The sequence below is a fragment of the Winogradskyella sp. HaHa_3_26 genome (assembly GCF_019278425.1).
GTDB classification, from domain to species: domain Bacteria; phylum Bacteroidota; class Bacteroidia; order Flavobacteriales; family Flavobacteriaceae; genus Winogradskyella; species Winogradskyella undariae.
In genome coordinates this window covers 3,843,599-3,901,269 of record NZ_CP058981.1, presented here as the reverse complement: position 1 = coordinate 3,901,269, position 57,671 = coordinate 3,843,599, and the positions used below count along the sequence as shown (strand labels likewise).

At 30.5% G+C, this 57,671-nt stretch carries 45 protein-coding genes (1 of these 45 cut by a window edge); 39 read left to right on the top strand and 6 right to left on the bottom strand.

The window, feature by feature from the left end:
• Window positions 1-1,281, bottom strand: partial view of a dicarboxylate/amino acid:cation symporter gene (locus H0I32_RS16990; protein ID WP_179313280.1) — the 5' portion only. It extends 165 nt beyond the left edge of the window; 1,281 of the gene's 1,446 nt are visible here — the first part of the coding sequence; the start codon lies at window positions 1,279-1,281; the stop codon falls past the left edge of the window.
• A 101-nt stretch (window positions 1,282-1,382) separates the two neighbouring features.
• Window positions 1,383-2,453, bottom strand: a complete 1,071-nt coding sequence (gene aroC, locus H0I32_RS16985) for a chorismate synthase (RefSeq protein ID WP_179313281.1) — start codon at window positions 2,451-2,453, stop codon at window positions 1,383-1,385.
• A gap of 212 nt (window positions 2,454-2,665) precedes the next feature.
• Here aroC and H0I32_RS16980 point away from each other — a divergent pair, with 212 nt between their 5' ends.
• Complete coding sequence (locus H0I32_RS16980) at window positions 2,666-3,520, top strand: UDP-2,3-diacylglucosamine diphosphatase (protein ID WP_179313282.1); 855 nt, start codon at window positions 2,666-2,668, stop codon at window positions 3,518-3,520.
• Here the strand turns inward: H0I32_RS16980 and H0I32_RS16975 are convergent.
• Complete coding sequence (locus H0I32_RS16975) at window positions 3,512-6,439, bottom strand: FAD-binding and (Fe-S)-binding domain-containing protein (protein ID WP_179313283.1); 2,928 nt, start codon at window positions 6,437-6,439, stop codon at window positions 3,512-3,514. The two genes, H0I32_RS16980 and H0I32_RS16975, sit on opposite strands and share 9 nt — an antisense overlap.
• Window positions 6,440-6,580: 141 nt before the next feature.
• Here H0I32_RS16975 and H0I32_RS16970 point away from each other — a divergent pair, with 141 nt between their 5' ends.
• Entirely contained in the window at window positions 6,581-7,069 is a 489-nt protein-coding gene (locus H0I32_RS16970; RefSeq protein ID WP_179313284.1) for a hypothetical protein, read from the top strand.
• Between the two features lie 71 nt (window positions 7,070-7,140).
• Here H0I32_RS16970 and H0I32_RS16965 read toward each other — a convergent pair whose 3' ends face one another.
• Together H0I32_RS16965 and H0I32_RS16960 are read right to left on the bottom strand one after the other, a co-directional pair.
• Window positions 7,141-7,911 carry a TIGR03915 family putative DNA repair protein gene (locus tag H0I32_RS16965; RefSeq protein WP_317618112.1) on the bottom strand — a complete coding sequence of 257 codons (771 nt, stop codon included), beginning with the start codon at window positions 7,909-7,911 and terminating at the stop codon, window positions 7,141-7,143.
• A 3-nt stretch (window positions 7,912-7,914) separates the two neighbouring features.
• Entirely contained in the window at window positions 7,915-9,177 is a 1,263-nt protein-coding gene (locus H0I32_RS16960; protein ID WP_179313286.1) for a putative DNA modification/repair radical SAM protein, read from the bottom strand.
• A 178-nt stretch (window positions 9,178-9,355) separates the two neighbouring features.
• On the opposite strand from H0I32_RS16960, the gene H0I32_RS16955 reads away from it, so the two are divergent.
• Window positions 9,356-9,970, top strand: a complete 615-nt coding sequence (locus H0I32_RS16955; protein WP_246293588.1) for a hypothetical protein — start codon at window positions 9,356-9,358, stop codon at window positions 9,968-9,970.
• 95 nt (window positions 9,971-10,065) lie between these two features.
• Here the strand turns inward: H0I32_RS16955 and H0I32_RS16950 are convergent, their stop codons facing one another.
• Window positions 10,066-11,586, bottom strand: coding sequence for a GH3 auxin-responsive promoter family protein (locus tag H0I32_RS16950; RefSeq protein WP_179313287.1), 1,521 nt, complete (start codon window positions 11,584-11,586; stop codon window positions 10,066-10,068).
• 281 nt (window positions 11,587-11,867) lie between these two features.
• On the opposite strand from H0I32_RS16950, the gene H0I32_RS16945 reads away from it, so the two are divergent.
• The 36 genes from H0I32_RS16945 to H0I32_RS16770 all read left to right on the top strand — a co-directional run bounded on the left by H0I32_RS16945 (window position 11,868) and on the right by H0I32_RS16770 (window position 56,571).
• Window positions 11,868-12,377, top strand: coding sequence for a DUF421 domain-containing protein (locus H0I32_RS16945; RefSeq protein ID WP_179313288.1), 510 nt, complete (start codon window positions 11,868-11,870; stop codon window positions 12,375-12,377).
• A gap of 126 nt (window positions 12,378-12,503) precedes the next feature.
• A complete protein-coding gene (gene gcvT, locus H0I32_RS16940; protein ID WP_173588889.1) occupies window positions 12,504-13,586 on the top strand; it encodes a glycine cleavage system aminomethyltransferase GcvT in 1,083 nt (360 codons plus the stop codon).
• Between the two features lie 23 nt (window positions 13,587-13,609).
• Window positions 13,610-14,449 carry a sugar nucleotide-binding protein gene (locus H0I32_RS16935; RefSeq protein ID WP_179313289.1) on the top strand — a complete coding sequence of 280 codons (840 nt, stop codon included), beginning with the start codon at window positions 13,610-13,612 and terminating at the stop codon, window positions 14,447-14,449.
• A gap of 323 nt (window positions 14,450-14,772) precedes the next feature.
• A complete protein-coding gene (locus tag H0I32_RS16930; protein ID WP_173588891.1) occupies window positions 14,773-15,519 on the top strand; it encodes a YebC/PmpR family DNA-binding transcriptional regulator in 747 nt (248 codons plus the stop codon).
• A gap of 169 nt (window positions 15,520-15,688) precedes the next feature.
• Complete coding sequence (xerA, locus tag H0I32_RS16925) at window positions 15,689-16,888, top strand: site-specific tyrosine recombinase/integron integrase (protein ID WP_179313290.1); 1,200 nt, start codon at window positions 15,689-15,691, stop codon at window positions 16,886-16,888.
• A 1,208-nt stretch (window positions 16,889-18,096) separates the two neighbouring features.
• Window positions 18,097-18,891 carry a cation transporter gene (locus tag H0I32_RS16920; RefSeq protein ID WP_162838496.1) on the top strand — a complete coding sequence of 265 codons (795 nt, stop codon included), beginning with the start codon at window positions 18,097-18,099 and terminating at the stop codon, window positions 18,889-18,891.
• Between the two features lie 2,013 nt (window positions 18,892-20,904).
• Window positions 20,905-21,291, top strand: a complete 387-nt coding sequence (locus tag H0I32_RS16915; protein ID WP_179314780.1) for a hypothetical protein — start codon at window positions 20,905-20,907, stop codon at window positions 21,289-21,291.
• Window positions 21,292-21,689: 398 nt separating this feature from the next.
• Window positions 21,690-22,103 carry a hypothetical protein gene (locus tag H0I32_RS16910; RefSeq protein WP_179314779.1) on the top strand — a complete coding sequence of 138 codons (414 nt, stop codon included), beginning with the start codon at window positions 21,690-21,692 and terminating at the stop codon, window positions 22,101-22,103.
• A 153-nt stretch (window positions 22,104-22,256) separates the two neighbouring features.
• The gene (locus H0I32_RS16905; protein WP_179314778.1) at window positions 22,257-23,054 is read left to right on the top strand and encodes an SH3 domain-containing protein; all 798 of its coding nucleotides are present in this window, start codon (window positions 22,257-22,259) and stop codon (window positions 23,052-23,054) included.
• A gap of 795 nt (window positions 23,055-23,849) precedes the next feature.
• Complete coding sequence (locus H0I32_RS16900) at window positions 23,850-24,743, top strand: carboxypeptidase-like regulatory domain-containing protein (protein WP_179314777.1); 894 nt, start codon at window positions 23,850-23,852, stop codon at window positions 24,741-24,743.
• 156 nt (window positions 24,744-24,899) lie between these two features.
• Window positions 24,900-26,777, top strand: coding sequence for a hypothetical protein (locus H0I32_RS16895; RefSeq protein ID WP_179314776.1), 1,878 nt, complete (start codon window positions 24,900-24,902; stop codon window positions 26,775-26,777).
• Between the two features lie 160 nt (window positions 26,778-26,937).
• The gene (locus tag H0I32_RS16890; protein WP_179314775.1) at window positions 26,938-28,218 is read left to right on the top strand and encodes a pentapeptide repeat-containing protein; all 1,281 of its coding nucleotides are present in this window, start codon (window positions 26,938-26,940) and stop codon (window positions 28,216-28,218) included.
• Between the two features lie 709 nt (window positions 28,219-28,927).
• Window positions 28,928-29,545 carry a hypothetical protein gene (locus H0I32_RS16885; RefSeq protein ID WP_179314928.1) on the top strand — a complete coding sequence of 206 codons (618 nt, stop codon included), beginning with the start codon at window positions 28,928-28,930 and terminating at the stop codon, window positions 29,543-29,545.
• 738 nt (window positions 29,546-30,283) lie between these two features.
• Window positions 30,284-31,450, top strand: coding sequence for a TlpA family protein disulfide reductase (locus tag H0I32_RS16880; protein WP_179314899.1), 1,167 nt, complete (start codon window positions 30,284-30,286; stop codon window positions 31,448-31,450).
• 154 nt (window positions 31,451-31,604) lie between these two features.
• Window positions 31,605-32,312, top strand: coding sequence for a hypothetical protein (locus tag H0I32_RS16875; protein ID WP_179314898.1), 708 nt, complete (start codon window positions 31,605-31,607; stop codon window positions 32,310-32,312).
• A 760-nt stretch (window positions 32,313-33,072) separates the two neighbouring features.
• On the top strand, window positions 33,073-33,975 hold the full coding sequence (locus H0I32_RS16870; RefSeq protein ID WP_179314917.1) for a hypothetical protein: 903 nt from the start codon (window positions 33,073-33,075) through the stop codon (window positions 33,973-33,975).
• Window positions 33,976-36,802: 2,827 nt separating this feature from the next.
• Window positions 36,803-37,267 (top strand): hypothetical protein, encoded by a 465-nt coding sequence (locus H0I32_RS16865; RefSeq protein WP_179314927.1) that lies wholly within the window; start codon window positions 36,803-36,805, stop codon window positions 37,265-37,267.
• Between the two features lie 161 nt (window positions 37,268-37,428).
• On the top strand, window positions 37,429-38,055 hold the full coding sequence (locus tag H0I32_RS16860; RefSeq protein ID WP_179377352.1) for a hypothetical protein: 627 nt from the start codon (window positions 37,429-37,431) through the stop codon (window positions 38,053-38,055).
• 136 nt (window positions 38,056-38,191) lie between these two features.
• On the top strand, window positions 38,192-39,049 hold the full coding sequence (locus H0I32_RS16855) for a hypothetical protein (RefSeq protein WP_246293655.1): 858 nt from the start codon (window positions 38,192-38,194) through the stop codon (window positions 39,047-39,049).
• Between the two features lie 1,280 nt (window positions 39,050-40,329).
• Entirely contained in the window at window positions 40,330-40,926 is a 597-nt protein-coding gene (locus H0I32_RS16850) for a hypothetical protein (protein ID WP_179314914.1), read from the top strand.
• A gap of 1,445 nt (window positions 40,927-42,371) precedes the next feature.
• On the top strand, window positions 42,372-42,851 hold the full coding sequence (locus H0I32_RS16845; RefSeq protein ID WP_179314872.1) for a hypothetical protein: 480 nt from the start codon (window positions 42,372-42,374) through the stop codon (window positions 42,849-42,851).
• Between the two features lie 158 nt (window positions 42,852-43,009).
• Complete coding sequence (locus H0I32_RS16840; protein WP_179314873.1) at window positions 43,010-44,137, top strand: hypothetical protein; 1,128 nt, start codon at window positions 43,010-43,012, stop codon at window positions 44,135-44,137.
• A 130-nt stretch (window positions 44,138-44,267) separates the two neighbouring features.
• Window positions 44,268-44,735, top strand: a complete 468-nt coding sequence (locus H0I32_RS16835; protein WP_179314874.1) for an RDD family protein — start codon at window positions 44,268-44,270, stop codon at window positions 44,733-44,735.
• 180 nt (window positions 44,736-44,915) lie between these two features.
• Window positions 44,916-45,569, top strand: a complete 654-nt coding sequence (locus H0I32_RS16830) for a DUF4919 domain-containing protein (RefSeq protein ID WP_179314875.1) — start codon at window positions 44,916-44,918, stop codon at window positions 45,567-45,569.
• Between the two features lie 223 nt (window positions 45,570-45,792).
• Window positions 45,793-46,701, top strand: coding sequence for an alpha/beta hydrolase (locus tag H0I32_RS16825; RefSeq protein WP_179314921.1), 909 nt, complete (start codon window positions 45,793-45,795; stop codon window positions 46,699-46,701).
• Window positions 46,702-46,871: 170 nt separating this feature from the next.
• Window positions 46,872-47,723: a hypothetical protein gene (locus tag H0I32_RS16820; RefSeq protein ID WP_179314836.1), complete on the top strand. Its 852-nt coding sequence runs from the start codon at window positions 46,872-46,874 to the stop codon at window positions 47,721-47,723.
• A 146-nt stretch (window positions 47,724-47,869) separates the two neighbouring features.
• Entirely contained in the window at window positions 47,870-48,646 is a 777-nt protein-coding gene (locus tag H0I32_RS16815) for a hypothetical protein (protein ID WP_179314835.1), read from the top strand.
• Between the two features lie 151 nt (window positions 48,647-48,797).
• Window positions 48,798-49,418 carry a hypothetical protein gene (locus H0I32_RS16810; protein WP_179314834.1) on the top strand — a complete coding sequence of 207 codons (621 nt, stop codon included), beginning with the start codon at window positions 48,798-48,800 and terminating at the stop codon, window positions 49,416-49,418.
• Window positions 49,419-49,615: 197 nt separating this feature from the next.
• A complete protein-coding gene (locus H0I32_RS16805) occupies window positions 49,616-50,122 on the top strand; it encodes a hypothetical protein (protein ID WP_179314833.1) in 507 nt (168 codons plus the stop codon).
• 323 nt (window positions 50,123-50,445) lie between these two features.
• On the top strand, window positions 50,446-50,877 hold the full coding sequence (locus H0I32_RS16800; protein WP_179314832.1) for a hypothetical protein: 432 nt from the start codon (window positions 50,446-50,448) through the stop codon (window positions 50,875-50,877).
• A 154-nt stretch (window positions 50,878-51,031) separates the two neighbouring features.
• Window positions 51,032-52,558 (top strand): ATP-binding protein, encoded by a 1,527-nt coding sequence (locus H0I32_RS16795; protein ID WP_179314831.1) that lies wholly within the window; start codon window positions 51,032-51,034, stop codon window positions 52,556-52,558.
• A 160-nt stretch (window positions 52,559-52,718) separates the two neighbouring features.
• Window positions 52,719-53,075 (top strand): hypothetical protein, encoded by a 357-nt coding sequence (locus H0I32_RS16790; RefSeq protein WP_013621294.1) that lies wholly within the window; start codon window positions 52,719-52,721, stop codon window positions 53,073-53,075.
• A 247-nt stretch (window positions 53,076-53,322) separates the two neighbouring features.
• Complete coding sequence (locus H0I32_RS16785; protein WP_179314928.1) at window positions 53,323-53,940, top strand: hypothetical protein; 618 nt, start codon at window positions 53,323-53,325, stop codon at window positions 53,938-53,940.
• Between the two features lie 166 nt (window positions 53,941-54,106).
• Window positions 54,107-55,285 (top strand): metallophosphoesterase, encoded by a 1,179-nt coding sequence (locus H0I32_RS16780; RefSeq protein WP_179314897.1) that lies wholly within the window; start codon window positions 54,107-54,109, stop codon window positions 55,283-55,285.
• Window positions 55,286-55,534: 249 nt separating this feature from the next.
• Complete coding sequence (locus tag H0I32_RS16775) at window positions 55,535-55,894, top strand: hypothetical protein (protein ID WP_218747101.1); 360 nt, start codon at window positions 55,535-55,537, stop codon at window positions 55,892-55,894.
• 155 nt (window positions 55,895-56,049) lie between these two features.
• On the top strand, window positions 56,050-56,571 hold the full coding sequence (locus H0I32_RS16770) for a hypothetical protein (RefSeq protein ID WP_179314895.1): 522 nt from the start codon (window positions 56,050-56,052) through the stop codon (window positions 56,569-56,571).
• Window positions 56,572-57,671 lie beyond the last annotated feature (1,100 nt).

Sequence of the window (57,671 nt, the reverse complement as noted above, 5' to 3'; positions counted from 1 at the left end):
AGCCGGATTTAATCCTACAGAACTCAATACAATAATCAACATCACTAAACCTGCACTTGGTACAGCTGCAGATCCAACAGAAGCTAAAGTTGCTGTTAAAACAACCGTAATTTGCTGTGCTATTGTTAAATCTATCATGTGCATTTGTGCTAAAAAGATAACAGCAACGGCTTGATAAAGACTTGTACCATCCATATTTACAGTTGCTCCAATTGGCAATACAAAACTGCTTATTTTTTTATCGACTCCTAAATTTTCTTCTACACATTCCATAGTAACAGGAAGTGTAGCTGCACTACTTGATGTAGAAAAAGCTAAGGTTTGTGCAGGACTCATCGCTTTAAAAAAGCCTTTATAAGGAATTTTCTTCACGAAGATCTTTAAAATCGTTGGATAAATTACAAATATCATTAAAAGTAATCCGACTAAAACCGTTAAAGAATACCAACTTAATCCTTTAAAAATCTCTACAACTTTACCAATATCATCTCCAGCCATTTTACTAACCACACCTGCTAATAAAGCAAACACAAAAAATGGTGCACCTTGCATAACAATATCCACCATTTTAAGAAAAACTTCATTAACACCATTTACAAAATTTAGTACAGGTGATGCCTTTTCTGAAGGCACAAATAATAAACAGACCCCAAAGAAAATGGCAAAAAATATAATTTGAAGCATTCTACCGTTATTAGATAACGATTGAAAAAAGTTACTAGGAACAATATCTACTAAAGCTTGTAATGGAGTAGCATCTTTACGCGTTTTAACTGTTTTCATTTTATCTGAGACAGCCGCATCTTTTAATTGACTTTTTGATAATTCTGAAATTTCTTGGGCACGTTCAAAAAATTCTGGTTTTTGAAGATAGTTAATCCCATCTTTAATTACATGTCCTTCATTAGAAGCCCAAATTTCGTAACTGATACGATTGTCTATTCGGCTTTGTTCATCTATAAGTTCTCCTGGTTTAACTAAGTTTACGAGTACTAGTCCTAATGAAATAGCCATAATTGTGGTTACTAGATATATCCCTAAAGTTTTTCCTCCCATGCGGCCTAAACTTTTAGGATCACCAATATTAGCAACACCTCCTATTATAGAAAATAAAACTAGCGGAACAGCAATCAACTTTAATAAATTAATAAAAATAGTTCCGAATGGATCGATCCAATTAATAGTAAATTGGCTCCATCCCATTGTGCTTGAAATTAAAGCCCAAATGATTCCTAAAACCATTCCTATTATAATCTTCCAGTGTAATGCTAGTTTTTTCATAAGCTATATTCCTCTTAAAATAGGAATTTCTTCAATATTTATTAGGGTTTAATGTGATATCTATTCAACTTGATAAAAAGTAACACACTTTAATTTTTAATTTACCAATCTCTAGACTCTTGTCTACGTAAAAGTATATTGTCTGCAATAACCAAAGCAGCCATAGCCTCTACAATTGGTACCGCTCTTGGCACAACACAAGGATCGTGTCTGCCTTTTCCTTGCATTTCTACAATTTCTCCGGCACTATTTAATGCATCTTGTTTCTGAATTACGGTAGCAACAGGTTTAAAAGCGACTCTAAAGTAAATATCCATACCATTACTAATACCTCCTTGTATACCTCCAGATAAATTAGTTATTGTACTTCCGTCTTTATTAAATAAATCGTTATGCTCACTTCCTGTCATTTTTGCACCACAGAAACCACTACCATATTCAAAACCTTTAACGGCATTGATGGACAACATGGCTTTTCCTAATTCGGCATGCAATTTATCAAAAACAGGTTCACCTAATCCAACAGGGACGTTTTGTATAACACAAGTAATTGTCCCTCCTATGGTGTCTCCTAATTTTTTAATTTCTTCTACTTTAGTAATCATTTTCTCTGCAGTAGCTTCATCTGGACAACGAATAGCGTTAGATTCTGTTTTACTAAAATCTAGAGCCTGATAAGGTTTATCTATAAAAATTTCTCCTACAGAAGACGTAAATGCGTTTATTTTAATTGATGCTATAAATTGTTTTGCAATAGCACCGGCAACAACTCTAGAAGCTGTTTCTCGAGCAGAACTACGTCCTCCTCCTCTATAATCTCTTACTCCATACTTTTTTTCGTAAGTATAATCTGCATGACTAGGACGATATACATCTTTAATATGCGAGTAATCTTTAGATTTTTGATTGGTATTATGAATTACAAAACCTATAGGCGTTCCGGTAGTAACACCCTCAAAAACACCTGAATAAAACTCTACAGTATCGGGTTCTTTTCGTTGTGTAACTATTTTAGACTGACCAGGCTTACGACGATTTAACTCATTCTGAATTGCTTCAAAATCTAGTTCAATTCCAGATGGACAACCGTCTATAACACCACCTATTGCTACGCCGTGAGACTCGCCAAATGTGGTGAGTTTGAATAACTTTCCGAATGAATTTCCTGCCATTACAATATAATTTTACGCTAATGTAAATGTTCTAAGACAGAAACAAAAATTGAAAAGTGCTTTTTACTGTGTTATTTCAATGTTAACATGGTTTTTAACTTACTTATTTTTCATAACAAAATAGTAACAATTTGCTTATAGTAAATTAATCATTGGTTTACAGTCAATTAACTAAAAACCTTGTTCTTTGTAATATATTCAAAAAACACATTGTGAATTTAAAACGAAAAGTTGAAATAGCCGTTATCTCTGATGTACACTTGGGTACCTTTGGGTGCCAAGCAAAACAACTTTTAACTTACCTGAATAGTATTGAACCTAAAAAACTAATTTTAAATGGGGATATTATTGATATCTGGCAATTTAAAAAACGTTACTTCCCAAAATCACATTTAAGTGTCATAAAAAAAATCATGGATTTTGCTGCAAATGGTGTTGAAGTCGTTTATATCACAGGGAATCATGATGAAATGCTTCGAAAATTCACTGATACCGAAATCGGAAACATATCTATCGTTAATAAGTTAGTCTTAGACTTAGATGGTAAAAAAGCATGGTTTTTTCATGGTGACGTGTTTGATATCTCTATTCAGAATGCAAAATGGTTAGCAAAACTTGGTGGTTGGGGTTACGATTTTTTAATCTTAATTAATGGCTGTGTTAATTGGTGTTTGCTAAAAATGGGTAGAGAACGTTATTCTTTATCTAAAAAAATAAAAAACAGTGTTAAAGGTGCTATCAAATATATTAACGATTTTGAAGAAGTTGCCACCGATTTAGCTATTAAAAATGGTTATGATTATGTGATTTGCGGACACATACATCAACCTAAAATGATTAGAAAAGAGAATAAATTAGGAAAAACAACTTACTTAAACTCTGGTGATTGGGTTGAAAATTTTACAGCGCTAGAATACCAATTCAAACGCTGGAAAATTTACAACTATAATAATGATAAATTAAGTCCTTTTTTTGCCGATGAAGACATTAAAGAGATGAACACACAAGATCTCATTGCGGCTATTACCATTGTTGAGCAACCTAAAAGAAAGAAAAAATTAAAGTAATGCTTCCTTTAATATTGTAATTGGATGTTTTGCTTTTCTACCTGTTCCATCTTTAATTTGATGTCTACAACTTGTTCCATTTGCTGAAATCATAGTATCTTCTGAAGCTTTTCTAATCGCAGGAAATAACGTTTGCTCACCTATTTGCATACTCACATCGTAGTGCTCTTTTTCGTACCCAAAACTTCCTGCCATACCACAACAACCACTAGGTATAACTGTGACTTTATAATTTGTAGGAAGGTTTAAAACATCAAAACTAGATTTCTGATTGGCTAATGCTTTTTGATGGCAATGACCATGAAATTTAATAGTCTTGGCTTCTTTAGTAAATTGATCTGAAGTAATATGTCCTAACGTAATTTCTTGCTGAATAAATTCTTCTATAATAAACGTATGCTTTGCGATAGATTTTGCTGCTTCTTTATCATCCGCTAACTTAAGATACTCATCTTTAAACGTTAATATAGCTGAAGGTTCTATTCCTATTAAAGGGGTGTTTTCTGATATTAAATCTTTAAAATGCGAAATATTTTTATTAGCCATTTTCTTGGCATCTTTCACTAAACCTTTAGATAACATAGCACGACCAGATTCTGAATGAGAAATAAGGTTTACTTTATAATTTAAGGTTGTTAAAAGTGAAATGGCATCTACTCCTATTTCAGTATCTAGATGATTAGTAAACTCATCATTAAACACATATATTTCTTTGATATATCTGCTTTCAAATTTCGGACTACAAAAGCTTTTAAACTCTTTTTCTAAACTCTTATATGATATTAAAGGTAAGCTTCGTTCTTTAGCAATTCCGCCTACAGATTTAATTATAGAACTTGTAAAACTATTAGTAAACATAAAATTGGTGATACCAGGAACAATACTTGCAAAACCATTAATTTTATTATTAAAGGCAAATAGTTTTGTACGCATTGGTACGCCATTTACTTTCTGATATTGGTATTGAAACTCTGCTTTTAAACTAGCAATATCTACACTACTTGGACATTCACTTTTACAGGCTTTACAACTTAAGCATAAATCGAAAACTTCTTTTAACTCTTTATGATCAAAGCGATTGGCTTTTTCGGAATTGGTTAAGAATTCTCTCAATGTATTAGCACGACCTCTAGTAGTATCCTTTTCGTTTCTTGTGGCTCTATAACTCGGACACATAACACCTCCAAACTCAGGTAATTTTCTACAATCACCAGATCCATTACATTTTTCTGCTGCACGTAAAATTCCTTGAGATTCCGAAAAGTCGAGTAAAGTTTCAATTTCAGGTTCTTTTCTCCCTACTTCATAACGTAAATTTTTATCCATAGGATAAGCATCTACAATTTTACCAGGATTAAAAATATTATTAGCATCAAAAGCTAATTTAATTCGTTTTACAATGGCATAATTTGCATCCCCAATCATAATTGGTATAAACTCTGCTCTCACTATACCATCACCATGCTCACCAGACATTGATCCTTTATATTTCTTTACTAATTGAGCAACATCAGTTGTTATTTTTCGAAATAAAACAACATCCTCTTTCTGTTTTAAATCTAGTATTGGTCTTAAATGCAACTCCCCTGCTCCTGCATGAGCATAATACACCGCGTTTTGGTGATAAGACTTCATTAATGCTGTAAACTCAGAAATATAAGCATCTAAATCTTCAACAGCCACGGCCGTATCCTCAATACAAGCTACCGCTTTTTTATCGCCTATAATATTTCCTAACAATCCTAAACCAGCTTTTCGTAATTCTACAGCTTTATCAATATCTTCCCCTTTTAAAATTGGCGCCGCATAAGATAATTGAAGTGTGTTTACTGCAATTAAAAATTGTTCAATATCCTTATGTAATTGCGCTTCTGTATCTGCTTTTAATTCACACATTAAAATAGCAGCAGGTTCACCTTCTACAAATTTTCGGTTTTCTTGCTGTGTTTTATTGTGTTTTGTAAGATTTAAAATGGTATGATCCATCATCTCACACGTATGCAAATTATATTGCATTACAGTTGCTACAGACTTTAAACAGTTAGCTATACTTTCAAAATGTAAAGCTATTATAGCACTTTCTGTTGGTGGCAACACATCTAATTGTAATGTGATTTCTGTTGTAAAAGCTAATGTTCCTTCACTACCAGACAATAATTGACACATATTAAAATCTACGTCTGAATTGGATAAAGCTGACGATTTTATCAATTCATCAATAGCATAACCTGTATTTCTTCGGTGTATTTCTGGCTTAGGGAAATTATCTTGAATTTGCTTCTGAACAATTTCTGATTTTAACTCGTTATAGATCTTGTTATAAATAGCGCCTTCAAGATTATCTAATTTTAATTTCTCTTGAAACGCTTCCTTAGATAAATTTGAAAATTCAGCATCACTTCCATCACTTAAAATAGTTTTTAGATTGATAACTTTTTCACGAGTTACTCCATATTGAATAGAGGTCGTTCCAGAAGAGTTGTTACCAACCATTCCACCAATCATACAACGATTAGAAGTGGATGTATTTGGCCCAAAAAATAAGCCAAAGGGTTTTAAATAATTATTAAGTTCGTCTCTAACGACACCTGGTTGTACGGTTACTGTCCGTGCTTTTTCATTAATATCTAAAATTCTGGTAAAATGTTTAGAAACATCTACTACAATCCCCTCACCAACACACTGACCCGCTAAAGATGTACCTGCTGTTCTAGGAATTAAAGATGTTTTATTGTCATTTGCAAAAGCAATCAATAATTTAATATCATTATTGTCTTTTGGTAAAGCTACTGCCAAAGGAAGTTTTCTATATACCGAAGCGTCCGTTGCATATAACTTTTGCATTAAATCATCAGTATGTAATTCTCCTTTTAATTTTGATTTTAAAGTTTGAAACTCTAAGCGCATTTCATTTTTCATAAGGGTTAATAATCGATCGAAACGAGTTATAAATTTGTCTTAAAAAAATGGTCAATCAGTCAATTTAGATTTAATTTTGACGTTATGAAGATTAGTATTAAACAAGATGCTAAAATTATGAATTTAAACTGTAAAATTATTATGAAGAAATTATTTTTATTAGGATTATTTACCATTGGATTTATAGGATTATCAAGTGCTCAAGAAATTGCTGACAATGCAATTGGACTTCGTTTAGGAGATAGTGATGGATTTGGTACTGAAATCTCTTACCAACGTGCATTAGGAGGTAATAATAGATTAGAAGCTGATTTGGGTTGGAGAAGTGGTAATGAGTATGATGGATTTAAATTAGCTGGTTTATACCAATGGATATGGAATATAGAAGGTGGATTTAACTGGTACGCAGGTGCTGGTGGAGGACTAGGGTCTTATAGTTATGATAATTATTATAATGATAATAGCGACTATGACGAAACTTTTGTTTTTGTTGCGGGTGACGTAGGATTAGAATACAGTTTTGACTTTCCTTTATTACTATCTCTAGATTTTAGACCTGAATTAGGTTTTGGAGATAATAATGATGATTTAGATTTTGATATTGCCTTAGGTGTGAGATACCAATTCTAAAAAAACAATAGCACATAATTTATTAAACCACCTTTACCAAGGTGGTTTTTTTATAGGGTAAAATATCTGATTTAATTAGGTTGTTTTTCACTTAAGTATTTCCAATAGCGTTTGGGAATATGTCTAATATGAAGTTTCATATTTTTGCGTGACTCAATATTGGTGGCTTTAAAATAATCTTGCCATAGTTTTTGAAACTCGAACTCTTGTGTGGCAAAAAAAGCATCATTTGTTTTGGTAAAATCAAAATTCTCAGGAAAATCCATTTGCATTACTTCTACATTTTGCAAATCATAAAACATTCCATAATTCCGTTTAATATCATAGATCACCCATTTTTGATCTGCATAACGTCTTTTAAAATGCTTTTCAATTAAAGGCAGCACGTTAAAATCGGGTTCTATATTGGAGAAATAAATAGCATCTTTTGTAAGTCTGAATCGCACAAAAGCTTCCATTCTATGTTTTTCTCTCCCAACGGATTTTGCTATTTGTGCTATTTTTAAAATGGAAAGGTGTGAATAATCTTTATCAACTTTTTTATGCTGCGAAAATGCATATTGTATATAATCTAAAAGCAAGTCTTCTACTCCACTCTGTTCACTTAAAAACGCATAATATAATTGGTAACTTCCTTGTGAGGATAATTTAGATTTTATGCCTTTCCATACCCGATTGGCTTTAGCTTCATTTGTATGAATGGTTTCATTTTCTGAAAACAAACCTTGTTGTACAGTAAATTCATTTTGAATTGTTACCGTTTTCAGCTTCTGTTCAAACACATAAAAAACTGCAGACAGAAATCCATCAAATGTACCATCATATATTAAGTTTTTAGCCATCATTTAACCGAATAAATTCAATTGATTACTTAGTGTTTTTTGATATTTACTAGTGGAATTCTGAAGTATGAATCCTTTAATTTTTTCGGGTGTTAAATCTCGTTTTTCAAACTGATTACTTTCACACACCATAAAATACTGTGCTCTATTTAAAGCAACTCCTATTTTTTTAAGGTGTTCCCAATTTAGTTTTCTAAAACGCCTAGCGTTAATAATTTTAAATACTGATTTCATACCCAAACCTGGTATTCTGGCTAACATGCGTTGATCTGCTGTATTTACATCTACAGGAAATTCATGTAAATTTCGCAAAGCCCAACTTAATTTTGGGTCTACATCTAAATCTAAATTCTGATGTTGTTCGTTTAAAATTTCGCTGACATCAAAACCATAAAAACGCATGAGCCAATCGGTTTGGTACAATCTATTTTCGCGAAGCATTGGCACCTCGCTTCCTATTTTCGGCAATCGACTATCATAACTTATAGGCACGTAACCCGAATAATAAACGCGTTTTAAATTGTAATTTTTATAAAAATGATTAGACGTTTGCATGATCTGAAAATCATTCTCACCACTCGCGCCTATAATCATTTGTGTGCTCTGACCTGCAGGAGCAAATTTGGGTGTACTTTTTATAATTTTCTTTTCAGCATTGTATTGAATAATTTCATTTTTCACCTTTACCATTGGCTTAATAAAATCTTCTCGTTTTTTATCTGGTGCTAATTTTTTTAGTCCTGCTTCTGTCGGTATTTCAATATTAACGCTTAATCGGTCTGCATAGAGTCCGGCTTCACGCATCAATTCATCTGAAGCTCCAGGAATAGATTTTAAATGAATATAGCCATTGAAGTTCTCTTCTTGTCGTAATTTTTTAGCCACAGCTACCAAACGTTCCATGGTATAATCTGCACTTTTAAAGATACCTGAACTTAGAAAAAGCCCTTCAATATAATTCCTTCTATAAAAATTAATCGTTAAATCTACCACTTCTTGAACCTTGAAAGCCGCACGTTTTACATCGTTACTTTTTCGGGTAACGCAATACGCACAATCAAAAATACAATGGTTGGTAAGTAAAATTTTGAGTAATGACACACAGCGACCATCTTCGGTATAGGAATGGCAAATCCCCATGCCTGTGGCATCTCCTAATCCTTTGTTAGTGTTAGCGCGCTTGCTTCCACTAGACGAACATGACACATCATACTTTGCAGCATCTGCAAGTATTTTTAATTTTTCTTGGGTACGTTGAAATGACAAATGTTTTCCTCTTTAAATTTTAATTCATTTTGTAAAACACAAAACTACTACATATAGCAGCTTTAAGTTGCCGCTAATTGTAGCAAGTAGTAGTTATAATTCTTAAACGTGTGAATGGGTTAAGATTTTTAGGAAATCCTTTAAATGCTTTTAGTAGTAAAACGTAAATTTAATTATTATGAAAAAATTCATAGTCTTAATCGCAATAATCCTGAATCAACATATGAGTGCACAGCACATTATACCTGAAGATATAAAAGACAACGTAGAAACTGCCTTGCAATATTATCCGCAACTAGAGCATACTAAAATTGAATTTCGGTTTAAGAAAAATATAAAAAAATCGACCATGCAAGCGCAACCTGTTCTTAGTAGTTTTTTTAAGAGCAGAAAAAACAGAAGCTATGTGATATTGATAAGTGAAAAATTTCAGATTGCAGATAAGGAATTTTCAACACGTCATATTCCAGATGCTATATTTATTGGTTGGATTGGTCATGAATTAGGTCACGTGATGGATTACCAAAACCGAAGTAAACTAAATTTGGTTTGGTTTGGCTTAAAGTATCTTTTATCTCAAAATCATATCATAGAAGCGGAGCGTGCTGCCGATAGTTTTGCTGTGGCTCATGGCATGGAAGGTTATATTTTAAAAACTAAAGACTTCATTTTAAACCATGCAGATATTACACAATCTTATAAAGATCGTATTATAAAATATTATCTGTCTCCAGAAGAAATTATGGAATTGGTAGAACACCGAGATGCAGAAAAATCTCTTGCTAGAGATTAATGAATGTTTATTTTTATAAAAAATATGTTAAAGGCAAAAAGCTATTATTTAAATAATAGCTTTTTTTATACTTAAATCGTTCGACTTAATTATTGTTAATTAATGAAGGCTTCCCAATCTGCAAATTTTTCTTCTCCCATTACACGCTCCATTTTTACTTGCCCTCCTTTTTTCTTATTTCTTTCGTTCCAATCGTGAAAACGACTTGGTGAAATTACTTTGACCTTTACACCTTTTAAAGCTTTGCTTCTTGCTACTTTATAATTTTTATTGGCTGTTTTTAACTCATCATCTAAAGCATTTGCCATTTGTTTTTCATCTGCACCTTTAAGGTCAGATCCTAAATACCAATAATGATAAAATTCATCATCATCTCCACGTTTGGCGCAAATGGTATATTCAGGAATTGTAGTATTAAATTGTTCTTCTAATTCTCGCATGGCAGTATCCATTTTATTTACTGACAATTGAGAACCCACGGTGTTTAAAAAGAATTTTGTTCGACCTGTAATTTTAATTTCTGCACGTTCAATATTTGTAAATTCAATAGTATCACCTATTAAATAACGCCAAGCACCACTAACGGTACTAATTATTAAAACGTAATCTTGATCTAATTCAACTTCGTTTAAAGTTAAAGCTGGTGCTTCATTTTTAAGAGAACCGTCTTCATTTATGTATTCAGGTTTAAAGGGCACAAATTCAAAATAAATACCATTATCGGTATTTAATTGCATGGCATCAGTTTCTGGTCGTACTTGCGTTGCAACATAACCTTCAGAAGCTAAATAGGTATCAATTACTGTGACAGGTTTACCTAGTAAAGCCTTAAAACTTTTTTCATAAGGAGCGAAAGCGACACCTCCTGAAGTATACACTTGTAAGTTTGGCCAAATCTCATGAATATTATTTAGATTATGATAGTCTATTACTTTTTGAAGCATCAATTCTATCCAAGATGGAATTCCGCTTAAAGCTCCAATATCCCAATCTTCAGCGCGTTCTGCTATTTTTTGCACACGCTCGTCCCAATCTTCAATTTGCGAAATCTCTTCGCCTGGTTTATAATAGCCTTTAAACCACGATGGAATATTACTAGCACTTATACCACTAATTTCACCCTCTAAATGATTATTGCTTTCTTCTAGGTCCGTTGAGCTACCAAGCATCATAATTTCTTTTTCGAAAAAATCGGCAGGAAGATCAAAATTCTTTAGAGCAAACACCTGTTTGATTCCTGCATTTCTTATGGCTTCAATCATGGCATCTGTTACCGGAATTCTTTTACTCGTTTTTCCTGTAGTACCAGAGCTTAAAGCAAAATATGATGGTTTTCCTGGCCAAGTAACATCGCTTTCGCCTTCATGATATTTATGCCACCACTTATTATTAATTTGATTATAATCGAAATAAGGTACAGACTTAGCAAAACTTTTTTGCGGATTAGAAGTTTCTAATATATGTTCAAAATCATAAAATTTACCGAACTGCGTATTCTTAGCGGTTTCTAGTAATTCTTTTAAGACTTTTTCTTGTGCTTCTTCATGAATTATTTCAGACGAAAATGTGTCTTTCAATTCAATTACTCCTTTTATTATGTTTCCTAAGATGGCCATTTTTTCGATTCTAGTGGTTAAATTTTATGTTGCCACTAAGGTCTTTAAAATGGTAAAAAGAACGTATTCCGTTTGCTAAAAGAATTAACCCATTTAAAAAATTTTGATTAGAAGTCTATTTCTTTCAATATTAAAAAATAAAACTAGTGCATTTAGCGTTCTTATTTCAACCACAAATTATTTTAAACTCTGTAATTTAATCCGATTAATTAAAAAATTATATGAGTTAAAGTAATCTAGCCAACCATGACATATTTAGAGGAACAAAAAATAAAAAATATATGGATGATTGGTTTAAATTTTCAACAGATGGATTTCTATCTATTATACTAACTGCTATAGGTATTTATATCGCTTTAATAATTTTAACACGGATAAGCGGTAAGCGTAGTTTTTCTAAAATGTCTAGCTTCGATTTTGCGATGACGGTTTCTATAGGTTCCATTTTAGCTACTGTTATTGTATCTAAATCGGTATCGCTTCAATATGGAATTCTTGGTTTAGTCATTATATATAGTCTACAAATGTTGGTTGCAACATTTAGGCAATGGCAACCTATTCAAGATTTAGTAGACAATAAACCTACTTTCTTAATGAAGAATGGTCAACTTTTAAAAGATAATCTTAAAAAATGTAAAGTGACCGAATCTGACGTAAAAGCCAAATTACGAGAAGCTAATGTTATTCAACTTTCTGAAGTAAAAGCGGTAGTTTTTGAATCTACAGGAGATATTTCTGTTTTACATGGTTCTGATGATAAAGTGGTTGATGCTTGGATTATTGATTTTTAAAACCAATTAAGTTATAGATTTTTTTCTGATATGAATGTTGTAGTCTAATTTCATTAGAGTTTATTTATGATGAAAATCGTAAAAATTATGTAGTTTTGCACATCTAAAAATTAAAAATTTATCATAATGAAAGATACTGCTTTATCTACTACTCACGAAGCACTTGGTGCAAAAATGGTTCCTTTTGCTGGTTATAATATGCCTGTACAATACGAAGGTGTAAATGCCGAACATGAAACTGTAAGGAAAGCTGTTGGTGTTTTTGATGTATCTCATATGGGAGAGTTTTTAATTGAAGGACCAAATGCTTTAGCTTTAATACAAAAAGTATCGAGTAATGATGCTGCTAAACTAGACATTGGAAACGCACAATACAGCTGTTTACCTAATGATGATAACGGTGTTGTAGATGATTTAATTATCTATAAATTAAAAGAAGAAACCTATTTATTAGTCGTTAATGCTAGTAATATTGAAAAGGATTGGAACTGGATTGCTTCTAAAAATGATGTTGGTGCTGAAATGCGAAATTTAAGTGAAGATTATTCTTTGCTAGCCATACAAGGTCCTAAAGCTGTAGAAGCTATGCAATCTTTAACAAGTCATGATTTATCAGCTATTAAATTTTATAACTTTATTGTTGGTGATTTTGCAGGTATTGAAAACGTAATTATTTCAGCTACGGGTTATACAGGTAGTGGTGGATTTGAAATTTATTGTAAAAACACAGAAGTAAAACAAGTTTGGGATAAGGTTTTTGAAGCTGGTGCCGAATTTGGAATTAAGCCTATTGGTTTAGCCGCAAGAGACACTTTGCGTTTAGAAATGGGTTACTGTTTATATGGTAATGATATTGATGATACTACGTCTCCTATTGAAGCAGGTTTAAGTTGGGTTTGTAAATTCAACAAAGAATTTACAAATAGCGAAGCTTTAAAGGCTGAAAAAGAAAATAAACCAGAACGCAAATTAGTAGCTTTTAAACTTGACGAACGCGGAATTCCACGTCATGGTTATCCTATTGTAGATGCAGAAGGACAAACAATTGGTGAGGTAACATCAGGAACTATGAGTCCAAGCTTAAGTATTGGTATTGGCATGGGATATGTAACTAAAGCATATGCTGCTGTAGATAGTAAAATATTTATTCAGGTACGTAAAAAAGCGATTCCTGCAACGGTTGTAAAACCTCCTTTTTATAAAGGATAATAGATTTGAATGTAGCTTTATTAATGACAGAAAAGAAATTAGATTCACAAAAGCATCGTATACTTATACTTGGTGCAAGTGGCTACATCGGAAATGCTATTTATAAAGAGTTAAATCCTTATTTTAAAACTTTTGGGACTTACAGAACACCTTTAAAAGCCTTTGAAATTAATAAACAGTTCTTCAACTATAACCTAGAGGAAGATGATGTTTATAAAATTTTAGAGGCTTGTAAACCAACCATTATTATCTCTGCGCTTCGCGGAAATTTTAATGCACAGGTCATTGCGCATCAACACATTGCAGAATATGCTTTGACCTTTGGTTCTAAAATTATTTTTCTATCATCTGCCAATGTTTTTGATGCTTATAGTAAATATCCAAGTTACGAATTAGATAAAACATTAAGTCATAGTGTTTACGGTCATTTTAAAATAAAAATAGAGAATTTATTTTTACGTCTTCCAGAAGAACAAGTGGCTATTATTAGAATCCCTATGCTATTTGGTGCTGCTTCTCCTAGGATTGAAGAGCTAAAACTAGCCATTACAAAAAATGAAGCTGTTGAAATATTTCCTAATTTAATAATGAATGTGATGCTTGATAAAAAGCTAACACAACAAATTCATTATATTATTAACAGAGATGAGCATGGCGTTTTACATTTAGGAAGTACCGATTTGGTATATCATAATGAATTCATTGAAGAAATCATTGCTATTTTAACGGATAAAAAAGTAGTTTTAAAACAAGTTTACACCACTAATGAAGATCGATATTTAGCGGTTCTTCCAAAATTTAATAAGTTACCCAAACACCTTCAAATTACGAGTCAAGAAATCATTAAAGAACTCGCAAAATGAGTTTATTAAACTAGGATTATTTCAAATAAAACAATTCATATATAATTTAAATTCAATAAAAAGTATTTAAAATTAAAATATATAGTCGCTAATTCTTCTTCAAAAGACTTCAGATTACTTGTTTTTAGCCCTATTAGACTTCTATCCTATTATTTTTTGTATTTAAATCCATTCGAATTCAAACATTTTTCAATAATTTCTTAGATTTGCTATGGTTAAAAATTTCACCTAGTGAATTCTTTGTGTTATTTCAATTATACCGCAGTAAAATATAATATCTAACAAGATTCTTGTTGTAACAAGAACTTAAAATAAATTTTAAAATGGGAAGAGCTTTCGAATTTAGAAAAGCAAGGAAAATGAAACGTTGGTCAGCTATGAGCAAAGCCTTTACGCGTATTGGTAAAGATATTGTAATGGCGGTAAAAGATGGTGGTCCGGATCCTGATAGTAATTCGCGTTTAAGAGCTGTAATTCAGAATGCAAAGGCTGTAAATATGCCGAAGGTCAATGTAGAACGTGCTATTAAAAAAGCGAGTGAAAAAGGCCAAGGTGATTATAAGGAAGTCCTTTTTGAAGGTTATGCACAGCATGGTATTGCTGTATTAGTTGAAACAGCAACGGATAATAATACCCGTACGGTAGCTAATGTTCGTTCTTATTTTAACAAAACAGATGGTAGTTTAGGAACTTCTGGTTCGGTTGTTTTTATGTTTGATCATACTTGTAATTTTAAAATTAAAGGTGATGATTTAGATTTAGAAGAATTAGAATTAGAGCTTATAGATACTGGTGTGGATGAAATTTTTGAAGACACCGATGAAGATGAAGACGGAACGGAACATACAAGTGTATTGATTTATGCACCGTTTGAGAGTTTTGGAAGTATTCAGTCTTATTTAGAGGAAAATAATATTGAAATTATTTCTTCTGGATTTGAACGTATTCCACAAGTTACAAAACAAGTAACTCCAGAACAAGCTGAGGATGTTGAAAAACTTCTAGAAAAATTAGAAGAAGATGATGATGTACAGAATGTATATCATACCATGGAAGAAACAGCAGAATAGTTTCTTACCCTAATTATTATTGACATTTACATATAAAAATGTCATTTTTTTTTGAGTTATTCAAATATTTAGTTTAACTTAATTGTTTAATATTCAATACTAAACACACAAATTTGTTTGTTTTCGGATAGGTTTGTGTGTTTAAAAGTGATTTAATTATACGATTAACATGACTATAACACTTCTACCTTTAAAACATAATAACCTCGATATCATTGGGATTAAATTTGCTTTTAATTATGAATTAAAATCTCAATTAAAAACATACGAAGCTGTTAAATGGTCTAAGACTTTACGTGTTTTCTATGTTCCAGATAATGCAATTCACAGACGAGGAATATATAATTTTCTAAGAGAAAAAGGGCATTATATGGATTATGGAGCTTTAAAAAAGCCTGTAGCAAAAGCCAATACAAAATCAAAAAAAATACTTAAGAGTTCTCAAATAGAACTTTACAAAAATCTACCAAGAGAAAAACGAATACTTATTAAGGAATGTATTGGTTACTTAAAAGGTAAGCGTTTAAGTGAAAGTACAATATCTACCTATGGTCATTTTATACTTCGTTTTGTAGATTTTACCAAAGATATTCCTAAAACCGAATGGAATATAAGAACACTCGAGCTATTTTTAGAGAAAGTGATCGCTTACGAAAATTACAGCATTAGCAGTCATAGACAATGCATTAGTGCTTTAAAATATTTTACAGCTTTTTGTAATGTTCCTGATTTTGACTCTCAAAATATTGAACGCCCTAAAAAGAGCAGATACCTACCTGTTGTTTTATCTAAAGAAGAAGTTATTGATCTTTTACAGGTTACCAAAAATCTAAAACATCGTGCTATTATTGGACTAATTTATTCTAGTGGATTAAGAATAGGAGAATTATTGAATTTACAACTAAGAGATATAGACTTAGACAGAAATCAATTATACGTTAAACAAGGTAAAGGCAGAAAAGACAGAACGGTTGTTTTGAGTCAGGTTTTAAAACCTCTACTTAATAATTATATTAGTACATACCGGCCAAAAACTTATTTTGTAGAAGGGCAACAAGGCAATATTTATAGTGCAAGTTCTGTGCGTAGTTTTTTAAAGAAATCGTGTGAATTAGCGAATATTTCGAAAAGCGTAACACCACATACATTAAGGCATAGTTTTGCAACACATATGCTAGAGAACGGTGTAGACTTACGCTATATTCAAGTTCTTTTAGGGCACAGTAAACCAGAGACCACAATGATATATACTCATGTGGCTCAGCATAGCTTAATGGAAATAAAGAGTCCTTTAGACGTTACTGTTGGAAATTTAGTTAAAAAGGATAATAACAACGAAAAACTGCTGTTATCCCGAAAATTTCAATGATAATTCACTATTATTGTGATGATATAACCAGTTGCCTACAATGCTGGAGCAAGTTTGCGGATTAAAAAGGCTTGGTTTTATTTTCGATTTTTTTTTAGAATTTTAAGAAAGTAAAAACGAAAAAACTATGTTGCGGAATTCTGAAAATCACGCTGAATTCTCACTCAAATGAGGAATGAAAAGCAACGTCGGAATTGCTTACTCAAAATCTGACTGAATTGCTGTACGGAATTTGACAAAATTACGGAAAATTGGAAACGGAACTAAACCTAAAAATAACGTCGGACTTCCACTCTACCGAAAAAATAATAAATCGGAATTTGAGCAAGTTTGAGGAATTGAAAACGAAAGAACTTACTCAAACCCTGAAAAGAGAAACGTTAAATTACAGTAAGAAAAAAGCACTGTAGGCAACAACGTATATAAAAAATTGCTACTTTTAGCTAAATCAAAAGGTCGTTGCATGTTTGCTACGTCTGAATTTCCGCTGGAAATTCTTCGCATGCAAACCCGCAACTTTACATATACAAAACCGTTGTGATTAATATTGCCGACTTTCGGTCATCCACCAAACATTGTAGCTTTCTTCGAGGTCTTTTAAGTTTCTAAAAATGATGTGATTTGAAAATCGACGTAGGAAGATTTTTAAAGCGCCAAACTGTTCGATTGAAATCGTTGAGAGCGCGCTCTCAGAACGTTTGAAAACGTTAAACAGTTTGTCTGAAGTTATTGAAAAAAAATGAGAAAGTCAAGTTTATTGTATTATTTAACATTAACAAATACCTGATTGACAGTTCCTTACATTAATGTTTTTTTCAATAACTCATCATTTTCAGAAATTTAAATAATAAGGATTCGAAGAAAGCTTTTATTTTAAAACAAGCCATATATCGGTATATAACCAATTTTAAAACAAAACAAGGTTTGGTGGCTGGCTCTTTATGTAGCGTCGTCAAGACTACGTATTTTAAATTTTTTGTAGATAACTAAATCTAAACCTATAATAAAGATCCTGGAAAGCTATAAACGAAATAGAAAAGAAAAATACTAAACACAACAGCGTATATAAATAATAGCTAAGTCATTGGTCTCATTTATTTTTCGTTACTTTATAAACAGATATACAATCCGAATAGCAGTTGAATATTTAAGGCTACTATTCATATACGTACACCGTTGTAAGTAATGCCGAAAAACCCAGAAACCGAGTGAATAAAACGATATTTGAAATTACCAAAATGGACTGTCCTTCAGAGGAAAATCTAATCCGAATGAAATTGGACGGAATTTCAAGTATTGCGAATCTGGACTTTGATATTCCGAATCGAAAATTGACTGTTTTTCACAGCGGAGAAATTGACCAAATCGAAAAGTCAGTTATCGAACTGAATTTAGGCGGAAAAAAAATCTCAACGGAACAAACCGACCAAACGGAATTTAAAGAAAACGCAAACCAAAAAAAGCTACTTTGGTCTGTACTTGCAATCAATTTTGCTTTTTTCATTATCGAAATGACAACAGGAATTATCTCAAAATCAATGGGACTTGTTGCAGACAGTTTGGATATGCTTGCCGACAGTTTCGTGTACGGAATTAGTTTGTTTGCGGTTGGAGGAACTATAGTTAAGAAAAAGCGGATTGCAAAACTTGCTGGATATTTTCAAATTACACTTGCGATTATCGGATTTGTGGAAGTTTTAAGAAGATTTTTCGGAGACGAGAAATTACCCGATTTTTCGACAATGATTATCGTTTCGATTTTTGCACTTATCGCAAACGGAATTTGTCTTTACATTTTGCAAAAGTCAAAAAGCAAAGAAGAGGCTCATATGAAAGCGAGTATGATTTTTACATCAAATGACGTGATTATCAATTTAGGAGTAATAATTGCTGGAATTTTGGTAAATTGGTTGAGTTCGAGTAAACCTGATTTAATTATCGGAACAATCGTTTTTATTTTGGTAATTCAAGGAGCGTTTCGGATTTTGAAATTAAGTAAGTGAATGAAAAAAGCACTACTTACAACACCGTGTATAATTAATTGCTAGGTTCTTCCCTACTTACGAATATTCCTGCGGAATATTCACGGGTTCGTAAAAGTTTGCTAACTTAGTTGCTTAAACACGCAACTAACCATACACAAAACCGTTGGCAGCAATGCGTGTGCGGCAAAGTCCAACTCTAAATTGGAACTTATACAAATCTGAATTTTAAGAATAAAAATAAAATTGGATTTTCAAAACATTGGAATGAAAATCATAACTCAGGAATTACAAGCAGAACGGAAAATTACGGTTAGAAAATAACTTCATCGCAATAAAAAAGCCTAGTTTCTTTTTCGCGATTTTTTTTTTGACTTTTAAGTAAGTAAAATCAGAAAAAATGGAGTCGGAAATTTTAATTTCTTGCGGAACTAAATTGGAATAATTATCTAATTCATTAGACACGAGAACTAGAATTTGATAAGTTTCCTCGATATTAAAAATATAACGCAGGATTTCCAAGCTGAACGTAAAATGCGTGTCTGATTAGCAACAACGCAGGACTAAAAACAGATTATCTATCGATTTATTTAATGTTTAAGTTAATTAGAGAACTAATTGAAGTATATTAAATTATCGTTTATTTAAAAAACATAGCGGATAAAAAAATAAGCACGGCTGCCAACACCGTGTATATTTAATTGCTTTGTTTCTGCTTATCTGGAATATTCCTTCGGAATATTCTCAGGTTCGTAAAAGTTTACTAAATTAGTTGCCTAACCACGCAACTAAGCATACACAAACACGTTGTGATTAATATTGCCGACTTTCGGTCATCCACCAAACATTGTAGCTTTCTTCGAGGTCTTTTAAGTTTCTAAAAATGATGTGATTTGAAAATCGACGTAGGAAGATTTTTAAAGCGCCAAACTGTTCGATTGAAATCGTTGAGAGCGCGCTCTCAGAACGTTTGAAAACGTTAAACAGTTTGTCTGAAGTTATTGAAAAAAAATGAGAAAGTCAAGTTTATTGTATTATTTAACATTAACAAATACCTGATTGACAGTTCCTTACATTAATGTTTTTTTCAATAACTCATCATTTTCAGAAATTTAAATAATAAGGATTCGAAGAAAGCTTTTATTTTAAAACAAGCCATATATCGGTATATAACCAATTTTAAAACAAAACAAGGTTTGGTGGCTGGCTCTTTATGTAGCGTCGTCAAGACTACGTATTTTAAATTTTTTGTAGATAACTAAATCTAAACCTATAATAAAGATCCTGGAAAGCTATAAACGAAATAGAAAAGAAAAATACTAAACACAACAGCGTATATAAATAATAGCTAAGTCATTGGTCTCATTTATTTTTCGTTACTTTATAAACAGATATACAATCCGAATAGCAGTTGAATATTTAAGGCTACTATTCATATACGTACACCGTTAACTACAAGCTGATTCCAAATCAACATTTTTTTAAAATTTAAACATCAAATTACCAAATTTGGATTGATTACTCAGATGAATAATGCAACCTGAAAAGCATTACGGAGTAAACTCAACTTGACTAAATAACCAAGATAATTTAAATTTAAAAAATTAAAGAAAGTAAACCAACTTACAACTCACTCTACTCTATTTGATAATTAAAACAACTAAGATAAATTGAGATTAAAAAGATTGATAAAGGAAACCAAGATTCAAAAGAAAACGTTTATCATTACGGCTGAACTAACACGCAGGAAAACCAATCTGTACTAATCTGGGATTCACTAAACGGAGTAATACGCTTAAACTCTTGCGAGAATTTAAGTTCCAAAATGAATTTAAAGGAAAATATAAATATTTTGAACGCTGCCTAAATAGAAAAAAGCCTGTAGTTAACAACGTGTATAATTAATTGCTTTTTTTAGATTACATGCGAAAATTCCGCTGGAATTTTCTCGGGTTCGGTCTATTTTTGCTAACTTAGTCGTTTAACCACGCAACTAACTTATACACAAAACCGTTGTAGCACATTTGAGAAACAATGAAACCTGAATTAAAATATATAGAATTGAAAAGCGGATTTGGTGATACTGGACCAGCTTGGATTGGAATGGCGGAATTTTCAAAATCTGGCAGAACTGTTTATTTTAATGGAAAGGCTCTTAAAAACTCAAATGCACAAGGAATCGCAGGAAATTACTACGACATAGAAAGTGGAGATGAATATTGGGTTTCTGGAATAAAGAAAAACGGAACTGACCGACATTGGGCTGGAGGCGGAAAAGTAATGATTGACCGAAATGTTATTGACCTTTATTTAAGTTTGGTTGACTTCAATATGTTGGATAAAAATCGATTTGAATTAGTGGACATTTTGCCAACTGACAAACAAAAGTTTGCGGAATTAGAGAATAAAAAGTTAGCTTAAGCATCTGAAATTAATGTTGATAACTGTTATTAACTTTCTAAAAATCAATCGGAATAATTAATTATCTTTGATTTATCGAAGCGATTATCTACATAATATCAATTCTGACTTTTATTAAAGAAATATTCTTTTTTATTAAGAGCAAAGAAGTGGATTCCCTTTTTAAAAAAACCTATTAATGTTGATAACTTGTTATAAGGTTTTATAAAATACCCTTTTTTATTCCAATTAATTTTAGTAAAAACGTGCTACAACACCGTATAAAATTAATTGCTAGTTCTTGCATACTTACGAAAGTCCTCGCGGACTTTCTATCTGTGTTTTATTTGCTAACTTTAGTGCTTAAAACACGCAACCAATCTTATACAAGACCGTTGTAGGTAATTTGACCAACGAGAATGGAAAACAATAATGAATTGAAAAAACAGGAAAGGACAATCCGAAAAAGTCTTGCATTGGTGTTTATTCCAATTTTTATTGTAATTATTTCTATCTCATTAATTCAAAACAAATCGGAGAGTTTTCTTGAAAAAGAATATAAAAATATCCGAAATAACTCATACTCTGGAAAAATAACAAACTTATTATCTGACAAAGATAACGGACGAACAAGACCGATTTTAATTGACAATAAATGGGAAAAACAAATTCCTTTTTTTATACACGAAAAACTGAATATTGGAGATTCCTTGTTTAAGAAAACTGACTCTGATTTTGAATATTATGTTCGAAAATCAAAAACGGACACTATAAAAAGAGATGTGAATAAATTTTATCGGAAAAAATATTTTGACAAACTGAATGAAAAATAAAAAACTACCTACAACACCGTGTATATTTAATTGCTTTATTGAGCCTACTTGCGAATATTCCTTCGGAATATTCACAGGTTCGTAAAAGTTTCCTAAATTAGTTGCTCAACCGCGCAACTAATCATACACAAACACGTTGGCAAACATTTAAAAATGAGACTAATAACACTATTTTTTATTGTATTAATAAACTTTTCTTATAGTCAGGAAATAAAATATCATAACCCGAATTTTGATTTTGAAAATGGAAAGAAATATTTTCTGTTTGGAAACGACGTGAAATTTAGAGAGCTACCTGATTTATCTTCTAAAACAATTGATTTATTGAAAATTGGAACAGAAATAGAAATAGTTGAAAAAACAGAAAATAAACTAAACTATAATGGAATTGAATCGCCTTTTTATAAAGTTAAGCATAACAACAAAGTTGGTTATATTCTTGGAGGCTTAATTTCTTTAGAAAAAAAGGAAATCAATAACTCGAAATACTTTTTTGCATATAAAAAAGATGAAAATAATTATTCAATTATAATTCGCCTTTTAAATAACAAATCTGAAATTATAGAAGTTAAATCTATTTTATCAACAACTGAATTTTCTGTTGATATTTTTGGCAATAAAGGAATTGAAAATATTGACAATATCTTATTTATAAATTATTTAGCAGAAGCTTGTGGAATTGATGGTGGTGGAATTTTCTTTTTTAAAACAAAATCTGAATTAGTAAAAGTTTTGGAAATATCTCAAGTTTCTGATGCAGGTGTTTACTGGTTAGAAGAAAAATTAATTTTTCCAAAAGAAAAAGATGGAGTAAAAGGAAAAATAGTTTATCAAAAAGAAATTGGAAATTATGAAGATGAGGAAACAAATTGGATTGAAATAAAAAAAACAAGTAGAGAGCTTGAATGGAAAAATGGAGTTTTAAATCCGAAATTAGAAAATGAAAAATAAAAAAACGATTTGCCAACAACATATATAATTTATTGCTGGCAAAAAGCTTACTTGCGAAAATCCTCGCGGATTTTCTTGGTCAGTAATTATTTACTAAATTAAGTGCTTAAACCACGCAACAAACCATATATAAACACGTTAACTACAAGCTGATTCCAAATCAACATTTTTTTAAAATTTAAACATCAAACTAACAACTTTGGATTGATTACTCGGATGAATAATGCAAACTGAAAAGTATTACGGAGTAATCTCTATTTGATTAAATAAACCAAGATTATTTCAATTATAAAAATTAAAGAAAGTAAAACAACTTAAAAATCACTCTGCTCTGCTTTAATTTTAAAAGGAACTAAGATAATTTAAGATTAAAAAAACTAATATAGGAAACCAAATATCAGCTCACTCTACTCTATTTGATAATTAAAACAACTAAGATAAATTGAGATTAAAAAGATTGATAAAGGAAACCAAGATTCTAAAGAAAACGTTTATCATTACGGCTGAAATACCACGCAGGAAAACCAATCTGTACTAATCTGGATTCGCTAAACGGAGTAATACGCTTAAACTCTTGCGAGAATTTGAGTTACAAAATAAATTCAAAGGAAAATTTAAATATTTTGAACGCTGCCTAAATAGAAAAAAGCCTGTAGTTAACAACGTGTATAATTAATTGCTTTTTTTAGATTACTTACGAAAATTCCGCTGGAATTTTCTCGGGTTCGGTCTATTTTTGCTAACTTAGTCGCTTAACCACGCAACTAACTTATACACAAAACCGTTACCCACAATATGAAAAACCTACTTGCAATCACAGTTCTTCTAATTTCAAACTTTTGTTTTGGTCAACTAAAATCAGTAATTATTGACAGCGAAACAAAAGGAAAAATACCTTACGTAAATATTTGGGTTGAAAATGAAAACATTGGAACAACATCAAATGAAAATGGAGAATTTGAATTAGAAATTGCTGAAACGAAAATTATTTTGTTTTCTGCAATCGGATTTGAAACAAGAAAAATATCTTCTGATTCTATAAAGAATATTGTGGAATTAAAACCACTCATCACCGAACTAAATGAAGTAGTTCTTAAATCTAAAAAAGAGAATAAAAAATTAGTTATTGGTAAATTTAAGAAATCTAAAATCAATCATTATTTTGCTTGTGGAACAACACCCTGGATTTCAGCAAGATATTTTAAATTTCAAGAAGATTATAATAAAATCTCATTTCTAAATAAAATTAGAGTCTTAACGAATAGTGATGTTGTCAATTCGAAATTTAACATACGGTTTTATAGTGTAAATAAAAATGGCGAACCAGAAGATTACATCTTTGATGAAAACATTATTGGAATAGCTAAAAAAGGAAATAAAATAACTGAAGTGGATATATCAGATTTGAATATTGAATTCCCTAAAGAGGGTTTTTTCATAGCGATAGAATGGCTGATAATCGAATCCAACAAACACGAATACAGCTACACAATGTCAGATACTGGAAAAAAACTAACTGGAATTTCTTATGAACCAGCAATCGGAACTGTTCCTGCTGATACTGATGAAAACAGCTGGATTTTCACACAAGGAAAATGGAGAAAAATGCATAAAAACAGTAGTGGAACTTTAAAAAGATATAAAGATAAATACAACTTATTAGCAATTGAATTAACACTAACAAATTAAAAATACTGTGGGTAACACCGTGTATAATTAATTGCTAGGTTCTAGCCTACTTGCGAAAATTCCTGCGGAATTTTCACAGGTTCGTTAAAGTTTACTAAATTAGGTGCTTAACCACGCAACTAACCATACACAAACACGTTGGCAAACATTTAAAAGATGACCTGTAAGAACAATAAACTTTTACTGATTTTATTTATAATACTTTCTTGTAGTAAAGTTCCAATAAAAAAAAATATTAATCCGAATGAAAACGAATTTCAAGATTTTTATAAAAAAGATAGTTCATACATATCAGACTTAAATATTAAAAGTCAAAAAATTTTAAATCCAAAATTCAATTCCCTTAACGATACAACAATACTTAAAATTGAAGATAGTAAATCTGTTAAAGTTCTTGAAAATTACTATGAAAAAAAGAAACTTTTCTATAAAAAATATCCGCTTGATAAATTAAATAATGAAGAGGATTATATTCCTTATGCTTGTAAATATATAACTGGAGACGCACGATTAATCAACGAAGTAAAAAATATAATCAATTCAGGTAATAGGGATTCAATAAGACAACTTTTAAAAAAATTTAATACACCATCATGTTTTAGAGATAATAAAATTTCGGATACACTTTTGTCTAATTTTATTGTAAAATCATTAAATGAGCCATATTATGTAGACTATGTGATTCCGTTGGTAATGCATCTCGATAGACCTGATAACGTAAAATTACTCGAAAATCATTCATCCATAGTTAAGCTCGAAAATGAATACAAATTAATTTATCATTTAGTTGAAGGCAATAGTAAAATAGGTGTTGAAAAATTTAAAGAATTAATTATTAAAGAAAAGGACAGTATACTTTATAAAAGTGATTTGAATGGAATATTAAATTTAGTTAAAAGCAAATACCATGGTAAAAGAATTGATGAAAAATATAAAACTGAAATATCATCTCTTGCAATAAACAATATATTCTACTCTATATTATTAAAAACTAAAAAACGAGATGACACTTATAGCTCAAGAATTAAAATTTACAGCACAGGAAGAACCGGAAGATTAAATGGAAATTCAAATTTATCTGACCTAATTGAAAAATCTGATAAAGAAATTATACCTTTTCTAGTCGCCCTAAAAGGACAAAAACCAAAATTCTCTACTTTAAATATAAATTTTATAAATTTTTATCTCTTAAAATTTGGTTATAATATCAGCGAGAAAGAATTTAAAAATGTAGTAAACGACAAAGGGCTTTTAAGATATATGTGCAAAAACAATATAGTTATTGACGAGATTAAAAGTTCAGAAGAATTCTATAAAAACATTTTTAAAGATTATATTACTTCGAGAGATATTAATGATTTTAGATTCAACAAATCCATTATCTATAATGTCTTACCTTATTTTAAATCAACTGAACATGATTTTTTTAAAAATCAGATAATTGGACTTTTAGAGGAAAAAGAGGAATTTTTGCCTATTAAAACCCAAAGAGAAAGAGCAAATAAACTAATAAGTCTTCATAATAATATGAATGAAAACAAATTAGAAATTTTAAATTACTTGAAAGAAATAAGCTTTTTATCAAAAAATGAATCCGAAATGATTCGAGATAGCTTGTCAAATATATCCGATAATACAGAAACTATTACTTCTAACTTATTTAATGTAGTATCTCATAGTGGGAAAATAATAAGATTTTTAAATGGCTATAAAGGCTCTGTTGAAGAGTTAGAACTTAGTTCTAATATATACCTCAGAGAATTTAAAACACAAACATGGTCTAATTTAAATAAAGAAATTAATAAAGTATGTATAATTTTTAATAACAAAGCTTATGCTTTAGAACTTAGTAAATACTTACCATATGAATGTAAACTTGATAAATTAGTTGTAATGATAAATTTTATCTTAAAAGACAATGGTATTAATGATAAAGTAATTCCTTATAATAAAATTTCATGTTCTATATATGGATGTTTTATTGGAAATGAAAATACAGTTAACAGGATTATATCGAAATATATAGATTACTAAAAACGATTTGCCAACACCGTGTATAATTAATTACTTGGTTCGTGCTTACTTACGAAAATCCTCTCAGATTTTCTATTTGGTTATTATTTAGTAAGTTAATCGCTTAATCACGCAACTAATCATACACAAACACGTTACCTATAATGCTGAACCCAAGATAATGTCAAGAACAAATAGAAAAATAATCCTGTATATTTCAATAATTATAATTGTTATTTTAATTATTATTTTCCGACAGGAACTTTTGTTAAATATTGAAAATTTCGCTTTCTGGGCTTACCCTAACGACGAAAACAGAAATGGAGAAATAACAAAACTGATTATTAATATTATTGGAGGTTTTGTTGTTTTAATAGGATTGAGAGCTGCTCTTATTCGAGCAAAAGCAAGTCAAAAAGGAATAGAAAAACAATCTGAATCAATAAAAAACCAAACTAGTCAAATTGAATTAACTAGAATATCTCAAACAAACGAATTGTTCAAAAATGCTATTGAACATTTAGGTTCCAAAAGTGAATCAATTGTCCTTGGTGGTATTTCAGAACTACATTTTATTGCTTCTGAAAATAAAGAGAAATTTAGTGAAGTTGTATTAAATATTTTATGCAGTAAACTTAGGTCTGAAGCTTCCATAAAGAAAGATGCTGAAGAAATAAGTAAAACAATTACCCAAACAATTATTGATTATATATATAAAACTAAAGTTTACACAAATCTCGATTCAGATATAAGTTCAACAAACTTAACTGGAATTAAATTAAACAATACTAAAATCAAAAACTGTAATTTAAGCTTTTCTAATATACCTTGGAAAATGCATAATATAGAATTTGAAAATTGCAATCTCACAAGTATTAAATGTAGTTTAGGAAAATTTAAAGATATTAAAATAATAAACTGTAATATCTTCCATTCTAAATTTAATGCTTCAGAATTTGAAAATTTAGAAATAACAAATTCCAATGGAATTCAAAAATTAGAATGCTTAAATTCAAAATTCACTAATTCAATTCTTAATTGCAGTTTATATAATTCTACTTTTATTTCATGCGAATTTATCTCAACTGATTTTAGTGAAAACGATATATCAAGTATTAATTTTACAGCATCTAGCTTTTTTAAAATTGATTTTAGTAAGAATGAAATAACAAATTGTAATTTCTCTGCATGTGGTTTTGTTGAAGTTATTACTAATAATTGGATACAAAAATGTACATTTAAAGGAATCAAAAATGATACTAGATATTATATGTTATTTAATGAAAAACAATTAGAACAGTCATTGAACACTGAAAATAATTTTTCAGGAATACAGTATAATAATAATTTGTTCTTAAAAAATGAAACATCAATATTAACAAAAGAAGATGCGGATGATTCAATTAAAACTTACAACGAACTTGTAAAAAAACATTATCCAAAAAAGAAAAAAGCACTATAGGTAACACCGTGTATAATTAATTGCTTTGTTCTTCTCTACTTGCGAATATTCCTGCGGAATATTCACGGGTTCGTAAAAGTTTGCTAACTTAGTTGCTGAACCACGCAACTAACCATACACAATCACGTTAGCTTTAATGCTTGAGCAAGTTTGCGGTTTGAAAAAAGCCTGGTTTATTTTTCGATTTTTTTTTAGAATTTTAAGTAAGATAAATCAGAAAAACTGTGTGTCGAATTTCAAAAATTTTCGGAATTATCACTCAAATGTGGAATGAAATACAACAGCCGAATTGCTCACTCAAACTCTGAATTGAATTACGCTTGATTTTTTAGCTTGTTTGCGGAATCTTAAACTGAATTGGAAACTCGAAATCTCACGCAATCGGAATTTAGAAAGTTGCGGAATTGCTTACTCTAATCTGAATTTAAATATTGCGGAATTTGAGCAAGTTTACGGAATCGAAAACTGCGGAATTTACTCAAACTTTGAAAACGAAAATTATCGGAAAAACATAAATTCGGAATAAATTACTAAACGGACAAAAAAGCACTAAAAGCTAACAACGTGTATAATTAATTGCTTTTTTTAGATTACTTGCGAAAATTCCGCTGGAATTTTCTCGGGTTCAGTCTATTTTTGCTAACTTAGTCGCTTAACCACGCAACTAACTTATACACAAACACGTTACCTACAAGCTAAAACCACTGTTATGGACAGAACAACTCTAAAAGAAATCATATATAATATTAATTATTTATGCACATCTATAGAATTATCAAAAAAAGGTATCGAAAAATTAAAGGATAAATCTAATGAACAAGCATATTTAGATATCCAAAAGCTTCAAACACTATACATCTGTTCATTACTTGATGAATTGAAAGTCTTTGAGAAATTCTCAAAAGAACAGAATAACGAATATATACCAGACACTCAATATGTCTTAATACCATTAGTAAATTATTTAAAAAAGTTTGATTCGTTTAGAGTGAAAAGAAATAAACTATTAGCACATCTGAACAGAAACAGAAATAAAGACTTTAACCCATGGTGGAAAGAATTGAATGGGAAAAGATTTATTACAACGGAATTAGAAGAAAAAATGGTTTTTAGTGCAATAAAAACAATTCATAAAATATTTAAAAATAGGTTTTCAAAAGAGTTAGAAGAATCAATGACTGTATTTGAGAAAGAGATAGATGTATATGCAGAAAAGATATATTCAATAAAAAATGTAAATTCCTATGAAGATATTAAACCTGTAATCTTAGAAACACAAAAAAGAATGAAAGAGAAAGATTTTGAGATGAAAGTAGTATTAAGATAAAGAAAGCCTGTAGGTAACACCGTGTATAATTAATTGCTTTGGCAAGTGCTTATTTGGAAAATTCCTTCGGAATTTTTTCGCGTTCGTTTTTGTTTACTAAATTAGTTGCTGAAACACGCAACTAACCATACACAAAACCGTTAGCAGCAAGCAGTCACGTTTTGCTAATGTCGTTTCTAATCCACGAGTTTTTTATTTATACTCACGATAAAAATCTCAATCGAATAATCTAACTTGATAAACAGTTCGCAAAATTAACGCTGGATTTATTACTCAGACGGATAAGCCAAATTGACTAAGATTGCGGAACTACAACGTTGGATTAATCACTCAGATGAATAAGCAGAACTGATAAGAATTACGGAAAAATAACGCAGGATTATAGAAACCATTAAAATTAGAATTTACGAGATCCATAGAGAAAACCATCAACTCACTCTACTCTATTTTAATTTACAAAACTTTACGGCCGATCTGAACGTGAAAAAACCAATCTGAACGTAGTTAGACACCAAAAACGGAGTTATACGCTAAAATCAATGATATAGATGTCTAATTAAACTGTGTGGAATTTAAAAGCCGGCTGCTAACACCGTGTATAATTAATTGCTTTTTTAGGCTTACTTACGAAAATTCCTGCGGAATTTTCTCTGGTCCGTAAAAGTTTGCTAAATTAGCTACCAAACCACGTAACTAACCATACACAAACACGTTATGTGTGATTAAAAAAAACAAACTATGAGAAAACTGATTTACATTCTTGCATTATTGAGTTTTGGTAATATTTATGCCCAATCCAATATAAAAGTCAACGGAAAGGCACCAAAAATAAATATTACGAATTGGATTGAGAATATTCCAAATGCCAAAAATTTGAATGATAAGTATATAGTTCTCGAATTTTGGGCAACTTGGTGTGGACCTTGCATAGCCGCGGTTCCCCACATGAATGAAATTCAAGAAGAGTTTAACCAAAAAGACCTTTATTACATTTCAATAACAGATGAATCAATTGCAAAAGTTGAAAGAAGCCTAAAGCGAATCAAATTTAAGTCAATCGTGGTTACCGATTTGACGAAGAAAACTCAAATTAACTTTGGAGATGGAATCAAAGGATTAGACGAATATCCTTTAACCGTTTTGATAGATAAAAGTGGTATAATAAAATGGATAGGAGAACCAAAAAATCTAAATTCTGCAATTATGACAAAATTCCTTTCTAACGGAAATACAGAAAATACAGATTTAGAGAAAAATGGCAGTCTAAGAAAACAAAAACAGACATTTGATTTTAAGGAATTGATGAATAATAAAGAAGTCAAGTATTATTTTGAACTTAAAGAAACAGAAAGTACGGAAACATCTAAACAAGTAATGGGAACTAGCATTATAAACTTAAAATTCTATAGACTAGAAGATATTTATAATGATATTCTAAATATTAAAAATGACCAATTAGAATTGCCTGAAACAATAAAAAATAAACGTTTCGACCTAATCTATAAGAATACTGAAGAACCTAAAAATCTAGATTTGTTGGAGAAGGATATTTTAAAAAAACTGAATTTAAAGAAGCAAATGGTCTTGAAACCTACAACGGTAAATGTTGTTTCAATTCAAGATCAATCGCTTTTAGAAGAAACTTTGGAAAAAAGATTTTCAGCTAAATCTGACGCAGATGACAAAATAATATTTACTGCATATACAATAAATAACACACTTGTTGAATTATCAAATGTTTCTTCTGTATCTTTTAAATTCAATGACAAAAATGAAATAAAGTATGATTTTATAATCGACATTAAATCAAAAAATGACATTATCAATAGTCTGAAATCTTACGGTTTAACAGTAGAAGAAAAAGATGTGAAAATTGAATATATAAAATTAATTAGCGAAAAATAACCACACATAACACCGTGTATAATTAATTGCTAGGTCACTGCCGACTTACGAAAATTCCGCTGGAATTTTCTATCTGTGATTTGTTTGTTAACTTAGTTCATTAACCACGCAACTAACCATACACAATCACGTTAGGCACAATATGAACAAAACTTTGAGACAAATATTATCAATTGGAATTTTGACCTTATTTCTGACTGAAATTGGATATAGTCAATCGATTGACAAATTTGTTGACTCAACAATCGAAGTTGACAGCCTAAATGTTCCGACTGATTTTAAACAACCTTACTTTCCGAAAGAAATGTTTCCTGAAGTTAGTACTGATTGGATTAAGGAAAATGACTCAAGCTATACAATTAAAACAAAAACTATAGAAGGAACTTATGACGAATTTGTTGTGAATTGGTACTCAAAGCATCTTCACGCAATGAAAGAACCTTTGTTGTTTAATAGAAAAATTGACAAAGAAGTTTATCGCTTTACTTGGTTGAGAACTTTTGACAAACCAATGACTTTTAGATTTGAAAAAAGAAATGAAAAATATATTCTTTATTGGAAAGTGCTAAATGGTGCTGGTGGATATGAACCTGGAGAAATAGAAATTGAACGATTGAAAATACTAACCGAAAAAGAATGGAATGAATTTACCCAACTTATCGGAAAAGCGGATTTTTGGAATATGGATTTAGGTCGTAGCTCAATTGGAACAGATGGTTCTGAATGGATTATGGAAGGTGTAAATCAGACAAATTATAGAGCTGTAATTGTTTGCTCGCCAAGTCAAGGAAATTTCTTTAATGCCTGCGATTATCTAATTTCTTTAACGAGCTTGAAAATATTGGAAAAGAAAAAATATTAAAATACTGTGCCTAACACCGTGTATAATTAATTGCTTGGTTCTAGCCTACTTGCGAAAATTCCTGCGGAATTTTCACGGGTTCGTAAAAGTTTACTAAATTAGTTGCTTAACCACGCAACTAACCATACACAAACACGTTGGCAGCAATGCGTGTGCGGCAAAGTCCAACTCTAAATTGGTACTTATACAAATCTAAATTTTGAGAATAAAATAAAATTGGAATTTCAAAACGTTGGAATGAAAATCACAACGCAGGAATTATAAGCAGAACGGAAAATTACGGTTGAAAAAATAGCTACATCGCAATAAAAAAGCCTAGTTACTTTTTCGCGATTTTTTTTTTTGACTTTTAAGTAAGTAAAATCAGAAAAAATGGAGTCGGAAATTTTAATTTCTTGCGGAACTAAATTGGAATAATTATCTAATTCATTAAACACGAGAACTAAAATTTGATAAGTTTCCTAGATATTAAAAATATAGCGCAGGATATACAAGCTGTGTGGAAAATGCGTGTCTGATTAGCAACAACGCAGGATTAAAAAAATAAGCACGGCTGCCAACACCGTGTATATTTAATTGCTTTGTTTCTGCTTATCTGGAATATTCCTTCGGAATATTCTCAGGTTCGTAAAAGTTTACTAAATTAGTTGCCTAACCACGCAACTAAGCATACACAAACACGTTAGCATACATTACGGAAACCCATAATCATCATTGAAATATTCGTATTAGATTTACCATTATTAAAAAAATTCAACGAATGAAAAGAATATTACTCGCACTTACTATTGGAATCATAACATTAATCAGTTGCTCGGACGGAGAAACAAAAAAACAGTTGTCTGAATTAAAAACTGAACTTGAACAAACAAAAACTGAATTGAGTAACTGTTCGGCTGAATTGACCGAAATAAAAAATACTGCCGAAAACAGATTTATTAGAGCAAAAAAACTACTTACCGATAACAACCTGAATGGAGCGAAAATAGAATTTCAAGGAATCGTAGATAATTTTAAAGGAACTAATAATGCAACGACAGCTTCAAAAGAAATAGATAAAATTGAGAAAACAATTGAGAAAAAGAGAGTTGACGCAGAAAGAAAAAAAGCTCTTGGTTATAAGGTCTTAAAACCAACAACAAGAGTAAAGTACGGAGATTTATCATTACGCTTTGACAAAGTATGGAAAGGAAAACGTTGGTCTTTTGATGATTATGGTAATCAATATTTTTTAAGAGATGCAGAAAGAGGAAATAGCCATATTATGGCGAGAATTTCTGTGACTTCAGAAAACAATAATCCTTCATTACCACCAATTTTAGTTTATCAAATGAACAACGGAGAATTAAAGTATTTGGGCACACAAGGATATAAATTTAGAAGATGGAAAGATTATGGTTCATATCTTGGCAATTATGCTGATTATGGAAATGACTTTTCCCATTCAAAAACAATTCCATTCAATTGTGGTGTTGAACTATCAAATGATGATTTGAAAAGCGGAACAATTTATGTCGTTCTTAAAAAACAAGGTTGCTTTAACCGAACTAAAGTTGATTATGGAAATCCAGAAATTGCTTATCGAGAAAGTTCTTGTAACCCAAAGAGGATTTTAAAAGTCGAGGATTTTGATAATGACTATGTTCTGATAAAAAAACTGTAAATAACGTATGCTAACACCGTGTATAATTAATTGCTTGGTTCTAGCCTACTTGCGAATATTCCTGCGGAATATTCACGGGTTCGTAAATGTTTACTAACTTAGTTGCTTAACCACGCAACTAACCATACACAAACACGTTAACTACAAGCTGTCTCGCCAACTAACATTTTTCTTAAATTGAAACATCGTAAGCCCTAATTTGATTGATTACTCAGATGGATAATTAAATCTGAAAAGCATTACGCATTGCTTACGGTTTGACTTCATAAACCAAGAAAAATAGAATTTTAAAAGATAATTTAAAGAAACCAATTTTGAGCTTACTCTACTCTGTTTGAAATTAAAACAACTAAGATAATTTTAGATTAAAAAGATCAATAAAGTAAATCAAGATTGAAAAGCTTGTGTTTATCGTTACGGTTGAACTGTACGCAGGAAAACCAATCTGAGCTAAACTGGATTCGCTAAACGGAGTAATACCCTTAAACCGTTGCTAAAATTAGAATTCCTAAATTATATTTATTGGAAAATTTAAAAATCTGAAATCTGTATAAATAGAAAAAAAGCCGGTAGTTAACACCGTGTATATTTAATTGCTTGGTTTCTGCTTATCTGGAATATTCCTTCGGAATATTCTCAGGTTCGTAAAAGTTTACTAATTTAGTTGCCAAGCCACACAACTAAGCATACACAAACACGTTAGCATTCATGTCTCACTCAGCTCTGGAAAAATAAAAATCACTCAAAATCACTCAAAAGTAGTTTAAAATAGATTCCTTAAAATCTCACTCAACCGACTTCTGACCATTCAAAACGCAACTGTTGCGTGCGACTGACTTTACTCTTGCGCAAAACATCTGACTTTTAACAAACATTACGCAAAGTTAACGAGCAACTGACTTTACTCTTGCTCAAAAAATCCTAGGTTTTGAAAAATTAAACGCAACTATTTCGTAAAATAAGTCCGACAAAAATAAACACGCATGCTAACATTGTATAAAAATAATGCTTAGTTTAGTGCCTAACCAAGAGTAAATGCGAGTTTGGTTGCTTATGATTTTCCTTCGGAAAATCCACGCACACAAACTACGCACTATTCTTATACGTAACCGTTGCCTACAATGCTGGAGCAAGTTTGCGGATTAAAAGGCTTGGTTTTATTTTCGATTTTTTTTAGAATTTTAAGAAAGTAAAAACGAAAAGCCTATGTTGTGAAATTCTGAAAATTAATCTGAATTCTCACTCAAATGGGGAATGAAAAGCGACGTCGGAATTGCTTACTCAAAATCTGACTGAATTGCTGTGCGGAATTTGACTAAAATTATGGAAATGCAGAAATCAGAACAGAACGCAAAAATTACGCATGACTTCCACTCTACTGAAAAAATAATAAATCTGAATTGGAACAAGTTTGAGGAATTGAAAACGAACGAACTTACTCAAACCCTGAAAAGAGAAACGTTGAATTAAAGTAAGAAAAAAGCACTGTAGGCAACAACGTATATAAAAAATTGCTACTTTTAGCTAAATCAAAAGGTCGTTGCATGTTTGCTACGTCTGAATTTCCGTTGGAAATTCCTCGCACGCAAACCCGCAACTTTACATATACAAAACCGTTGGCAGCAATGCGTGTGCGGCAAAGTCCAACTCTAAATTGGAACTTATACAACTCTAAATTTTGAGAATAAAATAAAATTGGAATTTCAAAACGTTGGAATGAAAATCACAACGCAGGAATTATAAGCAGAACGGAAAATTACGGTTGAAAAAATAGCTACATCGCAATAAAAAAGCCTAGTTACTTTTTCGCGATTTTTTTTTTTGACTTTTAAGTAAGTAAAATCAGAAAAAATGGAGTCGGAAATTTTAATTTCTTGCGGAACTAAATTGGAATAATTATCTAATTCATTAAACACGAGAACTAAAATTTGATAAGTTTCCTAGATATTAATAATATAGCGCAGGATATACAAGCTGTGTGGAAAATGCGTGTCTGATTAGCAACAACGCAGGATTAAAAAAATAAGCACGGCTGCCAACACCGTGTATATTTAATTGCTTTGTTTCTGCTTATCTGGAATATTCCTTCGGAATATTCTCAGGTTCGTAAAAGTTTACTAATTTAGTTGCTTAACCACGCAACTAACCATACACAAACACGTTGTGATTAATATTGCCGACTTTCGGTCATCCACCAAACATTGTAGCTTTCTTCGAGGTCTTTTAAGTTTCTAAAAATGATGTGATTTGAAAATCGACGTAGGAAGATTTTTAAAGCGCCAAACTGTTCGATTGAAATCGTTGAGAGCGCGCTCTCAGAACGTTTGAAAACGTTAAACAGTTTGTCTGAAGTTATTGAAAAAAAATGAGAAAGTCAAGTTTATTATATTATTTAACATTAACAAATACCTGATTGACAGTTCCTTACATTAATGTTTTTTTTCAATAACTCATCATTTTCAGAAATTTAAATAATAAGGATTCGAAGAAAGCTTTTATTTTAAAACAAGCCATATATCGGTATATAACCAATTTTAAAACAAAACAAGGTTTGGTGGCTGGCTCTTTATGTAGCGTCGTCAAGACTACGTATTTTAAATTTTTTGTAGATAACTAAATCTAAACCTATAATAAAGATCCTGGAAAGCTATAAACGAAATAGAAAAGAAAAATACTAAACACAACAGCGTATATAAATAATAGCTAAGTCATTGGTCTCATTTATTTTTCGTTACTTTATAAACAGATATACAATCCGAATAGCAGTTGAATATTTAAGGCTACTATTCATATACGTACACCGTTGTAAAACATTTGAGAACAATCTATGGGACAAAATATTTCCTTTATACAAACTAAACAAAAACTTGAAATACCAAAGAATATAATTCATTTCAAAAAAACTTCTTTTATTATTATTCCAATGGATTTAGATGGAAGTACGATTGGAGAATTTATTGAAATTGCAAAAAAGTTTAGTTCTATAAATAAAATAATAACTCACATAGAAACGGAACTCGAAAATAATTATAGTTTATGCAAGATTGTAAAATTAATTACTGATTTGGAACTGACCGATTTTACAATTGAACACTATTCTGAATGGGCTGAAATCCCAATAGATTATTATCACGCATATTTTGAAAATTCCATACTTGTCAAAAAAAGTATAGATGATTTTCAGAACGATTATTTAAAACTAAGTTTATCTGACCAGATGGAATATGATTCAATAGACTTACACAATTATGATATATGCAAAACTGAATACAAAAAGCTTGATATATTTTAATAATCGAAAATGAAAAGAATAAAAAACGTTTTACAACACCGTGTATAATTAATTGCTTTGTTCTTCACTACTTGCGAAAATTCCTGCGGAATTTTCACGGGTTCGTAAAAGTTTACTAAATTAGTTGCTTAACCACGCAACTAACCATACACAATCACGTTGTGCGTCATTTAAGAGCAGAACGGAAACAAGAATTAATAAAGAAAATGAAACCTGATTATCTGAAAATAATTATAGATTCTTTCCCTGAAAATCTAAAATCGGATGTTATAATGGTTTTCAATATTATTCCGTTGGAAAGTAAATATAAATTTGATTTAATAAGTTCTGATTCCTATGACGTAAAAGTTAGTGGAGAATTATTAAAAATCCCAACAAGAATTTATTTTGACCAACCAAAACCGCAAAACGAAAATCAACTGACGGAAATACAGAAAGATATTTTAAATTGCTTTTTTACCAGACATCATAATGGATTTATAAGAGAGAAAAGGTTAAATAAAATATCTGAAAAATTAGAAAAATGGAAAACACCATTCCTTGTTCAATTATTAGGAGAATATATTTATGAATTGTTTCCGATTATTGACGAGAAAGTGAATAACGACACATTGGAATTTTATAAAGAATTTAAAAATGAGAACCCAATATATTGGCAACAAACCGAAAGTCGAATAGCAAGTTATTGGAATGAATATTACAGATATAAATTCCCGAAATTAAAAGACTATTTAGGAATTGAAATTATCAACCGAATAAAAAAAACGAACGCACAACACCGTGTATAATTAATTGCTAGGTTCTTCCCTACTTGCGAAAATTCCTGCGGAATTTTCACGGGTTCGTTAAAGTTTACTAACTTAGTTGCTAAACCACGCAACTAACCATACACAATCACGTTATGCCACATATGAAAAAACGCCTATGAATAAAATTAAGCTATTTTTTTTAACCTCAATATTTCTTTATTCTAGCTACTCAGATGGTCAGAATTCTAACTCTGAAATGGCACTATATAATATTGGATTCGGTGCAGTTTTTAGTGGAATTGGTGCGCTTATAAATAAAAAGCCTAATGAAAAGTGGGACAAAGTTCTTCTGAAAGGTATGGGACAAGGAGCTTTAGGTGGTTATCTGGTTTATGAAAGCAAAAATTTAATAGTTAAAATCGGACAAAAACAAGCATTAGAATATAGTTGGTATGGAAAACTTGTTAATTCTGCCGGAACTTCAGTCATTGAAAATGCTTCATCTAATAGAAATTTTTGGGAACAATGGCATTTAAACATAGGTTTCAATCGACTAGAATTTTACACAAAAAATAAATTTAAAGTAAAATATAAAATAATGCCTGTTTCATTATTTCTTACAGTTGCTGTTGCAAGTAATACAAAATTTGAATTTAGCAAAACTTTAAAGACTGGCGAATTTATATTCTCAACGAGCGACCCAAAATATGATAGTGGAGCATCCACATATGGAAATGTTATCGCTTTTACAAATGACAGAATAAATGACTATACTCTATATTCTCACGAAATAATACATATCTATCAATATTATGATTATAATTTTGTGAATACATATTTGAATAAACCATTTGATAATTGGAAAACAAAATCAAATACGTTCAATAAAATAAATAATATATTCTATTTTGATTTGCAAGGAGCTATATTAAGACCTTTGTACCTGATAGAAAACATAAATCGTAATTGCTACTATGACAATTTCTTTGAAAATGAAGCAGGATTTTACGCGAGAAAAAGACCTTGTAACTAAAGAAAATACGTGGCATAACACCGTGTATAATTAATTGCTTGGTTCTTGCCTACTTGCGAAAATTCCTGCGGAATTTTCACGGGTTCGTAAATGTTTACTAAATTAATTGCTTAAACACGCAACTAACCATACACAAAACCGTTAGCTTTAATGCTGGAGCAAGTTTGCGGTTTGAAAAAAGCCTGGTTTATTTTTCGATTTTTTTTTTAGAATTTTAAGTAAGATAAATTAGAAAAACTGTGTGTCGAATTTCAAAAATTTTCGGAATTATCACTCAAATGTGGAATGAAATACAACAGCGGAATTGCTCACTCAAACTCTGAATTGAATTACGCTTGATTTTTTAGCTTGTTTGCGGAATCTAAAACTGAATTGGAAACTCGGAATCTCACGCAATCGGAATTTAGCAAGTTGCGGAATTTGAGCAAGTTTGCGGAATCAAAAACTGCGGAATAAATTACTAAACGGACAAAAAAGCACTAAAAGCTAACAACGTGTATAATTAATTGCTTTTTTTAGATTACGTGCGAAAATTCCGCTGGAATTTTCTCGGGTTCGGTCAATTTTTGCTAAATTAGTTGCCAAACCACGCAACTAACTTATACACAAAACCGTTGTGATTAATATTGCCGACTTTCGGTCATCCACCAAACATTGTAGCTTTCTTCGAGGTCTTTTAAGTTTCTAAAAATGATGTGATTTGAAAATCGACGTAGGAAGATTTTTAAAGCGCCAAACTGTTCGATTGAAATCGTTGAGAGCGCGCTCTCAGAACGTTTGAAAACGTTAAACAGTTTGTCTGAAGTTATTGAAAAAAAATGAGAAAGTCAAGTTTGTTATATTATTTAACACTAATAAATATCTGACTTATAGTCCCTTACATTGATGTTTTTTTCAACAACTCATCATTTTTAGAAATTTAAATAATAAGGATTCGAAGAAAGTTTTTATTTTAAAACAAGCCATATATCGGTATATAACCAATTTTAAAACAAAACAATGTCTGGTGGCTGAATATCCTATGTAGCGTCGTCCATACTACGTATTTTAAGCTTAAAGTAGATAACCAAATCTAAGCCTAGAATAAAGATCCTGGAAAGCTATAAACCAAAAGAAAATAAAAATACTAAACACAACAGCGCATATAAAAAATAGCTAAGTCATTGGTCTCATTTATTTTTCGTTACTTTATAAACAGATATACAATCCGAATAGCAGTTGAATATTTAAGGCTACTATTCATATACGTACACCGTTGGCTGTAATTGAAAAAAAAATTGATGACACCTAAACAGGAAGAAAGAATAAAAAATAAAATCAAGAAAATTAAACGTGACCTTCAAGCTGACAAAAGACATTGGGGCGGATTTTATCACGATGGTGGAGGATTAAGATATTTACCACCCGAATTATACTTAAAATTAGAGGATTTCACTGGTGCTTTACGATACTTCAATTGGTTCACAAAAAATTTCCCTGAAGACATTGGTTATCCAATCTTCCTTTTTGAATGGACAATTACTCTTTTTAAAACTAAAAGAATTGAACAAGCCGAAAAGAAAGCAATTCAAACTTTTGTATCTAATACTTATATTTTTGACAAATTTCTTCAAAAAGAATCTCTTCAATTCGAAAAATCTGAATCCTCAAATTGGCAGCTAGAACAACTAATTGAATACTTTGAATATACTATAAATCAAGAATATTTGATTGATTTCGGAAAATGGCTAGAGAGTTTCACTACCAGCGAAAAGTTTTATGACTTTGCGAATAGATTTATTGAATTGAGACAAAAATTGGAAAACGAACCTGTTGGAAATATTAGAACCGAACTTATTGAGATAGAAAAAGAATTAATAAAAAAATATACGAATTAAAACAACTACAGCCAACACCGTGTATAATTAATTGCTTTGTTCTTCTCTACTTGCGAATATTCCTGCGGAATATTCACGGGTTCGTAAATGTTTGCTAACTTAGTTGCTGAACCACGCAACTAACCATACACAATCACGTTGGCAGCAATGCGTGTGCGGCAAAGTCCAACTCTAAATTGGAACTTATACAAATCTGAATTTTAAGAATAAAAATAAAATTGGATTTTCAAAACATTGGAATGAAAATCATAACTCAGGAATTACAAGCAGAACGGAAAATTACTGTTAGAAAATAACTTCATCGCAATAAAAAAGCCTAGTTTCTTTTTCGCGATTTTTTTTTTTGACTTTTAAGTAAGTAAAATCAGAAAAAATGGAGTCGGAAATTTTAATTTCTTGCGGAACTAAATTGGAATAATTATCTAATTCATTAGACACGAGAACTAGAATTTGATAAGTTTCCTCGATATTAAAAATATAACGCAGGATTTCCAAGCTGAACGTAAAATGCGTGTCTGATTAGCAACAACGCAGGACTAAAAACAGATTATCTATCGATTTATTTAATGTTTAAGTTAATTAGAGAACTAATTGAAGTATATTAAATTATCGTTTATTTAAAAAACATAGCGGATAAAAAAATAAGCACGGCTGCCAACACCGTGTATATTTAATTGCTTTGTTTCTGCTTATCTGGAATATTCCTTCGGAATATTCTCAGGTTCGTAAAAGTTTACTAAATTAGTTGCCTAACCACGCAACTAAGCATACACAAACACGTTGTGATTAATATTGCCGACTTTCGGTCATCCACCAAACATTGTAGCTTTCTTCGAGGTCTTTTAAGTTTCTAAAAATGATGTGATTTGAAAATCGACGTAGGAAGATTTTTAAAGCGCCAAACTGTTCGATTGAAATCGTTGAGAGCGCGCTCTCAGAACGTTTGAAAACGTTAAACAGTTTGTCTGAAGTTATTGAAAAAAAATGAGAAAGTCAAGTTTATTATATTATTTAACATTAACAAATACCTGATTGACAGTTCCTTACATTAATGTTTTTTTTCAATAACTCATCATTTTCAGAAATTTAAATAATAAGGATTCGAAGAAAGCTTTTATTTTAAAACAAGCCATATATCGGTATATAACCAATTTTAAAACAAAACAAGGTTTGGTGGCTGGCTCTTTATGTAGCGTCGTCAAGACTACGTATTTTAAATTTTTTGTAGATAACTAAATCTAAACCTATAATAAAGATCCTGGAAAGCTATAAACGAAATAGAAAAGAAAAATACTAAACACAACAGCGTATATAAATAATAGCTAAGTCATTGGTCTCATTTATTTTTCGTTACTTTATAAACAGATATACAATCCGAATAGCAGTTGAATATTTAAGGCTACTATTCATATACGTACACCGTTAGCACCAATTTGAGAACAACGATGAGAACAACAATATTTTTAGTTTTAATTTTAATCGTCTTTTCTTGTCAAAAGAAAAAATCTGAAAAAACTCATAATGCGGAATTGAATACTGAAACGGAAATTATCGAATCCGAAAAATTAGTACTTAACGACACAATTGTTTATTTAAGTGGAGATAATGATTTGGCTCTAATAAAACTGACTTTAATTCCAAATGGAACTTTTGATTTTTATATGAGCATTTATCCGGAACCAATGCAAGAATCTGAACCTGAATCTGACATTATAAATGCAAACGGAATTTGGAGCGGAAATGAAAAAACTGTATTGCTGAACTTTGCGGAACGAAAAAAAGACACGTTGAATTTAAATGACATTTTTGACTCAAACTATAAAGAAGGAAATGAATTTAAAGTTATTAGTAAAAATACGCTTGAGATAGACTATTCTTTGGACAAATTAAATATTTGGGGAATAAGTTGTCACAAAACGGAATAATAAAAACTGGTGCTAACATTGTATAAAAATAATGCGTAAGTTTATTCCTTAATCAAAAGTTAGTGCTTGTTTGCTTGCATCTGATTTTCCTTCGGAAAATCCTCGCACTCAAACTACGCACTATTCTTATACAGAACCGTTGGCGGTAATTTAAAAAAATGAAGTATCTAATTTGCATATTCATAGCTTTTTCGACTTTTTCCTGTGAAAGTCAAATTAAAAATGAGGATATTTTTACATTATCGATTTCACCAGCAATTGACCAATCAAATACAGAAAACCAAAAAATAATTCAAATCTTATCAAACTTTCTTGAAACTAAAAACACTTCCTTGACCCAAAACCAAAATTGGCTCGAATCTGACTTTGAAAAATACATCTATCCTTACAAGGATATTTTTAAAATCGAGAGAAGCAAACACGGCGAAAACTATTTTAAGCCGACTTTGATGGAAATTATAAAAGCTTCTGAAAATAAAAAAATATTAAAAATTGGATTTGTAGGAACAAATACAGAAACAGAAGAAACAACAATAATAGCAATATATAATATAGTCGCTACGAGAGTAGAAACTGATTGGAAGTTGCAACGAGCAATTGAATTCCAAACAAAAGATTGGACAAAAATAAATAAAGAAAGTATTACCTACTACTTGCCTGAAAGAAAAAGACCAAATGAAAAGGAAATGGAAATGCAGAAAAAAGATATTGAGTTCATTTGTGATTTTTTCAATACAAATTCAATTGATATAATTTACTATTCTTGTGACACACCAAAACAACTTTTTGAGACTAAAGGATTCGACTATTTGCCAAATATGTATTTTAGTGAAACTGGTGGAATGGTTGATTATGGAAACATTATTTACTCTGGTAATAATTCGGAATATTACACTCACGAAATCGTTCATATTTACACCAAAAAATTATTCCCATCAATTCAACCCATTTTAAATGAAGGAATAGCTACATATATAGGTGGTAGTGGAAAAAATAATTACGATTGGCATAGAGAAAAATTTAAAGTTTACTTAAATGAATCTGAAGTTGAAATAGCTAATCACTTGCAACCTTACGAAAGATTTTATATAGATAATGAAACCCCTATTCCTTATATGATTGGAGCTCTCATATGTGAAAGAACCTTGAGGAAATATGGAAAAGAAGGATTAATGAATTTATTGGGTTCAGAAAAAGAATTATGGGATAACTTGAATGATTATGGGTTGACTAAAGAAAATTTGACAAATGAAATAAAAACTACCGCCAACACCGTGTATAATTAATTGCTTCATTGAGCTTACTTGCGAATATTCCGCAGGAATATTCACGGGTTCGTAAAAGTTTGCTAAATTAGTTGCTTAACCACGCAACTAACCATACACAATCACGTTACCATACATTTGAGAAAAACCGATGACCGAAACAAACTTAACTACCAAAATTAAAACTCAACCGAATACTATTTTTCGCTTTATTGCTGGATTAGTTGATTATATGATAATTTTTTTCGGAACTATGTTTTTGATTTATTTTCTTGGAGAACCTACTGACGATGGTGGAATGGCATTAAACGGTTTACCTGGCCTTTTACCATTTTTACTGTGGATAATTATGACTGTTGGACTTGAAATTGGACTTGGTGCAACGCTCGGAAATTCATTAGTCGGACTTAAACCGATTCCGAAAAACGGAAGGAACCGAAAACTGACTTTTGGAGAATCTTTTAAAAGACATTTACTTGACCCGATTGATATGTTCTTTTTTGGGTTGGTCGGAATTGTAACAATTAAAAATACGGATTTGAACCAAAGAGTTGGAGATTTATGGGCTAAAACTATTGTTGTACCGATTAAATCTCTCACTGAATTAAAAGTGGAATAATAGAAAGTAGAATAAAAACGTATGGTAACACCGTGTATAATTAATTGCTTGGTCACTGCCGACTTACGAACATTCCTGCGGAATATTCTATCTGTGATTTATTTGTTAAATTAGTTGCTTAACCACGCAACTAATCATACACAAAACCGTTATGTGCAAGCTGAAAAAAAAATCCGAAATATGATTAAACAATGTTTTTTAACCTTAATATTTCTTTTCAATTTAACCATTGTATTTGGTCAAACGGAAACGGAAATAAAAGTTCCTGAATTTGAAGATAATTATAGTAAAAGCGTGAAAACTCTTGAAAACGGAAATGTAGATATCGATTATAAATCATTCAGAGAAAGTTTCATAGAAAGCAAACAGTTCAAAATAGCGTCAGAAAAAAGCACCGAACTTAGAGAATTGACAAAAGCTATGTATAAGCAAATGTCGGAATCTGAATTTGACAGTGTTATATCTTCAACAAAAAAAATGTTGAGTATTGATTATACAAATATGACAGCTCATAAAATATTAAGACAAACCTATAAAATTGTTGGAGATACAATAAACGCAGAAAAATATAAGACAATTCAATTCGGACTTTTAAAATCGATAGTAAATAATGGCGACGGAAAATCTTGCGAAAATGGTTGGTCTGTAATACAAGTTTCCGAAGAATATTTTATTTTAGATATGCTTGGAATGGAATTAAGTAAACAAAACTTAGATAACAATGGTGGAATTTGTGACCGAATGGAAGTTACTGATGAAAATGGAGAAGAGAAGACTTATTATTTTGAGATAAGTAATGTATTTAAAGGTCGAGAAAATTTAAAACGGAAATAAAGCCTGCACATAACACCGTATAAAAATAATTACGGTTTAGTGCTTAATCAAAGATAGTTGCGTGTTTGTAACATCTGATTTTCCTTCGGAAAATCCTCGCATACAAACCCGCAACTATTCTTATACATCAACGTTGGCAGTAATTAGAGAGAACTGTACAAGATATTAACTTTTTGACTATCAATAAAGACATCACATTTAAAAAAATCGCTGAATTAAAATTATGAATAAGAAAAAAACATCCACTTTTTACTTAACAGTCATTTTAAATATTTTGACAATTATTCCCATCCTAGGTCAAGAAATAAGAGAAAGTAACATAATCGAATCACACAAAATTTCATCTGAAAATCAAGATTATTTAATCAAAATTACTTTTCCACCTAATTATGATAACAAGAGAAGTTATAATGTTCTCTATTATCTAGATGCGTGGTTTATATCAGATATTGTCACAGGTTCGTACAATGTTTTGAATAGATCTGAATACGTAGAAGATATTGTTTTAATAGGAATTTCAATTGAAGGAAACGAGTTTGACTTTAATAAACAAAGAGTCATGGATTTCACACCTACTAAATATAAATTAAGTAAGAAATTTAAAGCTTTAATTTCAAAAGGTATTAAGCCCATATTAAAATCAGGATCTGGAGAAAATGCAGTTCTAAAAAACTCTGAAACGACTGGTGGTGCAGATAATTTTATTGAATTCCTATCTGGAAAATTATTTCCTTTTATAGAAAAAGAATATCCTAATTTAAATAAAAGAAAAGGCCTTTTAGGACATTCACTTGGTGCACTTTTTGGTACATACTTAATACAAAAAAAACCAAACCTTATAGATGATTACATCTTAATTTCCGGACCTCTTTTTTGGAACGAAAATGAGGTTCTAAAAGAAGGTTTGTTTGACGAATTTAAAAAGTCGTCAGAATTTCATCAGTTATTTTTAAGCTATGGGAAATTAGAAATTAAAAGAACAACCGAATCAAATGAAAAACTGAATACTATTATAGAAAGTCTTAATAAAAATAATTTTAATTATAGTCTAAAAGCATATGAAGAAGCTAATCATAATTCGATTTTATCAAGAGCTATTTATGATGGATTACTCTTTACATATAAAAAATAACTACTGCCAACACCGTGTATAATTAATTGCTAGGTTCTAGCCTACTTGCGAAAATTCCTGCGGAATTTTCACGGGTTCGTTAAAGTTTACTAACTTAGGTGCTTAACCACGCAACTAACCATACACAAACACGTTAGCTACAATGCAATGTAAACTGCGAATAAATTAATATGAAAATTGAAATAAAAGAACAGTTAGATAAAGTTTTCCAAGCGATGAGGGCAAATATGTCTAAGGTTGATTTACTTAGTATGTATAGCCATTCAATTTTCAATGATTTTCCCGCAAATTTACCTGAAAAAACACTCAAACAATATAAAACAGATTTAGACATTCTAAAAAAAGCTAAAATTGATTTAACACAAACGGAATTCAATCTTTTAACTGAAGAAAAATATATCGAATTAGGTACATCAAAAGAATTTTATCGTTTTGTACAGAATTATAGTACAGCAGAATTGAAAAGTAATGAACTAAAATCACCTGATTATGAGCAGGTTCTATTTGGTCAAGAATTAATTTCCTTATACTCTTTTCTAGAAGGGTATTTCCAAGACTTACAACGTTTATTGTTCTTAAACGATAAAACTTTGCTATCAAATAAGGATAAAGAAATTGGACTAGATAAAATATTAAAAGCTGACAACTACGATGAACTGATTTCAATAATTATTGAAGAGAAATTAGAAAAATCAGGTTACGAAAAAATATCTACAATAATTAGTAAGTGGAAAAAAGAACCTTTTAAAATAATAATTAAACTTAAAAAAGATGAGTTAGAAGAATTAGACAAATACACCAGCATAAGGAATATAATAATTCACAATAACTCTAAAATCAACGAAAGTTTATTAAATTATTTGGACAACGAAAAATTTAAAATTGGGCAAACTTTTGAATTAAATACAGTACTTATGAAAAAGTTCAGGGATTTAGTTTTCGAAATAGTGTTTAATGCATATTTAGAGATTAATGCGAAATATCCTATGATAGTTGAATTGAATGAAAAGCACAGTAGCTAACACCGTGTATAATTAATTGCTTTGTTATTGCCTACTTGCGAATATTCCTGCGGAATATTCACGGGTTCGTAAATGTTTATTAACTTAGTTGCTTAACCACGCAACTAACCATACACAATCACGTTAGCATACATATGAAAAGAACATTGAGTATCATAATATTATTGGTTTCTACATTTGGTTTCGCTACCGAACAAATTCCTGATATTTTGATATGGAAAAATGACACAATTCCTTTACATAGCAATCCATTAGGTTCATATCCGAAATTAGACGACTTGAATTTATTTGGAGACCAAGATGCTGGATATTCGACCGCTTGTTGGAGAGGATATATTGCAGAGTGGAAAATTATTGATAATAAACTTTACTTATCAAATATCTACAGTTGTGATTATTCCTATTCAGAAAATAAAATCAAAGCTGATTTGAAAAAGTTATTTCCAAAAGAATATGAAAATGGATTAGTATTAGCAAATTGGTATTCTGGAGAATTATCTGTTCCTAATGGTAAATTAATTCATCAGGAGTTAAAAATTTACGAATCTGAATGGATATTAAGTTTAAAGAAAGGAAAAGTCATCGACAAAAAGAAATTCGACAATTCAGAATCTCACATTTCAATCTATACTCAAAACCAAGATAGTTTGAATGAATTTATTTCAAAAAAAATTAATTGGAATAAAATACCACGTTTAGAAAAAGGAATTCATAAAGTTTACGGTCTTATAAAATCAGGTAAATCAAAGACGGAATTTAGCGTGGAAATCAAATCAAGGACTGAATACAAAGAATTGGAAAAAGAAGCTTTAAGAATATTAAAATTACTGCCTGAATTTGATTTTTATATTAAAGCAGGAGAAGTGATAAATGTTAAGTACACTATACCAATAATGTTTAATGAAAATTATAGACCGAAATAAAATACGTATGCTAACACCGTGTATAATTAATTGCTTTGTTCTTGTCTACTTGCGAAAATTCCTGCGGAATTTTCACGGGTTCGTAAAAGTTTGCTAATTTAGTTGCTTAACCACGCAACTAACCATACACAACAACGTTACCATACATTTGATGAAAAAACGAAATCCATATTTGGGAACAATATTGACAATTGGAATTGTTCTGCTCTTACAAGTAAAATATGTGAGGGAATTAATCGAGCCAGTAAGAGAATTTTTTCCGATTTTATGGATTGCACTTATTATTTGGAGTATCTACGGCAGAATAAAATACAGAAATGGTAAAAATGTTGACCAATTAAGAATTCCGACAAATAATGATGATTATAATAAAACTGTACCTTTTATTTTCGGAATAATATTATCTGTAGGTGGAATTTTAGCTCTGAAATATTTTGAATCGGAAAAGATTATGTGGAGTTTACTTCTTCTGACTGGAATTCTATTGTTGATTTTAGGATGTTTATTTGTTCCAAGTGGAATTATAGAAATTAAAAATAATGAATTAAGTTTTGAAAATGGAGCAAGAAAACAAACAATCGGAATTGAAAAGCTAGATAATATTGAATTAAAATCAAGTGACATAATTCTGACTGAAAAAAACGAAAAAAAGCATTATTTAAATCATATGAATTTAAATGAGTCTGACTATCAAAAAATTTCGGAGTTTATAATTGAAAAACTGAATCATAGAATCGAAATAAAAACGTATGGTAACACCGTGTATAATTAATTGCTTTGTTCTTGTCTACTTGCGAAAATTCCTGCGGAATTTTCACGGGTTCGTAAAAGTTCGCTAACTTAGTTGCTTAACCACGCAACTAACCATACACAACAACGTTGGCAATAATTATGACCAAATTTAGAAACTTATTGATTTTATTAATGTTCTTTACTTTCAACGAACTGATTTCGCAAGAAAAAATCGGAATGAAAGAGACCTACATTGAAAATAATTTGGTTTATAAAGCTTCAAACGACCAACTCTTTACTGGAATTGCTCAAAGCAAACGGAAAAATAGACATTTAGTTTACGAAGAGGAATATAAAAATGGAATTATTCTATGGAGTAACTTATATTATAATGGAAAAGAAATAAGAGTTTCCAATAAAACGATATATAATCCGAATAAACCATTTGTTCTTTCTAAAGAAATTAAGTACCGTTCAAATGGTGAAATTTTTGAAACTATAACCTATAATAATGAAGGAATCAAAATTCTTGTAGAACAATTTGAAAATGGGAAATTGATATATAGTTGTCAATATTTAGGAAAAAAGAAACACGGACTTCAGTTGGGATATGGAGAAAACGGTGAGAAAATGACTTATCGTTGTGAATTTATTAACGGAAAGAAAAACGGAACGGAATATTGCCTAAATGACGACGGAACTGAAACCAAAAAAGAATATCGAAACGGAAAGAAAATAAAATAACTATTGCCAACACCGTGTATAATTAATTGCTTTGTTCTAGCCTACTTGCGAAAATTCCTGCGGAATTTTCACGGGTTCGTAAAAGTTTGCTAATTTAGTTGCTTAACCACGCAACTAACCATACACAAACACGTTGGCAATAATATGGCTGAACAGAACGAACAAATTGAATAAAACTGAAATTCTGACAAATCTATTGTGGACAGCATTCGGAATAATTGGTGGAATAAGTTATTATTCAAAACGGAATATTTAATTTTCGGAATTATGTTCTTAATCGGTATTTTATACGCGTACAAACTGACTAAATCAATAGCGGGAAAATGAAAAAAATACACTTTGGAAATTTGAATAAAAAGGGTCGTTGGATTTTATTACCTCTGATTTTAATTGGGCTATTTCTAATAATTAATGGAGCATTTGATTTTATTGAATTTGCAAACCCTAAAATGAATAAATATTTGAACGCAATCGGATATCTAATAATTTTCGGATTTAGTACTCAAATGTTCTGGTATCAGAATTATGTTCAGTGGAATAAAAGAGGAATCTTAATCAGAATAAAATCGTTCTTTGGGAAAAACATAAAATTCAAAGAAATAAAATCTTCTGAATTGAATGACAAAAAGTTGATTATAATAGACACGTATGGAAATAAAATTGAGATTGATTTAGGTCATATAATAGAATCTGACGTTGAAAAATTAATAGATATAATAAATAAAAATACTATTGCCAACACCGTGTATAATTAATTGCTATGTTCTTCCCTACTTGCGAATATTCCTGCGGAATATTCACGGGTTCGTAAATGTTTATTAACTTAGTTGCTTAACCACGCAACTAACCATACACAACAACGTTGTGCGTCATATCCAAGCAACCTCGAACTAACCAAGAATATTTAGAATGAAAATTAAAAAAATCAAAATAGAAAACTTTCGAGCTTACGAAAATGAGACTATTATAGAATTTGGAAACCTAAATGTTTTTGTTGGAAAGAACGATATTGGAAAATCTACAATTTTAGAAGCTTTAGATATTTTTTTTAATGAAAATAAAGGCATTATAAAAATTGATAAAGACGACATTAATAAAAAATGTAAAAACAATGGCAATACAGAAATTAAAATAAGTGTTGTATTTGAAGAATTACCTGCAAGTTTAACAATTGACACAACAAACCCTACTACTCTATCAGATGAATACTTATTGTTATCAGACGGAACATTAGAAATAGTAAAAAAATATCCAAATGCAGGTAAAGAAAAAGTATTTATAAAAGCAAATCATCCTACTAACCCAAATTGTTCTGGTTTACTTTTAAAAAAGAATGCAGATTTAAAGAAATTACTTTCAGACGATATTGAATGTGCTGATAAAACCAAAAATGCAGAAATTAGAAAATCACTTTGGAATCACAATTCTTCAGACTTACAACTTAATGAAATTGAAATTGAACTCGCAAAAATTGACGCAAAAAATACTTGGGAACAATTAAAAAACTATATGCCTCTATATTCGTTGTTTCAATCTGACAGAAAAAATAGCGATGGAGATAGCGAAGTTCAAAATCCAATGAAATTAGCTGTTCAAGAAATATTAAAAGACCCAATACTAAAAGCGAGTTTAGATAAAGTTGCTCAAGAAGTTGAGAAAAAACTAACAGATGTTTCAGCTAAAACTTTGGAAAAATTAAATGAAATGAATCCAGAGATTGCTGATAGCTTAACACCAATAATTCCAAGTCCTGACAGTTTAAAATGGATAGATGTATTTAAAAGTGTATCTATTGCCTGTGACGAAGATATTCCAATAAATAAAAGAGGAAGTGGTGTAAAACGACTTGTCCTTTTAAACTTTTTTCGTGCAGAAGCTGAACGTAGAAAAAGAGAAGAAAATATTCCGAGCATTATTTATGCAATTGAAGAACCTGAAACATCACAACATCCAAATCACCAAAGAAAACTTATTGAAGCATTTATAGAATTAGCGAGTGCTGAAAAGACTCAAATTATTTTAACATCTCATAGTCCTTCAATAGTAAAATTATTAGACTTTGAACATTTACAATTAATAAAAAACGGAGCAGGAAAAGAAGTTATTAATGTAGAAAGAGGAGATTTACCTTATCCTTCTTTAAATGAAGTTAACTATTTAGCATTTGGAGAATCAAATGATGAATATCACAATGAACTTTATGGATTTATAGAAAGTGAGCAACTACTAAATGAATTTAAAAATGGTAAAGGAACAATGTTATACAATAAAATTCTTCGAAATGGTAATATTCGAGAAGAACAAATTGTACTTAACGAATATGTTCGTCATCAAATTCATCATCCAGAAAACACAGAAAATATTCGTTTTACAAATGAACAATTACAGCAATCAATTGGAGAAATGAGAGAGTTTATAAAAGAAAATAACGAATAAAAATACGAACGCACAACACCGTATATAATTTATTGCTGGCTTCTCGCATACTTACGAAAGTCCTCGCGGACTTTTTTGGTCGGTAATTATTTACTAAATTAGTTGCTTAAACCACGCAACAAACCATATACAAACACGTTAGCTTTAATTGTTCCGAAAAATGAAAATCGTAACCGAAAAAATAAATAGCGAACCAAATCATTCCATATCGAAAAAGGATGTGAAAGCGATTATCGAAATTATTCCTGATGATTGGATTGGAATTGCTCACATTTTTTCAATTTCTTCTCAACTCTTTGAAAATTCGAATTGGGACAGACCAGTTATTCAGAATAACACGACATTTAAAATATTATCACGCGGAATTGACCGAAACGAAATAATAAAAGAATTACTAATTGAATTGGCTATTAGACCAACCAAAACGTATCCACCGAAAGGACATTCTTTGACAAAATCACAACGGAAAAAATTAGAGGAATTGATAATGCCATATTATAATAAATTGACTGAATAAAACGGAATTATCACTCAAGCGGAATTTGAGCAAGTTTGCGGAATTGAAAATCGGAATAATAATAAAACGTTTTCACTCAAATGTGTCACAACTAAAAGCTAACAATGTATAAAAATAATGCTAAATTAGTTGCTTAATCAAAGGTTAGTACGCTTTTGTTACGTCTGATTTTCCTTCGGAAAATCCTCGCACACAAAACCGCACTATTCTTATACGTAACCGTTACCTACAAGCTAAAACCACTGTTATGGACAGAACAACTCTAAAAGAAATCATATATAATATTAATTATTTATGCACATCTATAGAATTATCAAAAAAAGGTATCGAAAAATTAAAGGATAAATCTAATGAACAAGCATATTTAGATATCCAAAAGCTTCAAACACTATACATCTGTTCATTACTTGATGAATTGAAAGTCTTTGAGAAATTCTCAAAAGAACAGAATAACGAATATATACCAGACACTCAATATGTCTTAATACCATTAGTAAATTATTTAAAAAAGTTTGATTCGTTTAGAGTGAAAAGAAATAAACTATTAGCACATCTGAACAGAAACAGAAATAAAGACTTTAACCCATGGTGGAAAGAATTGAATGGGAAAAGATTTATTACAACGGAATTAGAAGAAAAAATGGTTTTTAGTGCAATAAAAACAATTCATAAAATATTTAAAAATAGGTTTTCAAAAGAGTTAGAAGAATCAATGACTGTATTTGAGAAAGAGATAGATGTATATGCAGAAAAGATATATTCAATAAAAAATGTAAATTCCTATGAAGATATTAAACCTGTAATCTTAGAAACACAAAAAAGAATGAAAGAGAAAGATTTTGAGATGAAAGTAGTATTAAGATAAAGAAAGCCTGTAGGTAACACCGTGTATAATTAATTGCTTTGGCAAGTGCTTATTTGGAAAATTCCTTCGGAATTTTTTCGCGTTCGTTTTTGTTTACTAAATTAGTTGCTGAAACACGCAACTAACCATACACAAAACCGTTAGCACCAATTAAAAACAAACATCCGTGAAAAAAAGAATATTCAGATACTTAAAACACATTATAGTAACGCTTCTAATAGTAATACCTTTATTTGTAATAATCGGATTTTTATCTGGTAATACACTAAAACATAGTCGAAACGATTTAGCTGATAATTGGAACGATGAAGGACCTTATGTATTTTTTAAAAATGATAGTTTATTAAGTATCAATTACATAAAAGGCGACAGAAAAAATGGATTTGAATTAGAAACAAAAACTTCTAAAGTAGATTCTTCAGTAGATTTGAAATGCTACTACCCATTAGATTCAACAAGTTTTAATTTCGTAGCGAACACAAATTTTGAAGTACCAGCATCTATCTATTCTGATTCTCTAAAGATTCTTGCGATATCTGATATTGAGAGTAATTATAAAACTTTTCGTAATTTTCTAATTAATAGTGCTGTAATTGACCAAGAACTAAACTGGACTTTTGGAAAAAATCATTTGGTACTTGTTGGAGACTTTATTGACCGTAGTTATTTTACTACCCAAGTATTATGGTTTATTTATAAGTTAGAACAAGATGCGAAATCAAAAGGCGGTAATGTTCATTATATTTTAGGCAACCACGAGATAATGAATATGCAAGGAGACCATAGCTACTCAAAGTCAAAATATAATCACGTAGCTTCCATTTTAGGTAAAAAGCAATTTGAATTTTATGATAAAAACTCTTTTATAGGTCGTTGGTTGAAAAGCAAAAATACAATTGAGCTTATAAACGGGAATTTATTTGTTCACGGAGGTATTAGTCCTAAATTAGAAAATACTGAATTGAATATTGACGAACTAAATCAATTAATTAGAGAGAATTATTACAAACCATATTTCCCAAAGAAAAATGGAGAGAAAACTCAAGAACTACTAACTTCTTCAATAACATCACCTTATTGGTATAGAGGATATTTTAAAAATGATTTATCACAGGAAGAAATTGATATAGTGCTTAACAAATTCAATGCAAAAGCAGTTATTGTTGGACACACAATTCAATCAAAAGTCAATAGAACTTACAATGGAAAAGTGATTGGAATTGATGTCAAGCATCCTCAAGATTATTACGAATATTTTCCAACAATTACATCAGAAGGTCTTTTAATTAAAAATGGAAAATATTACCGTGTTTTTGAGAATGGAGAAACAGAAGAAATGAAATAACTGGTGCTAACAACGTATATAATTTATTGCTAGTTCTAGTTTACTTACGAAAATCCTCGCGGATTTTCTATTCGGTTTGTATTTGCTACATTAGGTGCTTAAAACACGCAACAAACCATATACAAGACCGTTGTAACCAATTTAACACTCGAACTCTAATTAGGAATGTTCTTTAAAAAAACACATAAACTTTTGATTGAAAAACCTCTGAATATCATAAAGAGTGACTTGAAATCAAAAACTAAAAACTTGACTGTAACTGAAATTAGTGAAGTAAAATTAAGTGGTTTAATGGAGTTTCCTTTTAATAGATACAGTGTAGAATCTGATATTACTCTGAATTCCGAAACAGACGAGAAAGTTAGTGTTGAATTTAAAAATTCACTTGATTATAGAACTGACATAATTTTGATATTAATTTTTATAATGTGTTGGGGAATTTCAATTAATGAATTTTTAAACGGAAATGAAATATTAAAATTTGAAGTTATTTTTCCTTTTATTTTTCCAATTATCGGAATTTTAATTGGGCAATACTCTTTCAGTTTTTACGACAAAAAAATAATGAATAAATACAAATCATTACTGACAAATAAAGAACCAAATTAAAAAACTGGTTACAACACCGTGTATAATTAATTGCTTCATTGAGCCTACTTGCGAATATTCCTGCGGAATATTCACGGGTTCGTAAAAGTTTGCTAACTTAGTTGCTTAACCACGCAACTAACCATACACAAACACGTTGTGCGTCATTAAAACCAATGAATACGATAAAAGCCGAAATAGATAAAAGTGACTACGGAACAGATGATTTTCTGAATCTAAAAATTGACGGATTTTGGCTTGACGAAAAACTTGAAGAGCTTTATCCGAACAATATGTACAAAGGACTTTATCCTACTCTACTTTTTTGGATGGAAATAGAACAGGAACGTAAAGTTGTTTGGAATAGAATTTTACCTGAAATCGGCGAAATGACAATTTGCCCAATACTAATGTGTCCAGACGATAATGATTTTTCCTGCACGATAATTTTAGCGGAAATTGAAAATTGCGGAAAAACAATAAAATGGAACAGGTTAGGAATTGATAAAACGACAGAATATAACGCTGAAAAAGTTGGCTCAAAAGCTGAATGGTTTGAAAAAATAAGCGGATTTGAATTCTCAAAAGCTGATTATGAAAAAATGTTATCGGAATTTAAAAAGCATTATCTAATAGAAAAAACGAATTGGGATAAACGGAATCCTGAATTTAAACAAAAAATACCGTTTGAAAAATAACGAACGCACAACACCGTGTATAATTAATTGCTTTGTTCTAGCCTACTTGCGAAAATTCCTGCGGAATTTTCACGGGTTCGTAAAAGTTTGCTAAATTAGTTGCTAAACCACGCAACTAATCATACACAAACACGTTAGCATTCATGTCTCACTCAGCTCTGGAAAAATAAAAATCACTCAAAATCACTCAAAAGTAGTTTAAAATAGATTCCTTAAAATCTCACTCAACCGACTTCTGACCATTCAAAACGCAACTGTTGCGTGCGACTGACTTTACTCTTGCGCAAAACATCTGACTTTTAACAAACATTACGCAAAGTTAACGAGCAACTGACTTTACTCTTGCTCAAAAAATCCTAGGTTTTGAAAAATTAAACGCAACTATTTCGTAAAATAAGTCCGACAAAAATAAACACGCATGCTAACATTGTATAAAAATAATGCTTAGTTTAGTGCCTAACCAAGAGTAAATGCGAGTTTGGTTGCTTATGATTTTCCTTCGGAAAATCCACGCACACAAACTACGCACTATTCTTATACGTAACCGTTGGCAGCAATGCGTGTGCGGCAAAGTCCAACTCTAAATTGGAACTTATACAACTCTAAATTTTGAGAATAAAATAAAATTGGAATTTCAAAACGTTGGAATGAAAATCACAACGCAGGAATTATAAGCAGAACGGAAAATTACGGTTGAAAAAATAGCTACATCGCAATAAAAAAGCCTAGTTACTTTTTCGCGATTTTTTTTTTTGACTTTTAAGTAAGTAAAATCAGAAAAAATGGAGTCGGAAATTTTAATTTCTTGCGGAACTAAATTGGAATAATTATCTAATTCATTAAACACGAGAACTAAAATTTGATAAGTTTCCTAGATATTAATAATATAGCGCAGGATATACAAGCTGTGTGGAAAATGCGTGTCTGATTAGCAACAACGCAGGATTAAAAAAATAAGCACGGCTGCCAACACCGTGTATATTTAATTGCTTTGTTTCTGCTTATCTGGAATATTCCTTCGGAATATTCTCAGGTTCGTAAAAGTTTACTAATTTAGTTGCTTAACCACGCAACTAACCATACACAAACACGTTGCCTAC

Excerpts from the sequence above, each read along its gene's own strand:
- H0I32_RS16770 (WP_179314895.1), top strand. The coding sequence starts at position 56,050 with ATGAATACGATAAAAGCCGAAATAGATAAAAGTGACTACGGAACAGAT.
- H0I32_RS16865 (WP_179314927.1), top strand. The coding sequence starts at position 36,803 with ATGGGACAAAATATTTCCTTTATACAAACTAAACAAAAACTTGAAATA.
- H0I32_RS16820 (WP_179314836.1), top strand. The coding sequence starts at position 46,872 with ATGAAAATTGAAATAAAAGAACAGTTAGATAAAGTTTTCCAAGCGATG.
- H0I32_RS16785 (WP_179314928.1), top strand. The coding sequence starts at position 53,323 with ATGGACAGAACAACTCTAAAAGAAATCATATATAATATTAATTATTTA.
- H0I32_RS16880 (WP_179314899.1), top strand. The coding sequence starts at position 30,284 with ATGAGAAAACTGATTTACATTCTTGCATTATTGAGTTTTGGTAATATT.
- H0I32_RS16855 (WP_246293655.1), top strand. The coding sequence starts at position 38,192 with ATGAATAAAATTAAGCTATTTTTTTTAACCTCAATATTTCTTTATTCT.
- H0I32_RS16885 (WP_179314928.1), top strand. The coding sequence starts at position 28,928 with ATGGACAGAACAACTCTAAAAGAAATCATATATAATATTAATTATTTA.
- aroC (WP_179313281.1), bottom strand. The coding sequence starts at position 2,453 with ATGGCAGGAAATTCATTCGGAAAGTTATTCAAACTCACCACATTTGGC.
- H0I32_RS16965 (WP_317618112.1), bottom strand. The coding sequence starts at position 7,911 with ATGGCTAAAAACTTAATATATGATGGTACATTTGATGGATTTCTGTCT.
- H0I32_RS16905 (WP_179314778.1), top strand. The coding sequence starts at position 22,257 with ATGAGACTAATAACACTATTTTTTATTGTATTAATAAACTTTTCTTAT.
- H0I32_RS16845 (WP_179314872.1), top strand. The coding sequence starts at position 42,372 with ATGAGAACAACAATATTTTTAGTTTTAATTTTAATCGTCTTTTCTTGT.
- H0I32_RS16955 (WP_246293588.1), top strand. The coding sequence starts at position 9,356 with ATGAAAAAATTCATAGTCTTAATCGCAATAATCCTGAATCAACATATG.
- H0I32_RS16825 (WP_179314921.1), top strand. The coding sequence starts at position 45,793 with ATGAATAAGAAAAAAACATCCACTTTTTACTTAACAGTCATTTTAAAT.
- H0I32_RS16790 (WP_013621294.1), top strand. The coding sequence starts at position 52,719 with ATGAAAATCGTAACCGAAAAAATAAATAGCGAACCAAATCATTCCATA.
- xerA (WP_179313290.1), top strand. The coding sequence starts at position 15,689 with ATGACTATAACACTTCTACCTTTAAAACATAATAACCTCGATATCATT.
- H0I32_RS16870 (WP_179314917.1), top strand. The coding sequence starts at position 33,073 with ATGAAAAGAATATTACTCGCACTTACTATTGGAATCATAACATTAATC.
- gcvT (WP_173588889.1), top strand. The coding sequence starts at position 12,504 with ATGAAAGATACTGCTTTATCTACTACTCACGAAGCACTTGGTGCAAAA.
- H0I32_RS16975 (WP_179313283.1), bottom strand. The coding sequence starts at position 6,439 with ATGAAAAATGAAATGCGCTTAGAGTTTCAAACTTTAAAATCAAAATTA.
- H0I32_RS16915 (WP_179314780.1), top strand. The coding sequence starts at position 20,905 with ATGAAACCTGAATTAAAATATATAGAATTGAAAAGCGGATTTGGTGAT.
- H0I32_RS16930 (WP_173588891.1), top strand. The coding sequence starts at position 14,773 with ATGGGAAGAGCTTTCGAATTTAGAAAAGCAAGGAAAATGAAACGTTGG.
- H0I32_RS16805 (WP_179314833.1), top strand. The coding sequence starts at position 49,616 with ATGAAAGAGACCTACATTGAAAATAATTTGGTTTATAAAGCTTCAAAC.
- H0I32_RS16810 (WP_179314834.1), top strand. The coding sequence starts at position 48,798 with ATGAAAAAACGAAATCCATATTTGGGAACAATATTGACAATTGGAATT.
- H0I32_RS16945 (WP_179313288.1), top strand. The coding sequence starts at position 11,868 with ATGGATGATTGGTTTAAATTTTCAACAGATGGATTTCTATCTATTATA.
- H0I32_RS16910 (WP_179314779.1), top strand. The coding sequence starts at position 21,690 with ATGGAAAACAATAATGAATTGAAAAAACAGGAAAGGACAATCCGAAAA.
- H0I32_RS16830 (WP_179314875.1), top strand. The coding sequence starts at position 44,916 with ATGATTAAACAATGTTTTTTAACCTTAATATTTCTTTTCAATTTAACC.
- H0I32_RS16970 (WP_179313284.1), top strand. The coding sequence starts at position 6,581 with ATGAAGAAATTATTTTTATTAGGATTATTTACCATTGGATTTATAGGA.
- H0I32_RS16795 (WP_179314831.1), top strand. The coding sequence starts at position 51,032 with ATGAAAATTAAAAAAATCAAAATAGAAAACTTTCGAGCTTACGAAAAT.
- H0I32_RS16800 (WP_179314832.1), top strand. The coding sequence starts at position 50,446 with ATGAAAAAAATACACTTTGGAAATTTGAATAAAAAGGGTCGTTGGATT.
- H0I32_RS16895 (WP_179314776.1), top strand. The coding sequence starts at position 24,900 with ATGACCTGTAAGAACAATAAACTTTTACTGATTTTATTTATAATACTT.
- H0I32_RS16840 (WP_179314873.1), top strand. The coding sequence starts at position 43,010 with ATGAAGTATCTAATTTGCATATTCATAGCTTTTTCGACTTTTTCCTGT.
- H0I32_RS16950 (WP_179313287.1), bottom strand. The coding sequence starts at position 11,586 with ATGGCCATCTTAGGAAACATAATAAAAGGAGTAATTGAATTGAAAGAC.
- H0I32_RS16850 (WP_179314914.1), top strand. The coding sequence starts at position 40,330 with ATGACACCTAAACAGGAAGAAAGAATAAAAAATAAAATCAAGAAAATT.
- H0I32_RS16890 (WP_179314775.1), top strand. The coding sequence starts at position 26,938 with ATGTCAAGAACAAATAGAAAAATAATCCTGTATATTTCAATAATTATA.
- H0I32_RS16900 (WP_179314777.1), top strand. The coding sequence starts at position 23,850 with ATGAAAAACCTACTTGCAATCACAGTTCTTCTAATTTCAAACTTTTGT.
- H0I32_RS16835 (WP_179314874.1), top strand. The coding sequence starts at position 44,268 with ATGACCGAAACAAACTTAACTACCAAAATTAAAACTCAACCGAATACT.
- H0I32_RS16935 (WP_179313289.1), top strand. The coding sequence starts at position 13,610 with ATGACAGAAAAGAAATTAGATTCACAAAAGCATCGTATACTTATACTT.